This is a genomic window from Kitasatospora sp. NPDC058162 (assembly GCF_042884005.1).
Classification (GTDB): Bacteria; Actinomycetota; Actinomycetes; order Streptomycetales; family Streptomycetaceae; genus Kitasatospora.
In genome coordinates this window covers 73,142-118,170 of sequence record NZ_JBHVUS010000027.1, presented here as the reverse complement: position 1 = coordinate 118,170, position 45,029 = coordinate 73,142, and the positions used below count along the sequence as shown (strand labels likewise).

The 45,029-nt window shown below is 73.3% G+C and carries 41 protein-coding genes (1 of these 41 cut by a window edge); 16 read left to right on the top strand and 25 right to left on the bottom strand.

The features are described 5' to 3' along the window. Nucleotides 1–379: 379 nt before the first annotated feature. The 7 genes from ACFVXG_RS33970 to ACFVXG_RS33940 all read right to left on the bottom strand — a co-directional run bounded on the left by ACFVXG_RS33970 (nucleotide 380) and on the right by ACFVXG_RS33940 (nucleotide 6,177). On the bottom strand, nucleotides 380–1,573 hold the full coding sequence (locus ACFVXG_RS33970) for an MAB_1171c family putative transporter (protein ID WP_387933156.1): 1,194 nt from the start codon (nucleotides 1,571–1,573) through the stop codon (nucleotides 380–382). Next, nucleotides 1,573–2,088: a hypothetical protein gene (locus ACFVXG_RS33965; RefSeq protein ID WP_387933155.1), complete on the bottom strand. Its 516-nt coding sequence runs from the start codon at nucleotides 2,086–2,088 to the stop codon at nucleotides 1,573–1,575. Before ACFVXG_RS33965 ends, ACFVXG_RS33970 begins: the two co-directional genes overlap by 1 nt. Before the next feature lie 69 nt (nucleotides 2,089–2,157). Further along, nucleotides 2,158–2,706 (bottom strand): hypothetical protein, encoded by a 549-nt coding sequence (locus ACFVXG_RS33960; RefSeq protein ID WP_387933154.1) that lies wholly within the window; start codon nucleotides 2,704–2,706, stop codon nucleotides 2,158–2,160. 126 nt (nucleotides 2,707–2,832) lie between these two features. Continuing rightward, nucleotides 2,833–3,183: an isomerase gene (locus ACFVXG_RS33955; RefSeq protein WP_350508800.1), complete on the bottom strand. Its 351-nt coding sequence runs from the start codon at nucleotides 3,181–3,183 to the stop codon at nucleotides 2,833–2,835. Between the two features lie 156 nt (nucleotides 3,184–3,339). Further along, entirely contained in the window at nucleotides 3,340–3,732 is a 393-nt protein-coding gene (locus ACFVXG_RS33950; protein ID WP_387933152.1) for a ribonuclease, read from the bottom strand. A gap of 130 nt (nucleotides 3,733–3,862) precedes the next feature. Continuing rightward, the gene (locus ACFVXG_RS33945; RefSeq protein WP_387933150.1) at nucleotides 3,863–5,050 is read right to left on the bottom strand and encodes a DUF6183 family protein; all 1,188 of its coding nucleotides are present in this window, start codon (nucleotides 5,048–5,050) and stop codon (nucleotides 3,863–3,865) included. 47 nt (nucleotides 5,051–5,097) lie between these two features. Beyond that, complete coding sequence (locus ACFVXG_RS33940) at nucleotides 5,098–6,177, bottom strand: phosphatidylinositol-specific phospholipase C domain-containing protein (RefSeq protein WP_387933148.1); 1,080 nt, start codon at nucleotides 6,175–6,177, stop codon at nucleotides 5,098–5,100. A gap of 279 nt (nucleotides 6,178–6,456) precedes the next feature. Here ACFVXG_RS33940 and ACFVXG_RS33935 point away from each other — a divergent pair, with 279 nt between their 5' ends. After that, nucleotides 6,457–7,110, top strand: a complete 654-nt coding sequence (locus ACFVXG_RS33935; RefSeq protein ID WP_387933146.1) for a dihydrofolate reductase family protein — start codon at nucleotides 6,457–6,459, stop codon at nucleotides 7,108–7,110. A 127-nt stretch (nucleotides 7,111–7,237) separates the two neighbouring features. On the opposite strand, the gene ACFVXG_RS33930 is transcribed toward ACFVXG_RS33935, so the two are convergent. Continuing rightward, the gene (locus ACFVXG_RS33930; protein WP_387933144.1) at nucleotides 7,238–8,116 is read right to left on the bottom strand and encodes a geranyl diphosphate 2-C-methyltransferase; all 879 of its coding nucleotides are present in this window, start codon (nucleotides 8,114–8,116) and stop codon (nucleotides 7,238–7,240) included. 63 nt (nucleotides 8,117–8,179) lie between these two features. Continuing rightward, nucleotides 8,180–9,538 (bottom strand): family 2 encapsulin nanocompartment cargo protein terpene cyclase, encoded by a 1,359-nt coding sequence (locus tag ACFVXG_RS33925; protein WP_387933142.1) that lies wholly within the window; start codon nucleotides 9,536–9,538, stop codon nucleotides 8,180–8,182. 574 nt (nucleotides 9,539–10,112) lie between these two features. On the opposite strand from ACFVXG_RS33925, the gene ACFVXG_RS33920 reads away from it, so the two are divergent. Further along, nucleotides 10,113–11,438, top strand: coding sequence for a radical SAM protein (locus tag ACFVXG_RS33920; protein WP_387933140.1), 1,326 nt, complete (start codon nucleotides 10,113–10,115; stop codon nucleotides 11,436–11,438). 58 nt (nucleotides 11,439–11,496) lie between these two features. Here the strand turns inward: ACFVXG_RS33920 and ACFVXG_RS33915 are convergent, their stop codons facing one another. Further along, the gene (locus tag ACFVXG_RS33915; protein ID WP_387933138.1) at nucleotides 11,497–12,300 is read right to left on the bottom strand and encodes a thioesterase family protein; all 804 of its coding nucleotides are present in this window, start codon (nucleotides 12,298–12,300) and stop codon (nucleotides 11,497–11,499) included. Between the two features lie 348 nt (nucleotides 12,301–12,648). On the opposite strand from ACFVXG_RS33915, the gene ACFVXG_RS33910 reads away from it, so the two are divergent. Next, a complete protein-coding gene (locus tag ACFVXG_RS33910; protein ID WP_387933136.1) occupies nucleotides 12,649–14,196 on the top strand; it encodes a Na+/H+ antiporter in 1,548 nt (515 codons plus the stop codon). Between the two features lie 20 nt (nucleotides 14,197–14,216). Here ACFVXG_RS33910 and ACFVXG_RS33905 read toward each other — a convergent pair whose 3' ends face one another. Then, a complete protein-coding gene (locus ACFVXG_RS33905) occupies nucleotides 14,217–14,639 on the bottom strand; it encodes a DUF3592 domain-containing protein (RefSeq protein WP_387933134.1) in 423 nt (140 codons plus the stop codon). Between the two features lie 149 nt (nucleotides 14,640–14,788). Here ACFVXG_RS33905 and ACFVXG_RS33900 point away from each other — a divergent pair, with 149 nt between their 5' ends. Then, nucleotides 14,789–15,478 (top strand): hypothetical protein, encoded by a 690-nt coding sequence (locus ACFVXG_RS33900; RefSeq protein ID WP_387933132.1) that lies wholly within the window; start codon nucleotides 14,789–14,791, stop codon nucleotides 15,476–15,478. Nucleotides 15,479–15,526: 48 nt separating this feature from the next. On the opposite strand, the gene ACFVXG_RS33895 is transcribed toward ACFVXG_RS33900, so the two are convergent. Both ACFVXG_RS33895 and ACFVXG_RS33890 read right to left on the bottom strand, forming a co-directional pair. After that, nucleotides 15,527–16,408 carry a hypothetical protein gene (locus ACFVXG_RS33895; protein WP_387933130.1) on the bottom strand — a complete coding sequence of 294 codons (882 nt, stop codon included), beginning with the start codon at nucleotides 16,406–16,408 and terminating at the stop codon, nucleotides 15,527–15,529. Nucleotides 16,409–16,477: 69 nt separating this feature from the next. Then, nucleotides 16,478–17,359, bottom strand: a complete 882-nt coding sequence (locus ACFVXG_RS33890; protein WP_387933128.1) for a winged helix-turn-helix transcriptional regulator — start codon at nucleotides 17,357–17,359, stop codon at nucleotides 16,478–16,480. A gap of 78 nt (nucleotides 17,360–17,437) precedes the next feature. Between ACFVXG_RS33890 and ACFVXG_RS33885 the strand changes: the two genes are divergently transcribed. The 3 genes from ACFVXG_RS33885 (at nucleotide 17,438) to ACFVXG_RS33875 (ending at nucleotide 19,268) form a co-directional block, all read left to right on the top strand. Beyond that, nucleotides 17,438–18,721, top strand: a complete 1,284-nt coding sequence (locus ACFVXG_RS33885; protein ID WP_387933126.1) for an MFS transporter — start codon at nucleotides 17,438–17,440, stop codon at nucleotides 18,719–18,721. A 74-nt stretch (nucleotides 18,722–18,795) separates the two neighbouring features. Continuing rightward, entirely contained in the window at nucleotides 18,796–18,933 is a 138-nt protein-coding gene (locus tag ACFVXG_RS33880) for a hypothetical protein (protein ID WP_387933161.1), read from the top strand. Further along, the gene (locus ACFVXG_RS33875) at nucleotides 18,930–19,268 is read left to right on the top strand and encodes a cyclic-phosphate processing receiver domain-containing protein (RefSeq protein ID WP_387933124.1); all 339 of its coding nucleotides are present in this window, start codon (nucleotides 18,930–18,932) and stop codon (nucleotides 19,266–19,268) included. Before ACFVXG_RS33880 ends, ACFVXG_RS33875 begins: the two co-directional genes overlap by 4 nt. A 68-nt stretch (nucleotides 19,269–19,336) precedes the next feature. Here the strand turns inward: ACFVXG_RS33875 and ACFVXG_RS33870 are convergent, their stop codons facing one another. Next, nucleotides 19,337–20,176: an SDR family oxidoreductase gene (locus ACFVXG_RS33870; protein ID WP_387933122.1), complete on the bottom strand. Its 840-nt coding sequence runs from the start codon at nucleotides 20,174–20,176 to the stop codon at nucleotides 19,337–19,339. 104 nt (nucleotides 20,177–20,280) lie between these two features. Between ACFVXG_RS33870 and ACFVXG_RS33865 the strand changes: the two genes are divergently transcribed. Continuing rightward, complete coding sequence (locus tag ACFVXG_RS33865) at nucleotides 20,281–20,661, top strand: winged helix-turn-helix transcriptional regulator (protein WP_387933120.1); 381 nt, start codon at nucleotides 20,281–20,283, stop codon at nucleotides 20,659–20,661. 33 nt (nucleotides 20,662–20,694) lie between these two features. On the opposite strand, the gene ACFVXG_RS33860 is transcribed toward ACFVXG_RS33865, so the two are convergent. The 3 genes from ACFVXG_RS33860 to ACFVXG_RS33850 all read right to left on the bottom strand — a co-directional run bounded on the left by ACFVXG_RS33860 (nucleotide 20,695) and on the right by ACFVXG_RS33850 (nucleotide 24,779). Then, nucleotides 20,695–21,405 (bottom strand): hypothetical protein, encoded by a 711-nt coding sequence (locus tag ACFVXG_RS33860; RefSeq protein ID WP_387933118.1) that lies wholly within the window; start codon nucleotides 21,403–21,405, stop codon nucleotides 20,695–20,697. Between the two features lie 217 nt (nucleotides 21,406–21,622). Then, nucleotides 21,623–22,408, bottom strand: a complete 786-nt coding sequence (locus tag ACFVXG_RS33855; RefSeq protein ID WP_387933116.1) for a hypothetical protein — start codon at nucleotides 22,406–22,408, stop codon at nucleotides 21,623–21,625. 247 nt (nucleotides 22,409–22,655) lie between these two features. Beyond that, nucleotides 22,656–24,779: a glycogen debranching N-terminal domain-containing protein gene (locus ACFVXG_RS33850; RefSeq protein ID WP_387933114.1), complete on the bottom strand. Its 2,124-nt coding sequence runs from the start codon at nucleotides 24,777–24,779 to the stop codon at nucleotides 22,656–22,658. Between the two features lie 139 nt (nucleotides 24,780–24,918). Here ACFVXG_RS33850 and ACFVXG_RS33845 point away from each other — a divergent pair, with 139 nt between their 5' ends. The 5 genes from ACFVXG_RS33845 to ACFVXG_RS33825 all read left to right on the top strand — a co-directional run bounded on the left by ACFVXG_RS33845 (nucleotide 24,919) and on the right by ACFVXG_RS33825 (nucleotide 30,753). Next, the gene (locus ACFVXG_RS33845; RefSeq protein WP_387933112.1) at nucleotides 24,919–25,953 is read left to right on the top strand and encodes a LacI family DNA-binding transcriptional regulator; all 1,035 of its coding nucleotides are present in this window, start codon (nucleotides 24,919–24,921) and stop codon (nucleotides 25,951–25,953) included. Between the two features lie 87 nt (nucleotides 25,954–26,040). Beyond that, on the top strand, nucleotides 26,041–27,294 hold the full coding sequence (locus tag ACFVXG_RS33840) for an extracellular solute-binding protein (protein WP_387933110.1): 1,254 nt from the start codon (nucleotides 26,041–26,043) through the stop codon (nucleotides 27,292–27,294). Next, entirely contained in the window at nucleotides 27,284–28,378 is a 1,095-nt protein-coding gene (locus ACFVXG_RS33835; protein ID WP_387933108.1) for a carbohydrate ABC transporter permease, read from the top strand. The genes ACFVXG_RS33840 and ACFVXG_RS33835 overlap by 11 nt, the downstream gene beginning before the upstream one ends. Beyond that, nucleotides 28,365–29,261 carry a carbohydrate ABC transporter permease gene (locus ACFVXG_RS33830; RefSeq protein ID WP_387933106.1) on the top strand — a complete coding sequence of 299 codons (897 nt, stop codon included), beginning with the start codon at nucleotides 28,365–28,367 and terminating at the stop codon, nucleotides 29,259–29,261. The genes ACFVXG_RS33835 and ACFVXG_RS33830 overlap by 14 nt, the downstream gene beginning before the upstream one ends. Before the next feature lie 319 nt (nucleotides 29,262–29,580). Then, complete coding sequence (locus ACFVXG_RS33825; protein ID WP_387933104.1) at nucleotides 29,581–30,753, top strand: hypothetical protein; 1,173 nt, start codon at nucleotides 29,581–29,583, stop codon at nucleotides 30,751–30,753. A gap of 76 nt (nucleotides 30,754–30,829) precedes the next feature. Here ACFVXG_RS33825 and ACFVXG_RS33820 read toward each other — a convergent pair whose 3' ends face one another. From ACFVXG_RS33820 to ACFVXG_RS33785, 8 genes are all read right to left on the bottom strand, one after another. Beyond that, nucleotides 30,830–32,641 carry a DUF1003 domain-containing protein gene (locus ACFVXG_RS33820; RefSeq protein WP_387933102.1) on the bottom strand — a complete coding sequence of 604 codons (1,812 nt, stop codon included), beginning with the start codon at nucleotides 32,639–32,641 and terminating at the stop codon, nucleotides 30,830–30,832. An 80-nt stretch (nucleotides 32,642–32,721) separates the two neighbouring features. After that, nucleotides 32,722–32,958: a hypothetical protein gene (locus ACFVXG_RS33815; protein ID WP_387933100.1), complete on the bottom strand. Its 237-nt coding sequence runs from the start codon at nucleotides 32,956–32,958 to the stop codon at nucleotides 32,722–32,724. Nucleotides 32,959–33,155: 197 nt separating this feature from the next. Then, a complete protein-coding gene (locus ACFVXG_RS33810; RefSeq protein WP_387933098.1) occupies nucleotides 33,156–33,860 on the bottom strand; it encodes a ribonuclease H in 705 nt (234 codons plus the stop codon). 42 nt (nucleotides 33,861–33,902) lie between these two features. After that, nucleotides 33,903–36,050, bottom strand: a complete 2,148-nt coding sequence (locus tag ACFVXG_RS33805; protein ID WP_387933096.1) for a trehalase family glycosidase — start codon at nucleotides 36,048–36,050, stop codon at nucleotides 33,903–33,905. Beyond that, complete coding sequence (locus ACFVXG_RS33800; protein ID WP_387933094.1) at nucleotides 36,047–38,101, bottom strand: beta-galactosidase; 2,055 nt, start codon at nucleotides 38,099–38,101, stop codon at nucleotides 36,047–36,049. Before ACFVXG_RS33800 ends, ACFVXG_RS33805 begins: the two co-directional genes overlap by 4 nt. 7 nt (nucleotides 38,102–38,108) lie before the next feature. After that, complete coding sequence (locus ACFVXG_RS33795) at nucleotides 38,109–38,987, bottom strand: carbohydrate ABC transporter permease (protein WP_387933092.1); 879 nt, start codon at nucleotides 38,985–38,987, stop codon at nucleotides 38,109–38,111. Continuing rightward, nucleotides 38,984–39,910, bottom strand: coding sequence for a carbohydrate ABC transporter permease (locus ACFVXG_RS33790; RefSeq protein ID WP_387933090.1), 927 nt, complete (start codon nucleotides 39,908–39,910; stop codon nucleotides 38,984–38,986). The genes ACFVXG_RS33795 and ACFVXG_RS33790 overlap by 4 nt, the downstream gene beginning before the upstream one ends. A gap of 12 nt (nucleotides 39,911–39,922) precedes the next feature. Beyond that, on the bottom strand, nucleotides 39,923–41,314 hold the full coding sequence (locus ACFVXG_RS33785) for an ABC transporter substrate-binding protein (protein ID WP_387933087.1): 1,392 nt from the start codon (nucleotides 41,312–41,314) through the stop codon (nucleotides 39,923–39,925). A gap of 96 nt (nucleotides 41,315–41,410) precedes the next feature. On the opposite strand from ACFVXG_RS33785, the gene gcvPA reads away from it, so the two are divergent. The 3 genes in view from gcvPA to ACFVXG_RS33770 are tightly spaced (each overlapping or abutting the next) and all read left to right on the top strand, a layout consistent with a single transcriptional unit that may run on beyond the window. Next, nucleotides 41,411–42,769: an aminomethyl-transferring glycine dehydrogenase subunit GcvPA gene (gene gcvPA, locus ACFVXG_RS33780; RefSeq protein WP_387933085.1), complete on the top strand. Its 1,359-nt coding sequence runs from the start codon at nucleotides 41,411–41,413 to the stop codon at nucleotides 42,767–42,769. Continuing rightward, nucleotides 42,766–44,379, top strand: a complete 1,614-nt coding sequence (gene gcvPB, locus ACFVXG_RS33775; protein ID WP_387933083.1) for an aminomethyl-transferring glycine dehydrogenase subunit GcvPB — start codon at nucleotides 42,766–42,768, stop codon at nucleotides 44,377–44,379. Before gcvPA ends, gcvPB begins: the two co-directional genes overlap by 4 nt. Further along, a protein-coding gene (locus ACFVXG_RS33770) for an ATP-NAD kinase family protein (RefSeq protein ID WP_387933081.1) crosses the window boundary here: on the top strand, nucleotides 44,376–45,029 show its 5' portion. 489 nt of this gene lie beyond the right edge of the window; the window shows 654 of its 1,143 coding nt (coding positions 1–654); its start codon is at nucleotides 44,376–44,378; the stop codon falls past the right edge of the window. Before gcvPB ends, ACFVXG_RS33770 begins: the two co-directional genes overlap by 4 nt.

The window sequence follows — 45,029 nt, the reverse complement described above, 5'->3', positions numbered from 1 at the left end:
CTCCCGCCCACCCCCGTGGGACGGGAGCGCGAGCCGTACCGGCGACCCGGCCGTCCGACACCCACGTGCTGGACGGGCCCTGCGACCCGCTAGCTCCAACCCGTGTCACAGGCGCGGCGGTGCCACCGGGAGGCCCCTCCGACGTCCCCCGGCGCACCGGCGCCGCGCCCGTGACCGACTCGGCTGTCGCCCGTGCTGCGCATCCTCCGGCCCCCTGTCGGTATCGGCGGGTCGCCCCCGCTGCGCTGACGATCATAATCGCCGAAGGGCGAAAACTGCACCTCCGGGGCCGGACTGACTGGCGAAAAGAGTCGACGACCGGTCGGTCGGTCCGTCAACGGGCCGGTCGGGTCGGGTGGTTGAGCATGGCTGCGCGTGACTACGCGCGTTCGTCCGCGCCGAGCTGGTGGTAGGCGGCGGCCACGGCGAGCATCCAGGCGATCTCCTCGCGCGGGGTGCGGCCGCCGGTGGTCGCGGCCAGGGCCGCCGGCGGGGCCGGGGCGGGGAGGTCGCGGGCCCGGTGCCGGACGGCGGCCCGCAGCCAGCGGGCCTCGACCAGGGCGAGGTCCTCGCCGGCGGCCGGCGCCGGTACGCACTCGGCGGCCAGGGTGTCCCCGCAGGCCAGGGCGCACCCGGCCCCGGGGCCGTCCTCGCGCAGCACCAGGGCGGCGTCCCGGATGGCGAAGGCCCGGTGGGCGAGGTCGACCGAGCGGTCGCGGACGGTCAGCACGTCCCGCAGGCGGCTGCTCGGGGTGCCCAGCACCACCTGGGGGACGGCGGCCACCACGTCCGCCCAGAGCGGGTGCAGCCGCCACAGCGCGTACTGGTCGCGCAGGTAGCCGAACACCGCCCGGGCGGGCGGGACGGCGACGCCGAGGACGAGCAGCACGAGCATCAGTGCGGGCAGCACCTCGCTGGCCGTGTCCTGGAGCGGGATCGGCTTCCCCGCGGCGTCGAACGCGGTCGAGTCGCCCTTGGCGAGGGTGAACCAGTACCGGTACAGCGTGTACAGCAGGCCGGTGGCCCCGGACGCCGCCAGGCAGGTGACCCCGACCCGCAGCGCCCCGCGCGGGACGGCCTCCCGGTGGGACCAGAACAGCACCATCGCCCGCGCGCTGGCCAGCGCGAAGACGGTGTTGAAGACGCACAGGTAGGCCTTGACCCCCGGGTCCCCGAAGTGGGCGTCGATGCCGAAGGCGCCGTCGGCGTCGTGCGGGAGGGCGAAGACGAACAGCAGGCTCAGGGCGACGCCCGCGACCACGGTGAGCAGCAGCCGGAGCCGGGCGGCACCGGGGCGCTCCGGGCGGTGGCGCACCTCCTGGACGTACTCCAGCAGGAAGTACGCCGCGGCGACGCCGGCCAGGTGCTTGAGCAGCTGGGTGACGTCCCGGATCCCGGTGAGGTCGCCCAGGGCGTGCTCGACGAGCGACGGACGGCAGCTGAGCCCGAGGGCGATCGTGGTGAAGACCGCCCACAGCGCGCGGTTGGCCCGGGTGGTGAAGGCCGTGGGGGCCCGCCAGAGCACGACGCCCCAGATCAGCGCGGGCATCAGCCAGGTGAACAGCGGGCGCATCAGGACTTCCTCCACCGGGGTTGGCGTATCGGGTGCAGCAGGCTCTCGGCCAGGCGGTCGGAGACCGGGTCGGTGGTGGTGCCGACCAGGTCGGCGAGCAGCAGGGCGATCATCTCGGCCTCCTGCTCCTCGGCGGTGTGGTAGCTGGTGCGGCCCGCGCCCATCAGCTGGGCGATCAGCTCGGGCGTCAGATCGGGCAGCAGCGCGGTGAGCCGGGAGAGTTCGAGGGTGCCGGTGTGGCCGCACAGGACGTGGCCGAGCTCGTGCAGCTTGATCAGGTCCTGGTGGGCGGGGCTGGTGCGTTCCTCGTAGTAGACGACGTCGATGCTGGGCAGCGCGATCCACAGCCCGCAGGGCAGGTCGGGGCCGAGCGCGGGCAGCGGCTCCATGACGATGCGGCGGCCCCGCTCGCGCTCCAGGGCGGCGCGGAAGCCCTCGACGGTGAACGGGGCGGGCAGGCTCAGGCCGGAGAGCCGCTGCTCGCAGCGTCGGCGCAGGCCACGGGGGAAGGCCAAGGCGGGGGTGTTCCTTCGGAGCGGGGGCGGGCGGGAGCCGGTCGGGGGGTGGTGGTGCGGTGCTCCCGCTCAGTTGGCGTCGGCCGGGCCCGCCTCCCGCCCGACGGGGCCCTCGTCGGCCGCGTCCTGCTCCAGCTTGCGCAGGTTGTCGGCCAGCGAGAGCAGCACCCGCAGGCTGCCGTCGGACAGCGCGGAGGCCCGCTTGACCAGGTTGACCACCCCGTCGTTGCCGAGCGCCTGCCGCAACTCGGCGATCCGCTCCAGCTGGTCGAGCTGCCCGTCGACCACGGCGGCCTTGGCGTCGTCGAGGAAGTAGCTCGCGCCGGCGCCGATCCCGAAGCCCCGGCCCAGCCAGTCGAGGGTGTCCACGGTGGGGTTGCAGGCCTGGCCCTTCTGGTTCAGGCCGAGGTGGAGGTTGCGCACGGTGTCACGGGAGATGACGTCCCGCCCCGCCAGGCGGTTGATCCGGTCGGCGAGTTCGCGGTAGGCCGGGGGCCGTCCGCCCGATCTGGCCGCCTCACGGGCCATCAGCCGGTCCAGCCGACGGGCGATCGCCGAGGCGCGCTCCCCCGGTTGCTCCGGCCCGCCCGTTCCGTCGCCCGCTGCCGACTTCACCATGTACGTCCCCCCTCCACGACCCTGCCACGATACCGTCGGTGTTCGACCGGCCGGTAGCGGACACCGGGCGGACGGGGTTCCGGGCACCGGACGGGCGGGCGCGGGACGGGGGCGGGCAACCGACGTTCAGCGGCCGGGGTGGTGGACGAACCGGTAGGTGTCGCGGTCGAGTTCGGTGACCTGGACGCCGATCGCGGCCGGCCCGGCGACGTGCGAGCGCAGCACCTCGAGCACCCGGGCGGTCAGTTCGGCGCGCTGCGCGGTGCTCCGGCCGGCCAGGATCTTCAACTCCACCAGCACCACGGCCTCGCCGCTCGTACCGTCGCCGACGGTGTGGTGCGGGGCCGGGCGGAACAGGGTCTTGCACTCCGGCACCGTGGTGTCGATCACCTCGGTGACCGCCTTGTGCAGTTCGGCGGCCAGGCCGGACCGGTCGAGGGCGAGTTCGGCCGAGTGGTCGACCAGGATCTGCGGCACAAGGTCCTCCGGGGTGCGCGGGTGGGCAGCGCCGACCCTATCGCGCCGGTCCCGGAGCCCGACCGGGCACGGCCCCGGAACGGCAACAGAGCGGCAACGGACCCCGGCGCGCGGCCGGGGCCCGAAGCGGAAGCGGAAGCGGGGCGACGTATGGAGTCAGCAGCCGAAGTCGATCAGGCGGAAGGTCGCGTAGTGGTCACCGGTGTAGTAGTCCTCCTGCGAGCGCTGCCCGGTGACGATCCGGCGGGTGCCGCGGGTCGGCGCGCCCGGGGTCACTACGGTGTACTCGTGGTAGTAGCCGGACCGCTGGGACGGCAGCACGTGCTCCTTGTTGGTGAACACCACGCCGTCCTGGGAGTACGGGAACGGCCCGCCGCGGGCGATCAGGTTGAGGGTGGTCCGGGCCTGGGACGGCAGGGCCGACACGCACACCTTGCCGCTCACCGCGGCCTGCGCCTCGGTGGCGACGGCGACGGGCGCCAGGGTGGCCAGGGAGACGACGGCGACGGCGGCGGCACGGGTCTTCCACGCGCGTAGAGTTCTGGTCATGCCAACAGGATGGCGAGCCCCGGGGCTCCCCGGAAGCCCCGTTCGGAGTTTTCATCTCCGGTCAACTCGCCGTATCCGTCGATGACTTGACCCGGCCGCCAGTTGACCCGGCCGGCACGTGACCCGGCCGTCAGCCGCCGTGGTAGTCCGTGCCGGCGAGCACCGCGAGCCGGCGGCGCCCGGCGTCCAGGACGGCGAAGCCGAGGTCCAGGTCGTCGCAGATGAACCAGTCGCCGCACATGGTGAAGCCGTACCAGGCGCACTCCCCCGCCCGGCGCGCCACCTCGGCCACCGGGTCCTCCGGCCCCGCGCCCACCATCGCCGCGAGGGAGCGCCAGGCCGCCAGCCGGCCGTAGCCGCCGTACCGCCACTCGCGCTCGTCCCCGCTGCCGCTGGAGGCGGCGGCGAAGAGCTGGCGCCAGACCTCGGCGGCGGTGGTCGGCACGACCGCCATGTGCGCGGCGTGCGCCCCGCCGTCGGCGTCGTCCACACCGGGGACGCCGCCCAGGGGGCCGCGGCAGCCCGCCCCGGACATGCAGTCCATCGGCAACCCGGCCAGCGTCCCCGGGAGTTCCTCCGGCGCGACCGGCCGCTCGGCCTCGAACACCGCCGCCTCGAGCTGCCCGTTGAACCGCCGGGCCCAAGCCTCCACGGCGACGGTCAGCCCGGGCTCGTCCGCCCCGATCTCCACCGCCACCCGGCCGGCCGCCGCGATCCGGGTGCCCTTCGGCAGCCCGTACGGCACGCCCCACGCGACCCCGCCGCGGGAGTAGTGCGGCATGACGGGCTTGCCCTCGATCGGGTCGAGGGTCCAGGGCAGCCGGGCGAACGGGTGTCCGGACCAGTACGGCGAGGCCGCCGCCCAGGCCCGCGCCTCGGGCAGCTTCGCGACCGGGGCGCCCCGCAGCACCAGCTCCTGCAGCAGCTGGGCCCGCAGCTCCTCCGGCACCCGCGGATGGTCGGCCGGGGCCGCGAACACCCAGGCCAGCGCCCCGAGCGGCTGGTACTCGGCCAGCACGGCGGCGGCCCGCCGGACCGGCCGACCGATGCGCGAACTGACGGCGAGCTTCAGCTCGAGCGCGCGCTCCACGTGCACCCGCCCGGGCCTGGTGGCCACGTCCCAGAGGATGCGCTCGTAGAGGTAGTCGTGCTCGGCACCCGCCCAGGCGGAGCCGTAGCGGCGGTGCAGCGCGGCACCGACCTCCACGTGGTACGCCGTGTCACCGCGCTCCAGGTGCTCGTCCAGCAGCACGCACACCTCGCTGACCTGGTACGTCCCGGCCAGGCCGGCCACCAGTTGTTCGATCGTCTTCGCCACGAGGGCGAAGCCTAGACCGGCAGGAAGACCGGCTGGCCGGCCGCCCGTCAGCCCCGGGCCAGCACCAGGGACTGCACCGGCGACAGCTTGCGCCAGTCACTGGACACGATGCTCGCGTGCGCCCGGGCCAGCTGCTCGGTGCGGGCGCGGGCCTGGTCGACGGTCGGGTCGGTGGCGCTGATCTTCGGCGCCACGTTCTGGGCGTCGGTCATCACCAGCAGGTAGTGCGAGCGGTCGTACCAGCCGGTGTCGATGCCGTTGAGGTACGTGGCGGCGTCGCCGTCGAAGACCACGAACCAGGGGCGGAGGCCGGCGTCCGCGCCGGTGTACTTGCTCCGCGGGTCGCCGCCCGCCGCGCCGTGCACGGCCGGGAACAGCTGGGCCTTGCCGATCCGGCCGGCGGCGGCCAGGTCGCGCAGGTGCCGCCCGTACTCGACGTCGGTGTGCAGGGTGTCGAAGGGGTTGTGCTCCTCGACCGTGCCCGGGATCGCGTAGAGCAGCACCCGCCCGGCGAGGGCCGAGCGGCTCGGCCAGTTGCCCGCCCGCACGGCCTCGTCGACGGTGGCGTAGGAGCCGCCGCCGGGCTTGGCCAGCACGTCGGCGGGGCGCAGCACCGCGTTGCCGAGGTGGGCGGCGATCAGGGTGTCCAGCTGCTCGGGGCCCATCCCGAGGTTCGCCGCGAAGCCGCCCTTGACCTCCAGCTTGATCACCAGCGGTCCGGCGCCCGGGTGGGCGCCGAGCCAGACCCGGACGTCGTCCAGGCAGTGCTCCAGGTTCTTGTTGGTGCCGCCGCCGTAGAGCTGGGCCGGGGTGTCGGCGGCGGTGCAGTTGTTGGAGTTGCCGAGCGGGTTGGCGTGGCTGACCTTCCACTCGTGGGTGACCACGTCGGTCCACAGGTCGAGTTCGATCATGCCGGTGCCGGTGTCCAGGCTCTGGGCGAGGTACGGGTAGGCGGCCGGTTCGTAGGTGTTGTGCAGGCCGACGGTGGTGGCCGAGCCGAACGGCAGGTCGCCGGCGCCGGTGTCGGTGGTGTCGGCGGCCGCGAGGCCCGCTGCGGGCACCAGGGCGGCGGCGGTGGCGAGCAGGCCGGCGGCCAACAGGCCGGCCAGGGTACGGCGTACGGTCATCGGATTCGTCCCCCCGGGAATGGTCACGACGGCCGCCGGTGCGCGCCGCCGGAGGCAGCATCGCCGGACTGGACGTGCGCCTCGTGAAGAAGGCACGACGATATCGTGACGGTTTCACCAGCTCGGCGCGGGCCCCGCCTCAGGAGCCGCTGCCTCCCCTGACGCGCCACGCCCGTCGGTGACGGAGCGTCAGATCTGTCGGACCCGGGCGCTAGCGTGGCCCGCGAGCGGGCGGCCCCGGGTGGCCGCCCGAGAGCCACGAGCAGCGGAGGCCGCAGCATGTCCCTGGTCCGGGTCCACAACTTCTCGATCTCCCTCGACGGGTACGGCACCGGCGAGGGCCAGAGCATGGAACAGCCCTTCGGGCACGCCACCGACCGGCTGCACAGATGGTTCTTCGGCACCCGCACCTTCCGGCGGATGCAGGGCAAGGAGACCGGCGAGACCGGGGTGGACGACGCGATGGCCCGCACCTGGGCCGACGGCATCGGCGCCGAGATCATGGGCCGCAACAAGTTCGGCCCGCAGCGCGGCCCGTGGGAGGACGAGGACTGGCGGGGCTGGTGGGGGCCGAACCCGCCGTTCCACACCCCGGTCTTCGTGCTCACCCACCACCCGCGCCCGAGCCTGGAGATGGAGGGCGGGACGGTCTTCCACTTCATCGACGCCTCCCCCGAGGAGGCGCTGCGGCAGGCCCGGGAGGCGGCCGGCGGGCTGGACGTCCGGATCGGCGGCGGTCCGCGCACCGTCCGGGCCTTCCTGGAGGCCGACCTCATCGACCACCTCCACGTGGTCGTGGTGCCGATCGTGCTGGGCCGGGGCGAGTCGCTGTGGGCCGGACTGGAGGGGCTGGAGGAGCGCTTCGACACCGAGGCGGTGAGCAGCCCGAGCGGGGTCACCCACCTCACCTTCACCCGGCGCGACCGCGCCTGACGGGCACCGGCTGACGGCCGGGTGGTCACAGGCCGACGGGCGGCCTCCCCGCGCAGCGGCTGCGCGGGGAGGCCGCCCGTCCGTCCGGCGTCCGGGGTCAGGCCCGGTCGATCCCGGTCAACCGCACTCAGACCCGGTCGGCCGCGATCAGCACGTACTGGAAGGAGCCGTCCTTGTAGGACTCGATGAACGCCTCCTCGATGCCGGTGACCAGCGAGGTGGTGTTCCGCAGCTCCCAGTAGGGCAGGGTGTCCGGGGTCAGGTCGATGACGGCCTGGGGCACCAGGCGGTTGTCGGCCATCGCCCGCAGGTACTCGCGGCGGGAGTGGATGTTGCACTCGAAGTGCGCGTTGATCTGCGAGACCCACTTCGACGGCTGGCCGTACTTCGGGTTCCAGCAGCCGGTGATGGTCACGTAGCGGCCGCCGACCGCCAGCACCCGGGAGTGCTCGGCGAACAGGTCGTGCAGGTCGACGTACATGCTGGACTCGTTGTTCCAGGAGCCGGCCACCGAGCCGTTCTCCAGCGGCATGTCGAGCATGTTGGCGACCCGGGAGCGGACGAAGTCGCCGATGCCCAGCTCGGCGGCGCGCTTGTTGCCGAACTCCGCCTGCTGGGTGGAGAGGGTCAGGCCCTCGACCCGGCAGCCGAAGCGCTGGTGGGCCATGACCATCGAGCCGCCGCGGCCGCAGCCCGCGTCGAGCAGCGTGGACTCGGCCCGGATGTCGCCGAGGTGGTCGAGCAGGACGTCGGCCTGGGCGGACTCCAGCCGGTGCAGCTCGGTGATGACCTTCTTCTCGCGCTCGCTGTCGGCCGGGTCGCCGATCGCCGCCTGGTCGATCTCGCCGATGCCGTAGTGGTGGTGGTACAGGCCGTCGACGTCGCCCAGGCGCAGGTTCACCGGGCGTGCCTCGTTGTTCCAGTAGCGCGCGATGTCGCTCTGGTACGGAGTCGCCGGGCCGGGGATGGCGCTGCCGGAAGCGGTGAGGTCGTCGGTCAGGGACATGGGGGTCAACTCCATTGGTCTCATAGCTGGTTATCGGAAAACGGGCGACTGCCGGCTCGGTCGTTACCAGAAGTCGGGCAGGCTGTACCGGTGGGTGTTGGTCTGGTGCCAGTAGTGGTTGCCGTCGAGCCAGGCGGCCACCCCGCGCAGGAAGCGCACCAGCGTCGGCACCGGGCAGGCGACGGCCAACGCGGCCGACTCCGCCTCGAAGGCGTGCATCAGGTCGTTGTGGACCTCGACCGCCTTGAGGTAGCCCTCCTGGCGCGAGACGCCCTCGCGCTCGGAGATCACCGTCGGCAGGTTCAGGTGGAGCCCCGGGCTGGCGAGCTCCTTGGTGTACGAGTACAGGTCGTTGACGATCGTGGTGGCGTTGCCGGCCAGCGCGATGATCCGCTGCATCGCGGGCAGCGCGTGCAGCTCGACGGGCAGCTCGTAGCCGCCGACGGTGTCGGTGATCGTCGGGCAGGGGCGGAAGTTGTTGAACTGGCGCATCGCCAGGTACTCCCACACCTCCGGCACGTGCTCGGCCTCGGCCCAGGAGGCCTCGGCCAGGTACCCCAGGTGCAGCCGCGCCATGTCGTGCCGGAAGCGGTCCGCCTGGGACGGCGTGGAGGCCCGGACGAAGTAGTCCATCGCCGAGCGGTACGAGCGCCGGGGCGCGTCCTCGGAGAGCGAGGCCTCCCAGGCCGGGTGGTACTCCGGGGTGGTGTGCAGCGGGTCCAGCGCGGTGTGCGCGAGCAGCAGGCGACTGCCCAGGCCGACCGGCGAGCCGCCGAGGTCCTCGCAGTAGCAGTCGTCCACCGCGTTCTCGGCGACCATCAGGCGCGCCGCGAGCATCAGGTGGTCGACGCTCGGCGCGTCGGGGTGGCAGGCCACCATGTAGCGCCCGGTGGAGAACCCGTCGAAGTCCTTCTCCCACTCCGGCGGGTAGAGCTCGATCTCGTCGATCGCCCAGGCCTTGATCTTGAGGCTGAGCGCCTCCACCCGGACCGGGTCGGGCTCGGCGATCGGGTGGTGGTAGAGCCCGGGGATGGGGTCGCCGGTCTTGGGCTTGCCGCCGCTCGGCGCGGCGGCGGCCGCGGCGGACGGGACGCCGAAGGTCAGGGCGGGGCCGGCGGGCAGGGTGGGGACGGACGGCGAGGCGGGGGCGGAGGGCAGTTGGACGTCGGGGAGGACGGCCTCCAACACCGCGGCCGCGGCTGCCACGGCCTCCGCCGCGACCGCCTCGACCAGCGCGGCCTCGACGGCCGGGACGTCGACCGCAGGGGCCTCGGCCTCAGGGGCGTCGACCGCCGAAGCCTCGACCACGGGCACCTCAGCGGCCGGAACCTCGGGCGCCGACGTCGGCGGCCTCAACTGCAGCCCGGAGGTGCCCAGTCCGGTGGGACCGCGCAGGATCCGGTCGATCGCCGGGGAGCTCATCGGCCCACCGCCGGGGCGTGGACGGGCCCGGGTGGTGTGCCCGTTCTGGTGCGCAGGGGCATGGAGCCTCCTCTGAGGGGGATCGCCTGGTGTGACGGGTCGTCATCTCGCCCGCCGCGACGGGGAACTCCACGCCGCGGGCCCCGTCTCGCTCGGTTCCCAACCGTAGGCGCGAAAGCCCGTTCCGGATCGCAACGGACGATCTTCTACACCCGATAGGGTGAACGTTCCGGCTGACGGCGTTTGGCCAGGCCCCTGTCATGCATCGGTCCGCCCCGTGCCCCGGGCTGCGGTTCCGCACCCGGCGGCCCCGCCCGCTCCGCACGCCGCGTCAACCTGCCGCCAAAAACCGTGTCCCGCGCCGCCCGACGGCGTTGCGCCCGCCGCGGCGGGGACCGTTCGATTGCGGACCGACCGATCGGGAGCCCGACGTCCACGGCTCGTGGAACCGGTCCGCCGGCCCCGACGCCCGCTGCACGACGCCGGGCGGGCCGGAGTCCGGGCGTCCGCGTAAGCGGGAGCAGAATGGGCGGGGCGCCGTGAGAGGAACGCGGCCGGGAAGGAAGACGAGCGCATGGAGAGCCAGGCCCGCAGCCGCACCGAAGTCGTCGAGGACCTCATGGAGCGCTTCCCCGACGTGCCCCGGGAGGCGGTGATCAAGGAGGACCTGCTGCGCGGCGGCATGGCCTTCGACGAGTCCGCCCTCAGCGGCAGCACCGGTGTCGACGGGGGCGGCGAGGTCAAGCCGAAGTCGTACTTCATCTTCTCCTTCGACCACCGCACCCTGCCCGAGCTGGGCGCGGCCGCGCTGAACCGGCCGCCGGAGGAGGTCGTGCTGACCGGCGGACCGTACGGGCTGCGCCGCACGGTGGTGTCGGTGCGGGTCAACCCGGACTCGCCGTACCGGGTGCGCGCGGGCGGGGACGGCACGCTCGGCCTCTACCTGGACGGCGCGCGGATCGCCGACGTCGGCCTGCCGCCGATGCCCGACTACTACCGGCACACCCTGGCCAACGGGAAGTCGGTGATGGAGGTCGCCCCGACCATCCAGTGGGGCTACCTGATCTACCTCACGGTGTTCCGGGTCTGCCAGTACTTCGGCGCCAAGGAGGAGTGCCAGTACTGCGACATCAACCACAACTGGCGCCAGCACAAGGCCGCCGGGCGCCCGTACACCGGGGTCAAGCCGGTCGAGGAGGTGCTGGAGGCGCTGGAGATCATCGACCGCCACGACACCGCCCTCGCCTCCCGGGCGTACACCCTCACCGGCGGCGCGATCACCTCGCAGGTCGGCGGCCGGGACGAGGCGGACTTCTACGGGCAGTACGCCAAGGCCATCGAGGAGCGCTTCCCCGACCGCTGGATCGGCAAGGTGGTCGCCCAGGCGCTGCCGCGCGACGACGTGCAGCGCTTCCACGACTACGGCGTGAAGATCTACCACCCCAACTTCGAGGTGTGGGACAAGCGGCTGTTCGAGCTCTACTGCCCCGGCAAGGAGCGCTACGTCGGCCGGGACGAGTGGCACCGCCGGATCCTCGACTCCACCGAGGTGTTCGGCCCGGAGAACGTGATCCCCAACTTCGTGGCGGGCGTGGAGATGGCCGAGCCCTTCGGCTTCACCACCGTCGACGAGGCGATCGCCTCCACCCGGGAGGGGCTGCGCTTCTTCATGTCCCACGGCGTGGTGCCGCGCTTCACCACCTGGTGCCCCGAGCCCACCACCCCGCTGGGCAAGGCCAACCCCCAGGGCGCGCCGCTGGAGTACCACATCCGGCTGCTGCAGGCCTACCGGGCCACCCTGGAGGAGTTCGGCCTCTCCTCCCCGCCCGGCTACGGACCGGCCGGGCCCGGAAAGGCGGTCTTCTCGGTGAGCTCCTTCATGGACTCGCTGCCGGGCTGAGCAGTGTCTCCTGGTGGCCGCTGCCCCCGGCAGCAGCCACCAGCGCCGTCAACAGCCGTCAACCGGCGTTCTGCCGACGGACGGTGAGGATCTGCTCGGCCCGGCCCACCGGTCCGCGGACGTCGTGCAGCACGGTGCTGGTGACGCCGTGGCCGGACGGGCCGAAGCTGACGCTGGTGTCCAGGCCGGTCCAGCCGCCGCCGGGGCGGCGGTGGAAGTGGACGGTCAGGTCGGTGTTGGGGAACATCCACTCGGTGGGCTGCTCCCGGACGGCGATGCCGTTGGCGGTGTCGACCAGGGCGATGAAGGCGGCGTGCGGACTCGCGGCCTCCCCCGCGACGAGCTCCAGCGGCGTGGTCAGCCAGGCGGCGGCCCGGCCGGGGGCGGTGGAGCGGCGGCGCACCTCGACCGAGGCGATGTAGCCGCCGGCCCACTGCTCGCTCATCGGCCAGGCCTCGAACTCCTCGGGGGCGGGCAGCCGTTCGTCGTGGGTGCCGGCCACCGCACCGGTGTCCTGCTCGGCCAGGAACCAGGCCCGGGCGCGGACCACGGCACGGCCGGCGACCGAGGCGACCGCCTCCACCAGCTCGATGGTGCGGCCGGGGCGCAGGGTCTCCACCGTGATCTCCAGCTCGTCCAGGGCGATCAGGCCGAGGATGTCGAAGCTGACCCGGGCCAGCGCGAGGCCGTCGGCCGGGCGCCCGGCGCGGTGGCGGTCGATCGCGTGGACGATCAGCCCGCCCACCGGGCTGAAGTGCTGCTCGTCGGGGTGCCAGGCGCCCTGGGCGTGGGCGGTGGGCTTGAACTGCCGCTCCCCGGTGCGCTGGTAGTAGCTGTCGGGCGCGGCGGTGGGGGTGGTCACGGTGCGCTTCTCCTCGGGCCGGATGGCGGGGTGGTGCCGGGCGGGCGCCGGTCCCGGCGTGGCCGACGTCCGCGATCTCGATCGTAGGAGCCCGAACGGGCCGGGGAGCTGTGATGCGCCCCACACCCCAGCCCCCTCCCTCACCGCGTCCGACCTGCGGCGGAGTGACGGTCGGTGCGCGGCGTCAGCCGGCCCGCGCGGCAATGGTCCCGGCCGAAATCCCCGCCGGGCCCCGCAAAAAGCCCGATAAGATGACCGCTGGTGTGCCGGGAAGTCTGGTCGGCTCGGGGGATGACGGCGGCGATCGGGCCGCAGCGACCCCGGTGTCGCGATGGGTCGTTTCTGCAGATGCACGCCGTGGGGATCGTTCTCGTCCTGGTCGTCCTGGCCACCAGCGTGGCCACCTTCGCCCGCCGATGGCGGATCCCCGCCCCCTCGCTGCTGGTGCTGGCCGGACTCGGCGTCGCCCTCGTCCCCGGCGTCCCCGCGCTGCACGTCCCCCCGCAGATCATCGGCGCGGTGGTGCTGCCGCCGCTGCTCTACTCCTCCGCCGAGGAACTATCGCTGCGCGACCTGCGGACGGTGTGGCGGCCGGTCACCGTGCTCTCCTTCGGCCTGGTCTTCGCCTCCGCCGCGGCCGTCGGCTTCATCGCCGTGGCCGTCGCCGGACTGCCGCCCGCGATGGCCTTCGTGCTCGGCGCCGTGCTCTCCAGCACCGACCCGGTGGCCGTCACCGCGCTCGGCCGCCGACTCGCCCTGCCCGGGCGGGTCCAGGTGCTCGTCCAGGCGGAGAGCCTGTTCAACGACGCCACCTCACTGGTGCTGTTCAAGGTCGCCGTCGGCGTCGCCGTGGCGGTCGGCGGGACGGTCGACCTGCCCGCCGCGGGCGGCGAACTGGTGCTGCTCGGCGGGGGCGGCAGCCTGGTCGGCGCCGCCGTCGCCGGGGTGGTCTGGCTGCTGCGCCGACGCACCACCGACCCGGTGCTGGAGACGGTGATAGCCCTGGTCACCCCGTACGCGGCGTACGTGCTGGCGGAGTCCGCGCACACCTCCGGCGTCACCTCGGTGGTGGTCGCCGGGGTGCTGCTCGGCCGCTCCGGCCACCGGCTGACCGACGCCCGGATCCGGCTGCAGCTGCACGCCGTGTACGCGGTGGTGGTGTTCCTGCTGGAGAGCGTGGTCTTCTCGATCGTCGGGCTGGAACTGCCCACCCTGGTCCGGGAGCTGCCGGCCGGCACCGGCTGGTGGCCGCTGCAGTCGGTGGCCATCGCGGCCGTGCTGATCGCCGTCCGGGTGCTGTGGACACTGCCGCTCACCCGCGCCGTCAAACCGAGCAGGGGGCGGCTGTCCTGGCGGGTCGCCGGGGTGGTCACCTGGGCCGGCACCCGGGGCGTCATGCCGCTGGCCGCCGCACTGTCCATCCCGCTGCTCACCGAGGGCGGCAAGCAGCTGGACGGACGGCCGCTGGTCCTGGTCCTCACCGTCTCCAACGTCGTGCTCACCCTGGTCGTCCAGGGCCTGACCCTCGCGGCCGTGGTCAACCGCTCCGGGCTCGCCCTGGAGCCCGAGCACACCGCGCGGGAGGAGGCCGACGCCCGCGACGAGCTCAACCGCGCCGCCCTGGACCACGTGGACGGGCTCGCCGAACTGGAGGCGGTCCCGGAGACCGCCGTCGACCGGGTCCGCCGCGCCCTGACCGCCCGGCTCGACCGCACCCCCGAGGCCCCCGACGGCACCACCGCCGACGACGCCTACCGCCAGCTGCGGCACGAGGTGATCGCGGTGCAGAACGACCGGCTGCACCGCCTCTACGAGGAGCACCGGATCAGCGACACCACGCTGCGCCTGCTCCAGCGCGACCTCGACCTGGAACAGGCGGCGCTGGGGCGGACCTGACGCGCCGGGTCGGCCCGGGGTCAGAACATCAGCACGATCAGGCCGGCCGCGCCCAGCGCGCAGAGCAGCGACAGCAGGGCGAGGCCGGTCGGCCCCGGCGGCGGCGGGAGCCGGCGCTCGGGGTGGACGGCCAGGCCGCGCCCGGGGCGGGCGGGGTGGTAGAGCACCGTCGCCTCGTCGCCCTCCCGGAACCGGCCACCCTCCGGACGCTCGTCGGTGCGCACCAGCTCGACGGTCCGCCCGTCCGGCAGGCCGTACTCGATCGTCACCCGCCGCCGGTCGTGGCCCTCGGAGGTGGTGTGCCACCGCACCCGCCGCACCCGGCCGACCGTGCAGACCCCGTCCCGGCGCAGCGCCCGGTCCGTACCGCTCGCCGAGGCCAGCGCCACGGCCGACCCGGCCAGGACCGCCGCCCCGACCAGGAGGAAGAGATCAAGCACCACCCACACACAAATCAATGTACCTACCACGCAAGGGAGTTGAAAAGACAGTCGACGGGCCGCGCGAGCCCGGCCGGACCCCGGTCTTCCCGCCCCCGCGGGCTGCCGTCACACTGTCGCGAGCACCGACAGAACCACCGAACGGGGGCCGCATGGCCAAGCGTCCGAACAAGAAGCAGAAACGACCGCTCGCCGCCGGGGTCACCCGGCCGGCCAAGCCCGCGCGCCGCCGCCCCGGCAAGGACATCCAGCTCGCGCCGCGCACGGTGCGGCGCACGGCGCTCCTGGTCGGACTGGTCGCCCCGCTGCTGATCATCGGCCTGCTCGCGATCGCCACCAACCCCGACTACCAGGGGCTCTGCACGATCCTGGCCGTGGTGGTGCTGATGGTGGCCGTCGTGGCGCTGATGCTGATCCACAGCAGCGGCTGGGTGGTCTGGCCGGCCGTCTTCCTCGGCGTGCTGCTCCTGGTGCTCCCCACCAGCGCCCTGCGCGCCCAGCTGCTCTCCCACCGCGGGGTGGACACCCGGGTCGTCATCACCTCGGCGCACAGCGCCAAGGACAAGACGGGCAAGGTCAGCTGGACCTGCGCCATCCGCCGCGAGGACGGCGGCCCGCTGCCACACGGCACCGTCAGCGGCTTCGGCTGCTCCCGGTCCTCCGTCGGGACCACCATGACGGTGCTGGCCGACCCGGAGGGCTGGGCGCCGCCGGCCACCCACGACGAGGACCTCTCCTTCCGCGGCGGCGTCGTCTGGGTCGCGGCCGCGGTGGCCGTCCTGTGGGCCGCGCTCACCTTCGGCACGGCCCGCCGCGCCCTGCGCGGGCGGGGCGGTCGGTAGGACCTCCTCCCCCGGGCCACCCTCCGCAGGGCGCGCGGCGGCAGGGGATCAGACCACGTGCTGCCACACGGTGACGTCGAGCACCACGTAGGTCGAATTGACCGAGGCGATCCTCACCCCGGCGATGCTCCCCTTTTCCAGCACGCAGAATGACGCTCCGACGGCACTGTCGACCCAGGGGACGAATACCGTGTCGCCCGCGCAGGATTCGTACGTGGGCGCCGTTCCACTCGGCAGGGTGAGCAGCTTGTTCCCATTGATGGGCAGGAATTCCAGGTGATCGGGCGCGGCGGTCCCGAGGTCCCCCTGCCCGGTGGTGCTGAAATCGGCCTGCGTCGGCTTCGCGGACCGCAGCGGGATGGAGAAGCCCGCGTTGATGTTCACGCTGTAGGAGCCCTGCACGGTCCCGTTCCCGGACGCTCCCGGCGGCGGGGCCGCCGGGCTCGTCGTGGTCGCACCCGTGGTGGTCGGCCCGGGCGTCACCGGCGTGGCCCCCGTGGGCCCGGGGGCGGTCACGGTCACGGTCGGGCCGGGCACCGTCACGGTCGGAGCCGGGCTCGGTGCCGCCAGGTTGGATCCGGCGGCGGCGCCGGACCCGAAGAGCGCCGCCGCGGACACCACCACGGTCGCTATTCCGACGGCATTCGACAGAAGCTCCTTGATATTCCCGAGAGTCGCCGCGGCCCCGCCCAGGGTCGGCGATTTCCTCGGGGCGCCCCCGCCGCCGGAATCACCCTCCCGGACCGGCCCGTCAGGACTTCCGGATCCGGGTGAATTTGGCATGTGCGCATCCCCCACGATCGACGCCTCCCACCGTTTATCGGGAAACCGATGATAGCGGGACGCGCAATTCCCGGACAGGTACCGGACGCGACGGCGGATGAATTTCTCATGATGCGGGATCTTCACCCGGGGAACAGCGCCGACCATTGACGAAGTCTTGACCGGGCCAGCCGCCGTCGCCGGTAGACACAGCACCCGCTTCCTTGTGTCCGGCCGTCAGCCGCGCAGCCCGTCCAGCAGGGTGAGGACGTCCTCGACCGAGCCTGCGGGGTCGGTGACGGGGTAGAGCACGCCGCGGACGGTGCGGTCGGCGTCGAGGAGCAGGGTGAGCCGCTTGAGGCACTCGACGCCGGCGGCGCGGAAGGTGGGCAGCCGCAGTCCGGCGGCCAGTTCCAGGCCGGCGTCGGAGAGCAGCGGGAACGGGATCCGGGCGTGTTCGGCGAACGCGGCCAGTTGGTCGGGGCGTTGGGTGCTGACGCCGTGGACGGCGGTGTCGCGGGCGGCGAACTCGCCCATCCGGTCGCGGTAGGTGCAGGACTCCAGGGTGCAGCCGGGCGCGCCGGGGATGTCGCCCCAGCCGGGCGGGTAACCCACTCCCCCTGGCGCGTAGGCGCCGGGGTAGCAGTAGAGCACCGTCCAGGCGCGGTCGGCGGCGACCGGGTCGGTCCGTCCGCCGGAGGCGGCGGCCAGTTCCAGCGCGGGCAGCCGGTGGCCGGTGAGCGCCGTGACCCGGCGGGTCTCGGCGGAGTCGACGGTGCTGGTGGCGGAGAGGGTGCCGTCGCCCAGGACGTAGCGGCCGCCCCAGTCCTGGAGGGCGACCAGGACGGGCAGCAGCCCGCGGCCCCGGTCCGTCAGGTGGTACTCGTAGCGCGGCGGGTGCGGGTGGTAGAGCCGTTTCTCCAGGACGCCGTCGGCGACCAGGGCCTTGAGGCGCTCGGTGAGCACCTTGCGGCTGATGCCGAGTCCGTTCTGGAGGGCGTCGAACTGGTGGGTGCCGCCGGCGACGTCCCTGAGCAGGAGCAGGGTCCAGGTGTCCCCGACCACGGTCAGGGCCTGGGAGATCGCGCAGTCGGGGTCAGCCGCTTCCGTGTGCCGCATGATTGCCCATTATAGTGAGTTCCCAAAAGGAACTCACTCGTCACGGGTCGGTGACCGGTGACGGCGAAGGGGGCGCACATGACGACGCAGACGGTGGACGAAGCGAGAGCGGGCGCGGGAGCGAGAGCGGTGGACGCGGGCGGGAGCCGCAGCGGCGGAGCGGGGGCGTTCTGGCGCTACTGGAGCGCCTCGACGGTCAGCCGGCTCGGCGACCAGGTCACCACGGTGGCCCTGCCGCTGATCGCGGTGGTCGCCCTGCACGCCTCGGCCCTCCAGGTCGGCCTGATCACGGGCGCCGCCTACGTCGCCTGGCTGGTGATCGGACTGCCCGCCGGGGTCCTGGTCCAGCGGCTGCCGCTGCGCGGCACCCAGGTCGCGATGGACCTGATCCGGGCCGCCGCCGTCGCCTCGGTGCCGCTCGCGGCCGCGTTCGGAGTGCTGGGGCTGGCCCAACTGGTCGTAGTGGCCCTGCTGGTCGGCTTCGCGAGCGTCCTCTTCGACGTCGGCAACTCCACCTTCCTGCCGGCCGTCGTCCCCAGGGAGCAGCTGACCGCCCGCAACAGCCTGCTCTCCGGCAGCGTCGCCGCCACCGACCTGGCCGGGCCCTCACTGGGCGGCGTGCTGGTGCAGCTCGTCGGCGGCGCGGCCTCGATGCTGCTGGACGCCGTCAGCTACCTCGCCTCCGCGGCCCTGCTGGGCAGCCTGCCGCCGATCGACCGCTCCGCCGCCCGGCCGACCGGCGGCGCCGGGATGCGCGAGCAGATCCGCGAGGGCTGGCGGTTCGTCGCCCGGCACCCGGTGATCCGGCCGTGCGTCGCCGACGCCACCGCGGTGAACTTCGTCTGCGGCGGGCTGATGACCCTCACCCCGGTGTTCCTGGTCCGCACCCTCGACGCCCCGGCCGCCGCCGTCGGCGCCCTGATGGCCACCGGCGGCCTCGGCAGCCTGCTCGGCGCGGCCGCAACGCCCCGTCTGGTCTCCCGGCTCGGCGGCGCCCGCGCACTGCGCTGGGCCACCGTGGTCGCCACCGCCTTCGCCCTGCTGCTGCCGCTCGCCGGATCCGGGTGGGCGACGCTGGTCTTCGCCCTCGGCAACGCCGGGTTCTCGGCGGGGGTCGTGGTCACCAGCATCGTGACCCGCACCCACCGGCAGACCCACACCCCGCCGGAGCTGCTATCCCGGGTGATGGCCACGGTCCGCTTCGTCTCCTGGGGCGCCATCCCGGTCGGCGCCCTCGCCGCCGGGGCCGCCGCCGCAGCCTGGGGACCGCGGACGGCGCTGCTCCTGGTGGCGGTGGTCAGCGCGGCGTGCCCGGCGATCCTGCTGGCGAGCCCGATCCGCCGGATGCGCGACCTGGACTGACGCTGCGGCGGGGGCCCGGTGGCGTCCACCGGTGAACGGCCCCGACCGCGGGCCCGACGGCGGTTCAGGAGGCCGTGAAGGTCACCTGGTCGACCGTCCAGCCGATCGGCACCCCGCCCGCCCCGCCCATGCTGCTGCTCCGCAGCCGCGACGCCGACGGCCGCCCGCTGGAGGCCCCGCCGACCGACGGAACTGCGATCATGATCGGGTGAAGGAGACCCCCACCGCGCCGACGCCGGTCATCCTCGGCATAGACGACCTCCGGCCGCTCCCCCGGGCCACCCGGATCGCCCGCACGAGCCGCGAAGGCGTCCGCCTCCTGCTGGAGCATCGCGACGGCTTCATCGACGAACTCTGGCTCGACCACGACCTCGGCGGCGACGACAGCATCATGCCCGTGGTGACCCTCCTCGAGGAGGCCGCTTTCGACGGACGGCCCTTCCGGATCGGAACGGTCTTCGTCCACAGCGCCAATCCCATCGGCGCCGCGACCGTCGTCCGGTCGCTCACCCGCTGGAACTACCGGGTCCGGCGGGCGACGGCTTAGCAGCGTCGCCCGGCCAGGAGGGGACTGCTCTGAGTACGGGGCCGACCCGAGCCCGGCGCCGACCGGTCTCAGCGGAACGCGGCGACGTTCCGGGCGGCCCAGTCCGCGAAGGGGCGCGGGGCGCGGCCGAGGACCCGCTGGACGTCCGGGCTGACGCGCAGTTCGGCCGGGTTCGGGGCCCCGAGGATGTCCAGGGTGTCGTCTGCGAGCTCCGCCGGCATGCTCCGGGCCATGCCGTCCCTGGCCTCGGCGCGGGTGAGCTCGTGGAACCCCACCGGCGCGCCCAGCGCGGCGGCGAGGGCCTCGGCCTGCCCGCGCGGGGTGATCACCTCCGGGCCGGTGAGCTCGTACACCCCACCGGCGTGGCGGCCGTCCAGCAGGCAGGCGGCCGCGACCTCGGCGATGTCCGCCGGGTCGACGATCGGCACCCCGACGTCGCCGAACGGCGCGGCGACCAGTCGCTCGGCCCGTACGGACCCGGCCCACCACAGGGCGTTGGAGGCGAAGCCGCCCGGCCGCAGGATGCTCCAATTCACGCCGGACTCCCGCAGCTTGTCCTCCAGGGCGCGCAGCGCGATCCGGGTCGGGCCGAAGGGCCTGGTCACCACCCCCTGGCTGGAGAGCAGGACGATCCGCTGGACCCCGGCCGCCACGGCGTCGGAGATGAGGTCGGCCGGCGCGGCCCCGGCCCCGTGCAGGTCGCCGGACAGCAGCAGGAACAGGGCCTCCGCCCCGGCCAGTACGGGCTTGAGGCCGCCCGGCTCGGCCAGGTCGGCCACCACGTGGCGGACGCCGTCCGGCACCTCCGCCGGGCGCCGCGACACCGCCGTCACCTCCCGGCCCGCCCCGGCCAGCGCCTGGGTCAGTGGTCGGCCGATGTTCCCGGTGGCTCCGGTCACCACGATCATGTTCTGCTCCTCCTACTCGTCGGTCTCGGATGAACTCCGAGGCCTTCAAACTAGGAGTAGCGACTTACTTTTGGTAAGGACATACCTTGAAGTAAGCTCCGCACATGAAGGAAGGCCTGCAGTACAGGGCGGCCGAGCCGGGGGGCCGGTATGACGTGTTTCACACCGACTGCCCCGCGCGCGACGTCGTCGACCACGTGACCAGCCGCTGGGGGATCTGGGTGCTGATCTCCCTGCGGAACAACGACCTGCGCTTCTACGAACTGCGCGAGAGCATCCAGGGCATCAGCGAGAAGATGCTCACCCAGACCCTGCGCGTCCTGGTCCAGGACGGCCTGGTCCGGCGGGAGGTCGCGCCGACCACGCCGCCCCAGGTCAGCTACGGGCTCACCGAGTTCGGCCGCGAACTCGGCGAGCCACTGAGGGAGTTGTTCGACCGGATCACCCGTCGGCTCCCGCCGCGCGACCTGACGCCGGCCCGCTGACCGGAGCGCCCGGCGTACCTGGATGGGGGCGGCTCAGAGCCCGCTCGGCCAGTTGTAGCCGCTCGGCACGGTGACGGCGGCGTTCTCGGCGGCCGTGCCGTACACCAGGGCGATCTCGTCGTGGGCGTGCAGCGTGATCGCCGCCGGGTCGCCGCCCACCGCCTTGCCGTCGACGTACGCGGTCAGCGTGTGGGTGGCGTCGGTGCGCAGCCCGCCGAGGTGGTCGGCGGAGGCGGAGACCTGCCACTCGGTCAGGAACTGGCCCAGGGTGAAGTCGGCGCTCACCGGCGACTCGATGTGGATGACGCCGCTGGTGTCATGGGTGTGCAGCGGGCTGATCCGCTGGGCGCTCTCGTCGATGCCGACCAGCGCGGGGACGGTCACCGGCTGTCCGTCGGCGTAGACGTCGAGGTGGGTGTGGATGTGCAGGGCGGTGCCCTCGGCGCCGAGCATCGGCAGGCCGGCCGCCTTGACGGCCGCCGTGACGTCGGCGGGCGCGTCCCAGGGCGGCGGGGTGGTCCGGCCCTCGGCGGTGGTCCGGGGGTGCGCCGGGACACCGGAGGGTGCCGAGCTGCCCTGGTTGTCGGCGATCACGACGGCGATCACACCGACCACGGCCAGCAGCAGCAGGCCTACCAGGCCGCCCACCAGCCATCGCCGGGTCCGTGCGCGCCGGACCTCCGCGGCCCGGAGCGCGGCGACGTGGGCCTTCCGCCCGGACGGCTCCGGCTTCTGCGCTGACATCGATGCGGGCCCCCTCGATCGAGGCTGCTGTCCCCCTCAGCCTCGCAGAGTCCGCCCCGGCGGGCGCGCCGAGCCGACGGCGCCCGCGGACCGGCCGCACCGGGCGACCGCCCGGTCACCGCCGGTGGCCGCCCCGGCCCCCGTGCGCACGAAAGGCCGCGGCCCCGGCCCCCCCCCACAACGGGGAGCCGGGGCCGCGGTCGGTCCGGGTGCGCGGTCAGCGCTGGCCCGGGTAGCCCTGCTGGCGCGGGTAGGGCACGTTCGGGACCTGCGGCGGGTACGGCTGGCCCTGCGGCGGCACCTGGCCACCCGGCTGGCCCGGGTACGGCTGGGCCGGCGGGTAGGCCTGCGGCGCCGGGTAGGGCTGGCCCGGCTGCGCCGGGTACGGCTGCTGCGGAGGCTGCTGCTGCGGGTACGGCTGCGCCTGCGGGGCGCCGAAGCCCTGCTGCGGCTGCGGAGGCTGCGGCTGCTGCGGGATCATCTGCTGACCGGGAGCCGGCTGACCGCCCATCGGGTAGGCCGGCATCGGGTAGCCCTGGCCCTGCGGCGTGTCGAAGGGCTGCGAGCTCGGGTCGATCGCCCCGGGCGGGAAGGCCGCGCTCAGCTGGTCCATCTCGGCCCGCCAGATGCGGTGGATGTTCAGGCGCACCGGGTTGTTGCTGCCCGGCATCTGGACGTACATCGAGCTCCAGATGCTCGCCCGCTTCACTCGGCTGACCGGGAAGGCCTGCCGCGGGAAGGCCGCCACCACGTCGCCGGGGCGGTTGTTCCAGCGGTTGGCCGAGTTGATCACCACGTGGCTGTTGGTGAGCGTCAGGAAGTAGTACCTGCGGGTCAGCACGATGATCAGGCCGACGAGCGGGATCTCACCGAGCGCGGCCGCGAGCCACGGGCTGGGCCCGCTCTCGGCGTGCACGCAGGCGATGAAGGTCTCGCCGGGAGGCGCCACCTGCGAGAGCTTCTCGATGACCTGGGCCTTCTGCTTGGCCCGGAGGAATGCCATGTCTTCTGTACCTCTTACCCCGTCGTGTCCGCCGGCTCGGTGCGGCGGGAAATCGGCTGAGGTTAGCAGGTGGTGAGGACACCTCGAACACCAGCGCCCCCGGGCGTCCCGGCGCCCCGCCGGGCCGGACCCCGGCGGGGCTGAGTCGGCACACGGAGCACCCAACGGCGGCCCGGGCGGTGGGCGTTCGCCGAGGTCGGAGGGGTGACGGGCCGCCACCGGGCGGCGCCGGACCTTCACCGGACCTTCAGATGGTGGTGACGGTGAACCCCTCCGGGGCGCGCAGCCGGACGGCGCCGGTGTGGTCGGTCGTCACCCCGATCGGCAGCCCGGCCACCGTCAGCCCGTCGATCCGCAACGACTCGTACCCGGCCGGGACCCGGCCTCGCACCCACAGCCGTCGGCCGGGGGCGTCCGCGGCGAGCCCGAGCAGCGCCTGCAGCACCAGGACGGCGGAGGCGGCGGCCCAGGCCTGGGGGCGGCAGGAGGCCGGGTAGGGGACGGGGCGGTCGTAGCGCTCGCGCGGGTGGCCGGCGTACAGCTCGGGCAGCCGGTGCTCGAAGGCCGCGGCGGCGCGCACCAGTCCGGCGGCCAGCGGCGCGGCGTCCTCGTGCAGTCCGGCGCGGGCCAGCCCGTGCACGGCGACGGCGGTGTCGTGCGGCCAGACCGAACCGGTGTGGTAGCCCAGCGGGTTGAAGCCGGCGGTGGCCGTGTCGAGGGTGCGCAGCCCGAAGCCGCTGTCCAGGCCGGGGGCGGTGAGGCGCTGCGCGACCAGCGCGCTCTCCTCATCCGAGAGCAAGCCGGTGCCGAGCAGGTGGCCGAGGTTGGAGGCGACCGAGTCGACCGGCCGCTTGTCCCGGTCGAGGGCGACCACCGGGTAGCGGCCGTGCTCGTCCTCCGCCCAGAACCGGTCGCGGAAGCAGTCGCGCAGCCGCTCGGCCCACTGCCGCCACCGGTCGGCGCCGGGGCGGCCGAAGGCCTCCAGCAGGTCGGCGGACTTGACGGCCGCCTCGTGGGCGTAGGCCTGGACCTCGCTGAGCGCGATCGGGGCGGCGGCGATCCGGCCGTCGCGGAAGCGGATGCCGTCCGAGGAGTCCTTCCAGCCCTGGTTGGAGAGGCCGCGGCCGGTGCTGTCGACGTACTCCAGGAAGCCGTCGCCGTCCGCGTCGGCGTACCGCGCCAGCCAGTCGAGGGCGGCTTCGGCGTGCGGGAGCAGTTCCTCGACGTCCTCGGCGGGCAGGCCCCAGCGCCAGGCGTCGTGCAGCAGGAGGAGCCAGAGCGGGGTGGCGTCGGCGGTGCCGTAGTAGCTGGGCGGCAGGTGGGAGCCGGTGTCCAGGTGCTGTTCGGCGCGGCGGACCTCGTGCAGGATCTTGCCGGGCTGTTCCTCGGTGGCCGGGTCGACGGCGCGGCCCTGACGGCGGGCCAGGGTGCGCAGGGTGCCGGCCGCGAGCCCGGTGCCGAGCGGGAGCATCATCCGGGCCGCCCAGAGCGAGTCGCGGCCGAACAGGGTGAGGAACCAGGGCGCGCCGGCGGCGAGGAAGGTGTCGGCGGGGCGCAGCGGGTCGGCGAGCAGCAGGCCGCGCAGGTCGTGGTGGGAGCGGGTGAGCCAGTGGGCGAGGTGGTGGTCCCGGCCGGTGACCTCGGGGGTGGTCCAGGGGGTGCTGCGGGCGGCGGGGAAGAGGTCGCCGTCGCGGTGTTCGGCGGTGCACTCCAGGACGGCCTGCCAGCTCTGGCCGGGGGCGAGTTCGAGGTCGTAGCCGAGGGTGCCGGTGGCGGGGTCGAGGTGGTGGGGCGCGGGGGTGAGGGTGAGGGCGGCGCTGAGCGGGCCGTCCTGCCAGCGCAGTCCGCGGCTGTTCGGTCCGCGGCCGTTCGGTCCGTGGCCGTTCCCGGCGGTGGGCGTGACCGGGGTGCCGGTGCGGCCGGCCTTGACGGTGTCCATGGTGGCGAGGTCGCTCTCGGCGCGGATCTCCAGGCGCAGCCGGGCGGTTCGGCCGCCGGCGTTGTGGAGGGTGTAGTGCTCGACCAGACGGCCGGGGTGGAGTTCCCGGCGGCGTTCCAGGGTGGTGGCGGGGTCGGCGGTCCGTTCGGCGAGGCCGCGCAGCACGGCGACGAAGACGCTGTGCCCGTCCGGGTCTTCGGCGGTGGCGATCGGGGCGTTGGGGACGCCGGGGACGCCGATCTCGAGGCGGGAGAGGATGCGGCGGTCGCCGTGGTAGAAGCCGTCGGCGCCCTCGGTGATCCGGCCGTCGGGGCGGGCGGCGCAGAGGCTGGGGGCGGCCACGGCGAGCCGGGCGTCGTGCAGGAACGGCTGCAGGTCGGTCGCTGGCATGGTCTCCTCGTTCTCGGTGCGGGGCTTGACAGTTGCTTCCACCCGGGCGCAACCTTTCTGTCATTGGAGCGTTCCAAGACATTAACTCCCCTGGTGGGATTGATGGAACCCCCGCTTGGAACGCTCCAAGCCACGCTCTTCGAAGTTCAGCTCGATGGCGACAGAACCTAGGATCACCGTCATGCATCCACACACATCGCCCAGGAGCGGCACCGGGGCCGCAGTGACCCTCGAAATGGTCGCCGCCCGGGCCGGCGTGGGCCGTCAGACGGTGTCCAACGCGATCAACTCGCCCGAGCTGCTGCGCCCGCAGACGCTGGAGCGGGTCCGGCGCGCCATCGACGAACTCGGCTACCGCCCGCACCGGGCGGCGCAGGCCCTCAAGACCAGGGCCAGCCGGCTGATCGGCTACGGCATCCGCTCCAGCAGCACCGGCGTGCCGACCCCGGTCCTGGACCAGTTCCTGCACTCCCTCTCCGAGGCCGCCGACCGGGCCGGCTACCGGGTGGTGCTGTTCGCCGTCGCCCCCGGGGACGACGGACTCACCAGCTACCAGCAGCTGTTGGACGAGCACGGCGCCGACGGCTTCGTGCTCAGCGGCACCGACCGCGGCGACCCCCGCCAGGGCTGGCTGCACGAACGCGGCGTCCCCTACGTCGCGTTCGGCCGCACCTGGTCCGGCAAGGACGTCGGCGACTGGGTCGACGTGGACGGCGCCGCCGGCACCTCGGCCGCCGTCCGGCACCTGGCCGGGCTCGGCCACCGCCGGATCGGCTTCCTCGGCTGGCCCAAGGGCTCCGGGGTCGGCGACGACCGCGCCCGCGGCTGGCAGGACGCGATGCGCGAACTGGGCCTGACCACCCGGGGCCGGCGGGTGGAGAGCCCGGACGACCCGGAGCGCGCCACCGAGGCCGCCGAGAAGCTGCTCGCCGGCGGCGCCACCGCCGCCGTCGCCGCCAGCGACACCCTGGCGCTCGGCTGGTACCAGGCGCTGCGCCGGACCGGCCGCACCCCCGGTCCGGAGGCCGCCGTCATCGGCTTCGACGACTCCCCGATCGCCCCGCTGCTGTTCCCCTCGCTGTCCAGCCTCGCCCAGCCGCTCGACGCGGTCGGCCGCGTCTGCATGCAGCTGCTGCTGGAACGCCTCGGCGATCGCGGACGGCCCGTGCAACACGTCCTGCTGGAACCGGAGTTGGTCCTGCGCGAAAGCGCCTGACGCCGCCCCGCCACCCGCACACCACTCCCCCGAACGCCCTCCCCCCGAAGGTCCGCCACCGCCCACCACCCCCGCAAGGAGTTCCGCATGGCCACCCCCCGTACCCTCGCCGCGGCCGCCGTCTGTACGGCCGTCGCCCTCGGCGCCGTCACCGGCTGCTCCTCCTCGGGCGGATTCGGCGGCTCGTCGGCCAAGCAGTCCTCCGGCGCCGGCCAGAGCCTGACCGTGCTGATCGCCACCTCCGGCGAGGCCGAGACCGCGGCGGTCAAGGCCGCCACCGCCGACTGGGCGAAGCGGACCGGCAACACCGTCACCGTGCAGATCGCCGCGAACATCAACCAGCAGCTCGGCCAGGCCTTCGCCGGCGGCAACCCGCCGGACCTCTTCTACGTCAACTCCGACCAGTTCGCCAACTACGCCAAGGGCGGCTCGCTGTACGCGTACGGCGACCAGATACCGGATGCCGCGGACTTCTCCGAGCAGCTGCGCAAGGCGTTCAGCCACGACGGCAGGCTCACCTGCCTACCCAAGGACAGCTCCACCCTGGCCCTCGCCGTCAACACCACGCTCTGGCAGCAGGCCGGCCTCACCGAGGCCGACTACCCGACCAGCTGGCAGCAACTCGCCGACGACGCCGCCAAACTCACCAAGGACGGCGTGACCGGCCTGGTCACCGCCCCCGACTACCAGCGGCTCGGCGCCCTGTTCAAGCAGGCCGGCGGCTGGATCACCAACCCCGAGCAGACCGCGATGACCGCCGACGCCCCCGGCGACAGGCAGGCGCTGGAGTACCTCCAGGGCCTGCTGAAGGCCGGCTCCGCCAAGTACGTGGCCGAGGTGGACACCGGCTGGGGCGGCGAGGCGCTCGGCAAGGGCAGGGCGGCGATGACCATCGAGGGCAACTGGCTCAAGGGCGCGATGGCCAAGGACTACCCGAACGTCCCGTACAAGGTGCTCCCGCTGCCCTCCGGACCGGCCGGCCCCGGCACCCTCGCCTTCTCCAACTGCTGGGGTATCGCCGCGAAGAGCGGCCACCAGGCGGCCGGCGTCGACCTGGTCAAGCACCTCACCTCCGCCGACCAGCAGCTGGAGTTCGCCAAGGCCTTCGGCGTGATGCCCTCGCGCACCAGCGCGCTGGCCTCCTACGCCGAGAAGTACCCCGAGTCCAAGGCCTGGGTCGACGGCGTCGCCCACTCCCAGCCGCCGGTCACCCTCCCCGGGTTCAACCAGGTGCTCACCCAGTTCAACACCGACCTCCAGTCGCTGCGGACGGCCGACCCGGCCGCCATCCTGGCCGCCCTCCAGCGCAACGGCGAGCAGGCCCTCAAGAATGCCCGCTGACCCCCGCGTCGCCGGCCCACGCCCCGCCGGCCCCCGCCTCCGCCGCCGGCTGCGCGAAGGGGCGTGGGGCTGGCTGTTCACCGCCCCCATGGTCCTGGTCCTCGGCCTGTTCCTGGTGCTGCCGATCGCGATGGCGCTGTGGGTGAGCCTGCTGCACTGGGACGGCCAGTCCAACCCCTTCGACGGCACCGCGGACTTCGTCGGACTGGACAACTACCGCAGGCTGTTCACCGTGGACGGCCTGGACCGCACCCTGTTCGCCACCTCGCTGCGCAACACCCTCTACTACGTGGCGCTGACAGTGCCGCTGCAGACGGTGCTGGCGCTGACCCTCGCCCTCGCCGTCAACCAGCGGCTGCTGCGCGGCCGCAGCGCCCTGCGCACGGTGTTCTACTTCCCGTCCGTCACCAGCTCGATCGCCGTCTCCACGGTCTTCCTGTTCCTGTTCCAGGGCAGCGGCGCCGTCAACCGGATGCTGGGCTGGGTCGGGGTCAAGGGCCCCAATTGGTTCGCCGATCCGCGCGGGCTGGTCTGGCTGGTGCTGGGGTGGTTCGGCGTGGACCAGCCCGCGCCGGCGGCCGGCGGCCCGCTCGGGCTGGCCTGGTCGGAGTGGTTCGCCGGACCCTCGGTCGCGATGTGCACCCTGATCCTGATGGCCGTCTGGACCACCTCCGGCACCTTCATGCTGATCTTCCTGGCGGCGCTGCAGGACATCCCGCGCGAACTGGAGGAGGCCGCCGCCCTGGACGGCGCCGGCCGGCGCCAACTGCTGCGCCACGTCACCCTCCCCGCGCTGCGGCCCGTCCTGTTCCTGGTGCTGACGCTGGGGCTGATCTCCACCTGGCAGGTCTTCGACCAGGTCTACGTGATGGGCAAGGGCGCGCCCGGCAACACCACCCTCACCCCCGCCTACCTCTCCTACTCCTCCGGCTTCGACAACGCCGACTACGGGCAGGGCGCCGCCATCGCGTTCGTCCTGCTCGGCCTGGTCCTGCTGCTCACCGCCGCGCAGCGGTGGGTCCTGCGGGAGCGGGACGGCGCAGCGAAGCCCCGCCCGAAGGGGGTCCGCCGTGCGACGCGCTGACCGCGAGACCGGCACGGAACGCCCGGTGCTCGGCCGCTTCCCCCGGCCGCTGCGCCTGCTCGGGTACGCCGCGCTGCTCGGCTTCGCGCTGCTCTACCTGCTGCCGTTCCTGCTCCAGTTGGCCAACAGCTTCAAGAGCGACCCGGACGCGGCCGCCCACCCGATGACGCTGCTCCCGGACGGCGGCACCCTCGACTCCTACCGGCGGCTGTTCGGGCTGGCGCACGGCGTGGAGAACGTCCCGTTCCTGAGCTGGCTGGGCAACAGCGTGCTGGTGACCGTCCTGGTCACGGCCGGGCGGCTGCTGTTCGACTCGATGGCGGGCTACGCCCTGGCCCGGATCGCCTTCCCCGGCCGCCGGCTGCTGTTCGGCTTCGTGCTGGCGGTGATGGCGGTGCCCGGCGTGGTGCTGCTGATCCCGAAGTTCCTGGTGCTCAAGAGCTTCGGGATGTTCGACACCTACGCCGGGATGGTCCTGCCGCTGCTGGTGGACGCCGCCGGGATCTTCATCATGCGGCAGTTCTTCGTGTCGGTGCCGCGCGAGATCGAGGAGGCGGCGCGGATCGACGGCGCCGGGACGTTCCGGATCTTCTGGTCGGTGGTGCTGCCGATGTCCCGGCCGGCGCTGATCACCCTCACCGTGCTGTCCTTCCAGGGCTCCTGGAACGAGTTCACCCATTTCCTGGTCGCCACCCAGTCCAGTGGGCACGACACCCTGACGACGGGTCTCGCGCATTTCGTCTCCGGCGGGCTGGGCTCCGGGACGCAGTACCCGCTCAAGCTGGCGGCGGCGCTGGTGTCCACCGTGCCGGTGGCGGTGTTGTTCTTCTGCTTCCAGCGGCATTTCGTCCGGGGTGCCAACTCCGGTTCGTCGAAGGGGTGAAATCCGGGGTGAGATTCGGGGTGAAATCCGGCCAAAAGGTCATGATATCGGCCTGACCAGTTAAAGCCGGGGTCAAATAATCGCGTGCAACCTTGCTGATAATGTGATCACCTGTGTATGCGCTGCGGCGTTCTTCACCGCAGGGGAGGGATCGGCCTGACCCGTTTCACTCAGGCCCCGTCAGACCAGGAGTTCCACCATCAACACCGCCATCCGCACGGCCGCCCGCGGTGCGCTGCCCGTCGCCGTCACCGCCTCCGTCCTCGCCGCCGGCCTCACCGCCTGCGGCACCGCCGAGCAGCTCTCGGCCGGCCAGAAGGTGTCGAAGGCCTTCGGCAAGGTCGGTGACGGCAAGTCGGCCGGCTTCACGCTCTCCGTGGACGCCACCCCGGAGCAGATCGTCGCCTTCACCAAGGCCACCGGCGACGAGGCGATCGACGAGCAGAGCGCGAAGGGCCTGTCCGGCCTCTCGGTCTCCGTCGCGGTCTCCGCCGACAAGCCGCTGAAGGACGTCGACGCCTTCAAGAACGCGGCGGGCGACCAGAAGGACCAGAAGGACGTCACGCTCGACAAGTCGGTGCGGATCTCCTACCTCATCGCGGACAAGAAGGGCACCCCGCTCCTCGAGTACCGCCAGGTCGACGCCAAGGGCTACCTGCACGTCGACATGAAGAGCGTGCTCAAGCTCACCGGCCAGGACCCGGCCGAGGTCGACACCGTCGCCAAGGACCTCCCCGCCGACATGGCCCCCGCCAAGACCCTGCTGACCGGCAAGTGGGTCACCCTCGACCTCCAGGAGCTGGCGGACGAGGCCAAGAAGGACGACGCAGCCAAGGGCGCGAAGCCGCAGGCCGCGCCCTCGGTCGACCCGGCCGCCGGCAAGGAGCTCTTCAACTCGCTGAAGGACGTGTTCAACCGGACCGTCACCTTCGAGGACAAGGGCAAGAAGGACGGCACCGAGCACATCTGGATGAGCGCCCCGGCCCGCCAGGCCGTCGACGAGCTGTACAAGGCCGTCAAGCCGCTCTCCACCAAGTTCCCGCAGCAGTTCAAGAAGTTCCCGACCGAGGCCCCGACCGACGTCCCGGACCGCAAGGTCGGCGTCGACCTGTACCTCAAGGACGGCGCGTTCAACTCGGCCACCTTCGACCTCGCGCAGCTGGAGAAGAAGGTCGAGCCGGGCGTCAACTTCCCGGTGAAGCTGGCCTTCAACCAGGAGGCCCCCAAGGTCGAGGCCCCGGCCGACGCCGTCAAGATGACCAGCGAGGACCTGGTGAAGACCTTCCTCACGCTGGCCGCCGGCGGCGCGGACGCCGAGGCCGACGGCGCCGGGGCGCCCGTCCCGCCGTTCAACACCACCAACGCCGCGCCGCTGACCGACGACCAGCTCAAGTCGCTGGCCGCGCTCGGCATCCCGGAGGCCCAGGCCAAGGTGTTCAACAAGATGGGCATGGGCTTCGAGGACATCAAGGCCATCGCCGAGGAGAAGTGACCCCCTCCTGAGGCACTGACCGACGCAACCGACGCGACCTGCCGACCGCATTCCGCGGTCGGCAGGTCGCGTCGGTTCACCCCCGCTTACCTGACTTCGGCCGCCCGGGCGCGGCCTCGGGCTCGCCCAGGCTCGCGGCCCGGACGGCCTCCATGGCGGCGAGCTCGTTGGGCACCCGGGCGCGGGCGCCCAGCCCGAGGATGCCGCCCTCCTCATTGGCGTCGGCGACCACGGTCGCGATCTCCAGCAGGAAGGCCCGGTACCCGGCGAGTTCGTCCGGCGCGTGCTCCGCCACGATCCGCACGGCGTCCCGGATGGTCTCCAGCGCGGGCCCGCGGTACTCCGCGTAGCGGGTGTCGGGGCGCAGCCCGGTGTCGAAGGTCGAGGACGCCGCCAACTCCCGGACCAGGCGCCGCGGATGGGTGCTGCTCGCCTCGCGCAGCAGCTTGACGATCGCTATCACCTCCTCCGGGTCGGCGACGCCCTCCGCGAGGGCGACCAGGACGCCGGAGGCCATCAGGGCCCGGCCGAGCGTCGCCCAGTCCTCCGGGGTGAAGTCCAACTCCCCCACGCCGTCGGCGACCCGGCCGATCCGCACCACCTGGAAGCCGACGTCGGCGAGCACGGCGGGGATCAGCCGCACCGACTCCACCGTGCGGGCGCGGGCCCGGTCCGACAGCTCCTCCCAGGGCAGGAACTCGGCCCGGCCGTCCCGCTGGCCGGGGAGCAGCGCCTCCGGTTCGGCGCCGGTGCCGTAGCGGTGCTCGTGCTCGTGCTCCAGCCGGGCCAGCACCTCGGCCTCCTCCTCGGTGAAGTCCTCGAAGCCGCCGACCGCGTCGGGGGCGACCTGCTCGGAGGTGGGCACCATCAGGCAGCCGACCGCGGCCAGGCGCTCGCCGAGCTGGCGGGCCTGGCGCCGGTTGGCCGTCCGCAGTTCCTCGGGCAGCTCCTCCCAGGGCAGCAGGGCCGGGCGGCTGCCCGCCTCCTCGCCGTCCTCGACCGCCGCCGTCACCCGGCTCTGGTGGATGGCCCGGGCCAGGTGCCGGGTGACCTGGGCGTTGGTGTAGTCGGCCAGGCTCTCGATGACCTTCCCCTGCGCCTCCAGCCGGGCCTTCATCCGGCCGCACTCGTGCAGCACGGCCTCGGCGTCCAGCAGGGTCTGCTCGGCCCGCCGGTCGCCGGCCCGGCCCAGCACGTCCTGGCCGACCATGATCACGATCATGAAGATCAGCTGGGCCAGGGTGGACAGGAAGCTCATGAAGGCGAACGGGTACGGGTCGAAGGTCTGCACCCCGAACTGGGACAGGCCGATCCAGACCACCTGCGTCACGGCCGCGAGGTAGAACGCCCACATGCTGCCCAGCCGCCCGGTCAGCCAGGCGGCGATCCGCCCGTTGACCCCGGTGACCTGGTCCAGCGCCTGCGGCGGCTGCTGCACCCGGTGCCGCTGGATCCACGGGTGGCCGCTGGTCTCCAGCAGGCTCACCCCGCGGCCGAGCGCCAGGTCGTGCCGGTCCAGGTGCGCCTGGAGGTCGGCGACCTTGGCGAAGATCGCCTCGGCGTTCTCGTAGGTCTGCACCGCCCGGCGGTCGGCGGCCTGGCCCAGCACCCGCTGACCGACCAGGATCGCCAGGCAGAGCACCAGTTGGACGACGTTGTCCAGGAACAGCAGGAAGCCGAAGGGGTAGGGGTCGATCGAGTGCAGCGGCCCCCAGGTCGCCAGCGCCATCCAGCCGGCGACCACCACCAGGGTCACGTACAGGGCGGGCATCGAGCCCACCGCCCTGGTCAGCGCGGCCGCGATCGCGCCGTTCAGCCCGACCTGCCCGTCCGCCATCGTCACCGGCTGCTGCCGCGGCTGGTCGATCGCCGTACCGGCTTCCGTCACGCCCGCTCCTCACGGTCGATTCCGGCGCCCACGGCCGGAGTCGTGTTCATGATGACAGCGGCCCGGCCGGCCGGCGGGTCTCAGAGGCAGGATCTTAACGCCCCGTCAACGCCCCTGCCCGGTACGGCGTGCAGCTCGACCCGGCCGTGGCGCAGGTGGTTGCGGTGCCCGTCGGCGAACACCAGCTGAAGGCTCCGGTCCGCCGGGGCGCCCACCACGACGGCGCTCTCGACCGCGCCGTAGCAGGACTCGCGGTAGACCCACACCCGGTCGCCGACGTGGAACTCCGACGTCTCGGAGACGATCACCGTGCTCACCTTCCTTCGCCTTCCTTCGCCTTCCTTCGCGTTCCTTCGCCGACGCGTCCACCCGGCAGTACGGAGCGCGGTGGGTCGGGTACTCAGCGGGCGCGCGGCCGCTTCGGGGCGGTGACGCACGGCAGCGCCGTTCCGCCGCCCGAGTACCGGTGCTCGGGCGGCAGAACGGCGCTGCTCAGGTGGTGGAAGGGTGTTGCTCAGGCGTGGGCGGCGGCGCACTCCGGGTGGCCCCAGCTGCTGCCGACCTTGGTGATCTTGTCGCCCTTGGCGTACGGGCGGCTGCACGGGCAGGTGCCCGGGAAGCGGGCGTTCAGGGTGCGCGAGCTGCCCCCGGTGCGCTTCGCGGTGCCGGTGGAGGCGGAGGTGGAGGCGGTACGCGGCTTCGTCGCCCTGGGGGCCTTGGCGGCCGCGGCCGGGTCGGGCACCGGCAGGTCGGCGGCGGTCCCGGCGGCGGCCTGCTGGGTGCGGGCGGCGTCGCTGGCGGCCTTGTCCGCGATGGCGTTCAGCGGGTCGCCGTCCACCTGGTGGGCGGGGACGTAGACGAAGGTGACGTCCCGGCCCTCCAGCAGTTCGTCGATCCGCTGGATCAGCTCGCGGTTGGCGACCGGCTTGCCCGCGGCCGTCTTCCAGCCGTTGCGCTTCCAGCCCTTGAGCCACTTGGTGACCGAGTCGCGGGTGTAGGTGCTGTCGAGGCGCACCTCCAGCGGGACGGCCGGGTCGGTGGCGGACAGCAGCTGCTGAAGCGCCGTCAGCTCGCCGATGTTGTTGGTGCTGTGCCCGAGCGGCCCCGCCTCCCAACGCTGGGGCGCCCCGGCGGCGTCCGCGACCACGTAGGCCCAGGCCGCCGGGCCCGGGTTGCCCTTGGCTGCTCCGTCACACGCTGCAATGACTCGTTCGACCATGCCCCGATCATGCCTGGTCAGGGAGCTCGGAGACAAAGCGGGTCAGCTCCGCAGCAGGGGCAGCAGCAGCGCGGCGGACCAGCTGAAGTTGGTCGAGTTGCGGCCCCGGCCGGTCAGCGGGTCGTAGTTCTCCCGCACCGGCCCGTCCCCGGTCAGGCCCTCGGCGGCGGCGAGCAGCCGCTCGACGGCCCGGCGGGCGTCCTGGTGCCAGCCGTACCGGCGCAGGCCCTCGACGGCGAAGTAGGTCTGGTCGAGCCAGGCCAGGCCGCGCCAGTAGCCGGCCGGGTCGAAGGACGGCGAGCTGCGGGCGACGGTCGGGAACGGCAGCGGGGTGCCGAACTCGGCCGGGTCGAGCAGCCGGGCGCGCACGGTGCGGGCCTGGGCGGGGTCGGCGGTGCCGGACCAGAGCGGGATCGCGCCCTCGATGCCGCGGCCGCGGGCGGTGAGCCGGGCGCCGGTGGCCAGGTCGGTGTCGTGGAACCAGCCGGTGGCCGGGTCGTACATGGTGGCGCGGATCGCGGCGTCGATCCGTTCGGCCCGGGCGCGCAGCTGCTCCGCGGTGGGCCGGTCGCCGAGTTCGGCGGCGATCAGGGCCAGGTGGCGGTGGTCGGCGGCCAGGTAGGCGTTGAGGTCGACGGAGCGCTGGGTGAGCGACCAGCCGACCGGCTCGCCCTGCGCATCACGGTTGGCGGCGACGGTGGCGGCGTCGAAGCGCGGGGCGTTGTCCATGCCGGACTCCCAGGCCGCCGCCTGGCGGCAGTCCTCGGGGGTGGCGTTGGCCGGGTCGAGGGTGGCGCCGTACTCGCACAGGCCCTCGCCGAGGTGGTCCCGGGTGCGGTACCACCAGTCCTGGTAGGCGGTGAGTTTGGGCAGCAGTTCGCGCAGGAAGGCCCGGTCGCCGCTGCGCCGGTACACCTCCCAGACGGCCCAGGCGGCCAGCGGGGGCTTGGAGTTGCGCTCGTTCCAGTTGCCGCCGCCGGTGCTCGGGTCGTTGTAGAAGACGCAGTCGGGGACCATCCCGGCGTCCTGCGGGCGGTCGGGCGAGCCGGGCCCGGTCTGGTGGTCGAAGACGGCGCGGATCTGGTCGGCCGCGAGGCCGGGGGCGAACAGCGCGGTGCCGACGGCCTGCTTCCAGGTGTCCCAGGCCCAGACCCCGCTGAACCACTTGTCGGACAGCGAGGGGGTGACGGCGTCGTGCCGGATCCGCCCGGCGGGGCTGCGCCAGTTGGTGACGAGGGTCTGCACGCACTTGACCGCCGTACGGCGCCGGGCGGCCGGGACGCCCTCGGTGGCGCGGGCGAGGTAGCCGGCCCAGCGGGCGCCGCCCGCCGCGGCGATCCGTTCGGGGCTGCGCAGCGCCGCCTCGGCCTCCAGGGCGGCGCGGGCCCGGTCCTCGGCGGTGAAGGTGTAGCTCTCGGTCCAGTCCAGGGTGCGGCTCGCACCGGGCACCAGCCGTACGGCGTCGGCGAGTTCGGTGCGGTGGCGGTCGCCGTCCACGGTGACCCGGACGGGCTGGGCGTGGCGCACGGCGAAGCGCTCGGTGCCGTCGGTCAGGTAGTCCCAGGTCCGGCGGACCTTGGCGAAGGCCACCTCGACGCCGCGCTCGGCGGCGAGCAGTCGCGGGGCGTCGTGCTGGGGGCCGTCGGCGGGGCGCAGCAGGGTGCCGGTCCAGGCGACGGCCAGGGTGCGGACGGCGTGGCCGGTGTTGGTCAGCCGGGCGCGGAGCAGGGCGGTGCGGTTGCCGGCGAAGCGCAGTTCGAGGGTGAGGGCGAGGCCGTCGTCGAGGGCGTAGCGCTGGCGGAGCAGTCCGGGCAGCGCGGTGAGGGTCGGGGCGCCGCCGGCGGTGAAGTCCAGGGGCCGTCCCCGGTCGGCGATTTGGAGGCGGGTGAGGCCGTCGCTGAGCCACCAGGGGTACTCCTGGGCGAGGTGCAGCGGGCCGGTGAAGCCGCCGAGCGGGTCGGTCGGGCGGGGCAGGGCGTAGGCGTGCCAGGCGCCGAGGTCGGCGAAGACGGTGATCGGGTTGTTGTCGCCGGGGTAGGCCTGGGTGGGGGTGCCGTGCAGGTCGAGGACGTCGGCGTAGGCTTCGGCGTCCGTGCGCTCCTCCTCCGCGTACGCGGCCGGCGCGGCCAGGGTGCCGGCCGTGGCGAGCGCGGAGGCGGCCAGGAAGTGGCGCCGGGTCAGCGGGTTCATGCGCGCTCCTCGGGGGCGGGCAGGCGGAGGACGGCGGCGCCCAGCGGCGCGAGGGTCAGGGCGGTGCCGGTGGCGGCGCCGGTGAGCAGGTCGGTGCCGGGGCGTTCCAGCGGCACCCGGCGCTCGGCGGGTCCGTGGTTGAGCAGGAAGAGGTAGTCGGTGCCGTCGGCGGAGCGGCGCCGGGTGGCCTCGACGTCTTCGGGCAGGCCGGGCAGCTCTGCGCTCACCCCGGCCTCGGCCAGCGGCAGGTCGAGCACCCGGCCGGTGTCCGGGCCGAGGTGGCAGCTCAGGTACCAGGCGCTGCCGGCACCGTGGCGGCGGCGGGTGACGGCGGGCCGGCCGGTGAGTTCGCCGGTGGTGTAGCGGGCGACGGTCTCGGCGCCCTTGGTCTCGATCCACTCGCTCCAGTGCCGGGCGCGCAGCTCCGTCCCGTCCAGCCGCACGGTGGTGGCCTCGCCGTCCGGGATCGGCCAGTGCTCGTCCACGACCAGGCCGAGCAGTTCGCGTAGCGGGCCGGGGTGGCCGCCGGGGTGGATGTGGTCGTGCCGGTCGGTGATGCCGCTGAACGGGCCGCAGACCAGGCGGCCACCGCCGTGGACGTAGGCGGTGAGGCGTTCGGCGGTGGCGGCGTCGAGCAGGTAGAGGTTGGGGGCGAGCAGCAGCCGGTAGCCGTCGTACGTCCCGGCCGGTGGGAGGAAGTCGACGGTCACACCGCGCTCGTACAGGGCGGCGTACCAGGGGCGGAGCAGCTCGAGCCAGCGCATCCGGGCGGAGGGGTGGTCGTCCAGCTCCAGCGCCCACCAGCTGTCCCAGTCGAGCAGCACGCCGACCCGGCCGCGGATCCGGCTGCCGGCCACCTCGCCGAGACGGCGCAGCTCGGCGCCGAGGGCGACGGTCCGCTGCCAGCCGCGCCCGGCGGTGCCCCGGTGCGGCAGCATCGCGCTGTGGAACTTCTCGGCCCCGGCCACCGAGGCGCGCCACTGGAAGTGCAGCACCCCGTCGGCGCCGCGGGCCAGGGCCTGGAGCGACCAGAGGCGGTAGAGGCCCGGGCGTTTGGGGACGTTCACCGGGCGCCAGCTGACGGCGGAGGGAGCCTGTTCCATCAGCACCCAGGGCCGGCTGGCCTTGAGGGAGCGCATCAGGTCGTAGTTCATGGCGGCGTTCACGTGGGCGCTCGGGTCGGCCGGGTCGGGGTAGGCGTCGTCGGAGACGAAGTCCTCGTGCCGGCTCCACTCCCAGTAGTCGAGGGCCTTGAGCATCGACATGAAGTTGGTGGTGACCGGCACCCCGGGCGAGACTTCGTCGAGCACGGCCTTCTCGGCGCGGTGCAGGGCGAGCAGGGCGTCCGAGCAGAACCGGCGCCAGTCCAGCAGCTGGGTCGGGTTGACCGGGCCGGGCGCGGTGCGCGGCGGCTCGACCTGGTCGAAGGAGTTGTACCGCTGGGACCAGAAGGCCGTGCCCCAGGAGCGGTTCAACTCATCGACGGTGCCGTGCCGTTGGCGCAGCCAGCGGCGGAAGTCGGCGGCCGACTCGGCGCAGAAGCACTCCTGGACGTGGTCGCCGTACTCGTTGTGGATGTGCCACAGGGCGAGCGCGGGGTGGCCGTGGTAGCGCTCGGCGAGCATCCGGGTGAGCCGGACGGCGGCGGCCCGGTAGGCCGGGGAGGAGGGGCAGTAGTGCTGGCGCGAGCCGAACTCCAGCCGGACGCCGTCAGCGGTCACGGGCAGCAATTCAGGGTGGGCGCGGACCAGCCAGGCGGGCGGGGAGGCGGTGGCGGTGGCCAGGTCGACGGCGATGCCGTGCCGGTGGACGAGGTCGAGCAGCCGGTCCAGCCAGCCGAAGTCCCAGCTGTGGGCGTCGGGTTGGAGCCGGGCCCAGGAGAACACCCCGACGGTGACCAGGTTGACCCCGGCCTCGGCCATCAGCTTGACGTCCTCGGCCCACACCTCCTCGGACCACTGCTCGGGGTTCCAGTCCCCGCCGTACAGCAGGCCGGGCACCCGGGTGAGCCGGTCCCCGCGTGCGTCGTGGTCTCGCGCATCGTGGTCCATTCGTGCGTCATCCCTTCAGGGCCCCGCCGAGCAGGCCGGCCACGAACTGCCGCTGGAACAGCAGGAAGAGCACCAGCAGCGGGAGGGTGGCCAGGAAGGAGCCCAGCATCAGGCCGGAGTAGTCGACGTGGGTCAGCCCGGTCAGCGTGTTGAGCGCGACCGGCACGGTGTACCTGTCCTGGGTGTTGAGCATCAGCAGCGGCCAGATGAAGCTGTTCCACTGGCCCATGAAGGTGAAGATCACCAGGGCTCCCAACTGCGGCCGCACGCACGGCAGGACGACCTGGTAGAAGGTGCGCAGCTCGCCCGAGCCGTCGATCCGGGCGGACTCCAGCAGTTCGTCGGGGAAGTCCAGGAAGCTCTGGCGCATCAGCAGGATACCGAAGGAGTTGGCGAGGAAGGGCAGGATCACGGCCTGGTAGCTGTCGATCCAGCCGAGGCTGGCCATCATCTGGAACAGCGGGACGAGCAGCACCTGCAGCGGGATCATCATGGTGGCCAGCACCAGGCCGAGCAGCAGGCCGCGGCCGCGGAAGCGGTACTTGGCGAGGCCGTAGCCGCACATCGCGGACAGCAGCGAGCTGAGCAGGGTGTGGGCGGTGGCGATGCCCAGGCTGTTGAGCAGCACCCGGCCGAAACCGATGCTCTGCTGGAGGTGCACCAGGTTGGTCAGCAGCTCGCCGCCGGGCAGGAACGGCGGTGGGGAGTGGAAGAGTTCGGAGCTGCTGTGGGTGGCGGCGATCAGCATCCAGGCGAAGGGCAGCAGGCTGGCGACGGCGCCGAGGGCGAGCAGCGCGAGGACGGCGGCGCGGCCCAGGAGTCTCGCCCTCGTCGGTGTTCCGGCCTTCATCGACGGCGTGCCCTCGGTCGACGGCGTGCCCTTCATCGGCGGCGTTCCCTTCCGTAGAGCCGGAACTGGAGCAGCGAGACCGCCGTGATGATCAGCACGACCACCCAGGCGATGGCGGCCGCGTAGCCGAAGTCGAGCTGCTGGAAGCCGACCTTGTACAGGTAGACCACCGGGGTGAGGGTCGCGTCGCCGGGGCCGCCGCGGGTCAGCACGTAGTTCTCGTCGAAGAGTTGGAGGGTGCCGATGGTGGAGGTGATGACGCAGAACAGCACCACCGGCCGCAGCTGCGGCAGCACCACCCCGGTGTAGGTGCGGACCGTGCCGGCGCCGTCTAGGGCGGCGGCCTCGTACTGGTCGCGGCCGATCGCCTGGAGTCCGGCCAGCAGGATCACGGCGTTGTAGCCGGTCCACCGCCAGGTGACCGAGCCGATCAGCGAGATGCGTGCCCAGGTCGGCGAGTTGAGCCAGTCCACCGGGCCGAGGCCGACCGCCTGGAGGGCTTGGTTGGCGAGGCCGCCGTCGGTGCGCAGCAGCACCTGGAAGACCACGGCGTAGGCGACCAGGGTGGTGATCGCGGGCAGGAAGAACACCGCCCGCCAGCCCGAACGGAAGCGCAGCCAGGACTGGTTGAGCAGGACGGCGAGCACCAGGGCGAGGCCGATCATCACCGGCACCTGGACGGCGAGGATGAGCCCGGTGTTGACCAGGGAGTGCAGGAAGGCCGGGTCGTCGAGCATCCGGCGGTACTGGTCGAGGCCGACGAAGACGTCCACGCCGTCGCGGCGCGCGGTGAGGCTCTGGTAGAGGCTGGCGCCCAGCGGGTAGGCGAAGAAGAGGACGAACAGGGCGGCGGTGGGGCCGGCGAACAGCCAGGCGGCGGTGCGCGGGGAGCGTCGTCGGCGGGCCGGGGCGGGACGGGCGGCGGGCTTGCGCAGGACGGCCGGGTGGCTGCTGGTCATGGCGCCGGCCTCCTAGGAGACCGTCTGGCGGCCGGTCGCGGTGGCGATCTGGCGGGCGGCGGAGCGCAGCACGGTGCCCGGGTCGGCGCCGTTGTGCAGCACCTGGTTGACGGCGGTGGTGACGATGTCGCCCGCCTTGGAGTCGTCGGCGGTGCGCTCGACGGTGGGGATGGTGCGGGCGAGGTCGGCGAACAGCTTCATGGCCGGCTGGCCGCCGTAGTAGGGGGCGGGCTGCTGGAAGTACGGGTCGTCCAGGGCGGGGAGGAAGGCCGGGAAGAGCCCTTCGTGCTGCATCATCGAGGCCTGGTTGGCCTTGTCGGCGAGCAGGAAGGAGATGAACCCCCAGGCTGTCTCGGGGTTCCGGCTCTGCGCGGGCACGCACAGGATGGAGCCGCCGCTGTTGGAGGTGCGGGCGCCGCCGGGGGTGAAGGCGGGCAGCGGGACGACGCCGAACTTGCCGGAGAGGTCGGCCATTTCGGTGGTGAGGGTGCCGTCCCACCAGGCGGCGGTGGGGGTGGTGGCGGCCTTGCCGTCGTGGGTGCCGGAGACCAGTCCGTCCCAGCCGTTCTCGAAGTCGACCAGGTCGCGGTCGACCAGCTGCTTCAGCAGGGTGAGCGCGCGTTCGGCGGCCGGGGTGGCGACCGCCACCTTGCCGTCGGTGAACCAGGACTGGCCCTGCTGCTGGAGGAGTTGGGCGAACAGGGTGTCCAGTTTGGCGTCCAGGATGAGCAGCTTCTTGCCGGTGGCGTTCTTCAGGGCCGTCCCGGCGGTGAGGTAGTCGTCCCAGGTGCGCAGGGTCTCCGGATCGATGCCGGCCTGCTGGAAGTGGTCCCGGCGGTAGAAGAGGGCGCACGGTCCGCTGTCCCAGGGCAGTGCGAGGACCCGGCCCTTGGCGTCCGTCACGGTGCGCCAAACCGCCTCGGTGTACTGGGACTTGAGTCCGGCCGCCCGGCTGGTGAGGTCGACCAGGGCGTTCGGGAAGTTGCCGATGTAGCCGGTGATCCGGCTGCCCTCGACGGTGAGGACGTCGGGCAGTCCGCTGCCGGCGCCGAGCCCGACGGTGATCTTGTCGTAGGCGTTGTCGTAGCCGATGTCGACCACCTCGACGGTGGTGCCCGGGTGGGCCTGCTCGAAGGCCTTGCCGAGCCGCTGCATGGCCTTGGCGGCGACGTCCCAGGACCAGATGGTGACCTTCCCGTCGAGGGTGGTGCCCGGGCTGCCGCCGAGCTTCCTGGCGTCCGGCCCGGCCGCCCCGCCGGTGGCGCAGCCGGCGGCCGAGGCCAACAGCAGTGCGCCGCCCGCGAGTCCGGCGCCGAGGAACCGGCGGCGGTCGGGGAGACGGGCGGATCCGCGCTGCTCGCAGGCGAGTTGGGGGTGTTTTCCGGGCCGGGTTTCTGCGGACATCTTGCCTCCCGACTGCTGAATGCCGAATGCTGTATACAGAACTCAGCATGCACATCGCCGTCAAGGCCTGTGACTGAAATCGCGGAAGGTGCCAGGATGACCGCACGCGTTCCCCGGACCCACCCGTACATCCCCAACTCCGCCCCCGAGGTGCGCGCCGCGATGCTGGCGGAGGTCGGCGCGCAGGACGTCGAGGAGTTCTACGCCGACATCCCCGCCGAACTCCGGCTGCACCGCCCGCTGCGGCTGCCCGCCCCCTTCGACTCCGAGGCCCGGCTGGTCGCCCACCTGGAGGAGCTGCTCTCCCGCAACACCCCGGTGCCGCCCGGCCGTTCCTTCCTCGGCGCGGGCTGCTACCGGCACCACGTGCCCGCCGTGGTCGACGAGATCGTCAACCGCAGCGAGTTCCTCACCGCCTACGCCGGGGAGCCGTACGAGGACCACGGCCGCTTCCAGGCGCTCTGGGAGTACCAGTCGCTGATGGCCGAGCTGCTGGCCGTCGAGGTGGTCAACGTGCCGACGTACGACGGCTTCCAGGCCGCCGCCACCGCCCTGCGGATGGCCGGCCGGGCCACCGGGCGGCGTCGGCTGCTGCTGGTCGGCGACATCGACCCGGACCGGCTCTCCCGGATCCGCGACTACGTCCGGGGCGTGCACCCCGTCGAGCTGTTGCCGGCCGACCCGCAGGCTGTCCGGGCCGCGCTGGCGGACGGCGGCTGCGCCGCCGTGTACGCCCAACTGACCGACCACTCCGGGCGGGTGGACCCGCAGCTGCCCGGCTACGTCGAACTCGCCCACGCGGCGGGCGCCCTGGCGGTCGTGCACGTCAACCCGATCAGCCTCGGCGTGCTCGCCCCGCCCGCCTCCTTCGGCGCCGACCTCACCTGCGGCGACCTCCAGCCGCTCGGCATCCACCCGAGCTTCGGCGGCGGCAACGCGGGCTTCATCGGCTCCGCCGACGAGCCGCGCCTGGTCGCCGAGTACCCGAGCCGGCTGTTCGGCCTCACCCCGACCGAGGTGCCCGGTGAGTACGGCTTCGGCGACGTCGCCTACGAGCGCACCTCCTTCGCGCTGCGCGAGGAGGGCAAGGAGTGGGTCGGCACCGCCGCCGCCCTCCACGGGATCGCCGCCGGGGTCTACCTCGCCCTGCTGGGCCCGCACGGCATGCGTGAGCTCGGGCAGACCGTCCTCGCCAACACCGCCTACGCCCGGCAGCGCCTCGCCCGGGTGCCCGGGGTGGAACTGGCCGAGCCGGCCGCGGTGCACTTCGCCGACTTCACCGTGCGCTACACCGGCGGGCCCACCGCCGCCGAGGTCGCCGACGGCCTGCTCGCCCGCGGCCTGCACGGCGGCACCCCGGCCGGGCGGTACGAAGGCCGGTACTGCGTCACCGAGTTGCACACCCAGGCCGACCTCGACCACCTCGCCGACGTCATCCAGGAGTTGATGAAGTGACGGACCGTCAGAACAATCGTCAGAGCTCCGCGAGGGTGTCCCCCAAACCCGGCCTGCGCCGCTTCCACCAGGCCCGCTGGGACGAGAAGCTGATCTTCGAGCTGGGCACCCCCGGCGAACGCGGCGTACTGCCGCCGCTGCCCGAGCCCGGCGTCACCGCCGCCGTCGGCGACCCGGCCGAACAACTGCCCGCCGCGCTGCGCCGCACCACCCCGCCCGCGCTGCCCGAACTCGGCCAGCAGCAGGTGCTCCGGCACTACCTGCGGCTCTCCCAGGAGAACCTGGGCGCCGACCTCAACGTGGACGTCGGCCAGGGCACCTGCACCATGAAGTACAGCCCCAAGGTCAACGACGGCTTCGTCCGCGACCCCCGGATCGCCGCGCTGCACCCCGCCCAGGCCCCCTCCACCGTCCAAGGCATCCTCGAACTCGCTTACCGGCTGGAGCAGTTGCTCAAGGAGATCTCCGGCATGGACCGGGTCAGCCTGCAGCCGGGCGCCGGCAGCGCCGCGATCTGGACCAACGTCTCGGTGATCCGCGCCTACCACGCCGCCCGCGGCGAGGCCGAGCAGCGCGACGAGGTCATCACCACCGCCTTCTCCCACCCCTCCAACGCCGCCTGCGCCAAGACCGCCGGCTTCAGGGTGATCACCCTGCACCCGGACCCCGACGGCTACCCCGACATCGAGGCGCTGCGCGCCGCCGTCGGCCCGCGCACGGCCGCGCTGCTGATCACCAACCCCGAGGACACCGGCATCTACAACCCGCGGATCGCGGAGTTCGTCCGGATCGTCCACGCGGCCGGCGGCCTGTGCGCCTACGACCAGGCCAACGCCAACGGCATCCTGGGCATCACCCGCGCCCGCGAGGCCGGCTTCGACCTGTGCCACTTCAACCTGCACAAGACCTTCTCCACCCCGCACGCCTGCGGCGGCCCGGCGGCCGGCGCCTGCGCCGTCACCGCCGAGCTGGCGCCCTACCTGCCGTGCCCCACCGTGGAGTTCGACGGCGAGAGCTACCGGCTGGACACCGACCGCCCGGAGTCGATCGGCAAGATCCGCCCCTACCTCGGCGTCGTCCCCAACCTGGTGCGCGCCTACGCCTGGATCATGTCCCTCGGCGCCGAGGGCCTGCGTACGGTCGCCGAGACCGCCGTGCTCAACAACAACTACCTGCTGCACCGGGTGAAGCGGATCCGCGGCGTCTCCGTCCCCTACGCCGAGGGCCGGCCGCGGGTCGAGCAGGTCCGCTACAGCTGGCAGCAGCTCAACGAGGACACCGGGCTGCACAGCGAGGAACTCGGCTACCGCGCCGCCGACTTCGGCACCCACTACTGGACCAGCCACCACCCGTACGTGGTCCCCGAACCGATGACCCTGGAGCCCACCGAGTCCTACTCCCGCGCCGACCTCGACGAGTACGCGGCGATCCTCGCCGAGGTCGCCCGCGAGGCGTACGAGGACCCGGAGACCGTCCGGACCGCGCCGCACAACTCCACCGTGCACCGGATCCGGCACGAGCCGCTGGACGACCCGGCGGTCTGGTCGGTGAGCTGGCGCGCCTACCGCCGCAAGGTCCTCGGCGGGCAGGCGGGAAGCGAGCAGGCGTGACAACACCCTCGGTCGGCCTGGTGGTCAACCCGGTCGCCGGCCTCGGCGGCCGGGTCGGCCTCAAGGGCAGCGACGGCCCCGACGTCCAGCGGCGGGCACTGGCGCTCGGGGCCCGCCCGGAGGCCCTGCACCGCGCCGAACTGACGATCCGTCATCTCCACCGCGTCGAACTGCTCACCGTCGCCGGCCCGATGGGCGCGGACGCCGTGGCCGGTCGTCCGGCACACGTGGTGCACCGGCCCGGCTCCACGTGCACCACGGCCACCACGGCCACCACCACCGCCGCCGACACCCGGGCAGCCGTACGCGCCCTGGTCGCGGCCGGCGCCGGACTGCTGCTGTTCTGCGGTGGCGACGGCACCGCCCGGGACGTCCTGGACGCGCTCGGGCCGGACTCCCCACTGCCCGTCCTCGGCATCCCGGCCGGGGTCAAGATGCACTCCGCCGTCTTCGCCGTCCACCCGCACGCCGCCGCCGAGGTGGTCAGCGCCTGGGCCCGCGGCGCCGTCCACCTGGAAGCCGCCGAGGTGGTGGACCGGGACGAGGCGGCGCTGCGGGCGGGCCGGGTCCGCACCCGGCTGTACGGCCGGCTGACCGTCCCGGTGCTGCCCGCCCGCGTCCAGCAGCGCAAGACCGGCAGCGGCCTCCCC

Bases quoted from the DNA above. Each gene is read 5' to 3' on its own strand.
- ACFVXG_RS33970 (WP_387933156.1), bottom strand. From the start codon at position 1,573: ATGCGCCCGCTGTTCACCTGGCTGATGCCCGCGCTGATCTGGGGCGTC.
- ACFVXG_RS33960 (WP_387933154.1), bottom strand. From the start codon at position 2,706: ATGGTGAAGTCGGCAGCGGGCGACGGAACGGGCGGGCCGGAGCAACCG.
- ACFVXG_RS33950 (WP_387933152.1), bottom strand. From the start codon at position 3,732: ATGACCAGAACTCTACGCGCGTGGAAGACCCGTGCCGCCGCCGTCGCC.
- ACFVXG_RS33940 (WP_387933148.1), bottom strand. From the start codon at position 6,177: ATGACCGTACGCCGTACCCTGGCCGGCCTGTTGGCCGCCGGCCTGCTC.
- ACFVXG_RS33935 (WP_387933146.1), top strand. From the start codon at position 6,457: ATGTCCCTGGTCCGGGTCCACAACTTCTCGATCTCCCTCGACGGGTAC.
- ACFVXG_RS33930 (WP_387933144.1), bottom strand. From the start codon at position 8,116: ATGTCCCTGACCGACGACCTCACCGCTTCCGGCAGCGCCATCCCCGGC.
- ACFVXG_RS33925 (WP_387933142.1), bottom strand. From the start codon at position 9,538: ATGAGCTCCCCGGCGATCGACCGGATCCTGCGCGGTCCCACCGGACTG.
- ACFVXG_RS33920 (WP_387933140.1), top strand. From the start codon at position 10,113: ATGGAGAGCCAGGCCCGCAGCCGCACCGAAGTCGTCGAGGACCTCATG.
- ACFVXG_RS33910 (WP_387933136.1), top strand. From the start codon at position 12,649: ATGCACGCCGTGGGGATCGTTCTCGTCCTGGTCGTCCTGGCCACCAGC.
- ACFVXG_RS33900 (WP_387933132.1), top strand. From the start codon at position 14,789: ATGGCCAAGCGTCCGAACAAGAAGCAGAAACGACCGCTCGCCGCCGGG.
- ACFVXG_RS33895 (WP_387933130.1), bottom strand. From the start codon at position 16,408: ATGGTCGGCGCTGTTCCCCGGGTGAAGATCCCGCATCATGAGAAATTC.
- ACFVXG_RS33890 (WP_387933128.1), bottom strand. From the start codon at position 17,359: ATGCGGCACACGGAAGCGGCTGACCCCGACTGCGCGATCTCCCAGGCC.
- ACFVXG_RS33885 (WP_387933126.1), top strand. From the start codon at position 17,438: ATGACGACGCAGACGGTGGACGAAGCGAGAGCGGGCGCGGGAGCGAGA.
- ACFVXG_RS33870 (WP_387933122.1), bottom strand. From the start codon at position 20,176: ATGATCGTGGTGACCGGAGCCACCGGGAACATCGGCCGACCACTGACC.
- ACFVXG_RS33865 (WP_387933120.1), top strand. From the start codon at position 20,281: ATGAAGGAAGGCCTGCAGTACAGGGCGGCCGAGCCGGGGGGCCGGTAT.
- ACFVXG_RS33860 (WP_387933118.1), bottom strand. From the start codon at position 21,405: ATGTCAGCGCAGAAGCCGGAGCCGTCCGGGCGGAAGGCCCACGTCGCC.
- ACFVXG_RS33855 (WP_387933116.1), bottom strand. From the start codon at position 22,408: ATGGCATTCCTCCGGGCCAAGCAGAAGGCCCAGGTCATCGAGAAGCTC.
- ACFVXG_RS33845 (WP_387933112.1), top strand. From the start codon at position 24,919: ATGCATCCACACACATCGCCCAGGAGCGGCACCGGGGCCGCAGTGACC.
- ACFVXG_RS33840 (WP_387933110.1), top strand. From the start codon at position 26,041: ATGGCCACCCCCCGTACCCTCGCCGCGGCCGCCGTCTGTACGGCCGTC.
- ACFVXG_RS33835 (WP_387933108.1), top strand. From the start codon at position 27,284: ATGCCCGCTGACCCCCGCGTCGCCGGCCCACGCCCCGCCGGCCCCCGC.
- ACFVXG_RS33810 (WP_387933098.1), bottom strand. From the start codon at position 33,860: ATGGTCGAACGAGTCATTGCAGCGTGTGACGGAGCAGCCAAGGGCAAC.
- ACFVXG_RS33805 (WP_387933096.1), bottom strand. From the start codon at position 36,050: ATGAACCCGCTGACCCGGCGCCACTTCCTGGCCGCCTCCGCGCTCGCC.
- ACFVXG_RS33800 (WP_387933094.1), bottom strand. From the start codon at position 38,101: ATGGACCACGATGCGCGAGACCACGACGCACGCGGGGACCGGCTCACC.
- ACFVXG_RS33795 (WP_387933092.1), bottom strand. From the start codon at position 38,987: ATGAAGGGCACGCCGTCGACCGAGGGCACGCCGTCGATGAAGGCCGGA.
- ACFVXG_RS33790 (WP_387933090.1), bottom strand. From the start codon at position 39,910: ATGACCAGCAGCCACCCGGCCGTCCTGCGCAAGCCCGCCGCCCGTCCC.
- ACFVXG_RS33785 (WP_387933087.1), bottom strand. From the start codon at position 41,314: ATGTCCGCAGAAACCCGGCCCGGAAAACACCCCCAACTCGCCTGCGAG.
- gcvPA (WP_387933085.1), top strand. From the start codon at position 41,411: ATGACCGCACGCGTTCCCCGGACCCACCCGTACATCCCCAACTCCGCC.